Here is a 57,671-nt window from a genome sequence, read left to right as displayed (position 1 = left end):
CTGTTTTTTCTTCTTCGCCCATGGAGATCCATACGTCCGTGTAAATGATGTCAGCGCCTTCGACGTCGTTTGTGTTATCGGAGATGGTGATGGTGGATCCGGAGGCGTCGGCATATTCCTGGCATGTGCGGACGAGGGAGCGCATCGGCCACAGTTCGGACGGTGCGATCAGCACGAAGTCGATTCCGACTTTGGCGCAGCCGATCATGAGGCTGTTTGCCATATTGTTTCTTCCATCGCCGATATAAACGAATTTCAGGCCTTCAAAGTACTGGAAATGTTCCTGGATGGTGAGAAGATCGGCGAGTACCTGGGTCGGATGGTAATCATCGGTCAGCCCGTTCCATACCGGGACTCCACTGTATTTTGCCAGCAGTTCTACGTGGGAGTGCCGGAAGCCCCGGAATTCGATTCCGTCAAACATTCTTCCGAGTACCCGTGCTGTATCCTCCACGCTTTCTTTATGTCCGAGCTGAATTTCATTACCGCTTAAATAGGTAGGAAATCCTCCTTCGTCATTTGCAGCTACCGTAAAGGCGCATCTTGTTCTGGTGGACGGTTTTTCGAAAATCAGTGCAATATTCTTTCCTTCCAGCGCATGGCCCCGGATTCCTTTTTTCTTTTTTTCCTTCAGTACTGCCGCCAGGTTTACGAGATAACGGATCTCATCCGGCGTGAAATCTTTCAATGTTAAAAAGCTTCTTCCTTTTAAATTCATGTTCTTCTCCTCCCTGATTCCTGCCAATATATGGATAAATCCCGGTAATCCGGGTTCTCCTTTCATCTTCTCATATTTCATATGCACAAGTGTCGCGAGTTCATCTTCTGTATAAATCTGATATTTGGGGATCCGGAAATATTTTGCGCTTGCTTCCAGCATGGACAGATACAAGGTCTCATCTGTCGCTCCCAGCGGAACTTTGAGCACAAATTTGATTTCCCGTTTTTCTTTTTCCCGGAGGCCGGAGAGCATCTGCTGATAGTCCTCTTCTGTCCTGTCTGTGTCAATGTAGTAAATCAGGCCTTTCAGCCCGTAAATCACCCGTTTCGCATCATAGTATCCGATTTTCAGATTCTGTCTGCTGCGTTTCCCGTGAAATTCCAGAATGCTTCCCAGACTGACTCTCGGCGCGATCTCATACACTTTCGTATCCTCATCCAGATGTACCCGAGGCTCCCGCCCCGGTCCGTAAATCCGCACGGTAATAATGTTCTTATAGCCGCGTTTCACAAGCGAATTCAGCGGTACATTATTGATTACCCCTCCGTCCAGATACGTTTTCCCATGAAGCGGTTCGTTTTTAAAACCGAGCAGATAGGCGCTTGCCAGAAGAAAATCTGCAAGCAGCCCTTCCGGAATCTGATCCAGTGTAAGATCTAGTTCTTTCATATCTGATACGGAAAATGTGAGAAGGGAAAAATCAATCCCTGCATTCCGGATTTTTTCTTCATCCAGCACCTGATGAATCAGCTCTTTCAGAGGCGTCACATCAACTCCGCCGTCTTTCAGACAGCTCATCAGCTCTTTTATGAGTTCCCGTACTGTAACTTCTTTCTGAAAGAAACGCTCCATCCAGTTATCATCCACGTCCATGACTTTTGAAAATGTCATTTCTTCCCAAACACGTTCTGCTTCTCCTACATCTCCCATACAGATCAGCGCTCCATTCAGTGCGCCTACGGAAGTTCCTGCTACCCCTCTGATCCGGACCCCTGCCTCACGAAGTGCCTTCCACGCCCCAATCTGGTATGCGCCTCGTGCTCCTCCACCGTCCAGCACAAGCCCGTATTCTTTTGATAAATCGATCACAGGTTTCATTCTTTCACTCCTTATGCATTATAATACTCTTTTTTGCATAAAATTACAATCTATATTTTCAACAATCTTTTTCATTTTTTTATCTCTTTCTTGTGTAAAACATGGATCTATCAGCTTTTCACCGATTTTCCCACCAGGTTTTCCGCGGCATGATTTCATGTATTTTTATAAATCCATGCTGCTTGTATACAATTATAAGCCGTTTCCAATTCCCCGTAAAGCAAAAAAAGAGTTTCTTCCTAATCAGAAACTCTTTTTTGAAATCTATCTTTTCTTTCTAACCCCTAGTGGAACCAATGTGCTCCAATCTTGATTCCTGCATTTACTCCGTCCCCGAAATGCAGCGCGTTTCCTACCGGGCTGACGCCTGAAAGTGCGTCTACCGCTGCCTGACGGCAGGATGATGGAATATTTCCGGATGCCAGTACCCGGTCAAGCTTTCCTGTCATCGCCGGTCCGAACTGTCCGCTCTGGTAAATAACTCCTCTCAGTGTGCTTGCATATCCTGCTTTCAGACGGTTCATTACAACAGCTCCTACTGCTACCTGTCCGTCATACGGCTGGTTACCCGCTTCGCAGTAGATCAGCGCAGCCAGAAGTGTCGTGTCCGCCTCCTGAGCCAGCTTTTTCTGACGTTCTTCTTCAGCCTTTCTTGCTTCTTCTGCTTTTCTGGCCTCCTCAGCTTTTCTCGCTTCCTCAGCCTGTTTTTCCGCTTCTGCTTTCTGCTGTTTTGCGGTTTCTGTATAAGTAAGAAAACTCTGTGAAACATTCTGCGCAGTTTCGGCATCCGCTGTCACAACAAGCTTTGCGCCCTGCGGCTCCTCCGGAGCAAATACGGAATTTCCATCAGCTGCAAATACCTGAACACTCATGCTCGCTGTAAGGATCACCGCCGAAAGAACTCCTGCGACCGCACCTTTCTCCAGACGTCTTCTATGACTGTTCCATGTTTTCATTTTTGTCCTCCTTTAATTATCCGCAGACTTCCTTCTGCGTCTTCCTCATTCTCAGTCCCTGTATCAATCGAACATAATATATATTACGTTCTGCCGCTTTTGTTTATTACAAATATTACGAATTTGTTACATCTTCTTGCGACGGTGTTAATAATAGCAGAGTTTTCTTTTTCTGTCAACCTTTGCACCTATTTTAGTACATTTTTGAAGTATTTTAACGATTTTTTCAATCGTTTTTTATGTATTTTGTATATTTTTAATTGTCCGACAATTACGAGTATTCCTATACTATTTTCCACTTTTCGACAATTTCTGCAAATAATGCCAACTTCACTTTGTCACAATAACGTAATATATATTTCTTTTTTCTGTCGTATTTTTTACATTTGTTTCTTAATAATTTCGAAAACAGCTTTGCCGAGTGCGCATCCCGCGGAGCGTTTTTGTTTACCAGGGAACGAAGTTTCCTGGTAAACAAAAAAAATCCCGAAAGCTTTCGCTTTCGGGATCTTTCCTTATCTCTACTTATTCCTGAACGTATGGCATAAGAGCGATGTGTCTTGCTCTCTTGATTGCAACCGTCAGGGCTCTCTGATGCTTTGCACAGTTTCCTGTGATTCTTCTCGGAAGAATCTTTCCTCTTTCGGAAACGTATTTTCTTAATTTTGCTACATCTTTGTAATCGATCTCATTGTTTTCTTTTCCACAGAATACGCAAACTTTTTTTCTTCTGCGGCCTGGTCTTCTTCTCATCTGAGAATCCGGTTTGCTTGTTTTATCGTAAGCCATTGTTCTTACCTCCAATACTAATTAAATGGTAATTCCTCATCAATTCCATCCGGGATGTTCATAAATCCATCACCCGCATCCACACTTGGTGCCTGCGGTGCCGGAGGAACCGGGCTTGCCTGATAACGGCTCTGATTTGCTTCACTCGCGCTCTTGCTTTCTGCAAATTCCTGCTCTTCTACGACAACTTCTGTCGTATAGACCTTTACGCCATCTCTGTTCGTATAGCTTCCTGTCTGGATGCGTCCACAGATCGTGATACGCATTCCCTGGCGGAAATACTTCTCCGCGAACTCAGCTGTTCTTCCGAATGATACACAGCTGATAAAGTCTGCCGTCTGCTCTCCATCACGCCGGAACCGTCTGTCGACGGCCAGTGTATAACGGGCAATGGCCAGCGGGTTTTCCCCGCCCTGAGAATAGCGGACCTCAGGATCTCTTGTCAGGCGTCCCATTAAAATTACTTTATTCATATATTTCCTCTTTTCTTCTTTATGCTTCCTGTTTCACGCATAAATATCTGAGCACGTTGTCCATAATACGGATTCTCTGTTCGATCTCGCCCGGAGTCGTTGCATCAGATTCGAAGTGGATGAAATAATAATATCCTTCTTTCATCTTCTGAATTTCGTAAGCAAGTTTTTTCTTACCCCATTCATCAACGTCAGTAACATTGCCACCGAAACGTGTGATTAACGCTTTCACTCTTTCGATTACATCTGTTCTGGCATCGTCTTCGATTTTTGCATTGACAACAACAGCTAATTCATATTTGTTCATGTCACTTGCACCTCCTTATGGTCTTTTGGCTCCCGGCTCCCCGGCCGGGGACAAGGATAAATAATATATCACGGTGTATTATTTTAACATTATCCCGCGTAAGTTTCAAGCCTTTTTTTGAATTTCTTTCGTATTTTTTTCCACGATTTTCCTGGAAATCATGATCTGATGTCCGCAGCCGCAGCATTTCAGCCTGAAATCCGCACCCACCCGCAGAATCTCCCACTCAAAACTGCCACACGGATGTTTCTTTTTCATCCGGATCTTATCGCCCACCTCATACTTGATCTCTGACATATTCTTCCCTCTTTTCCGGTCAGTTTACTTCCACCTGGTATCCCTGTACAATCAGACGTTCTTCATTATTTGCTTTTGTACATGTCGACAGTGTCACTACTTTTGCATCGGACGGAACTTCCACCCCTGTATCATAAAAGGAATGTTCCTTTGAAAATGCCAGAAACGACTGGAATGCCTCGTCATTTTCAAAGACTGTCTGATACGCGTCTGATGTATCATTAACCTCTCCTACTGCAAAGATCTGATATTTCAGTTCTTTTCCATCCGGTGTATAAATGTAAAAATACGGATAGGATCTATAGAATTCCTCATCCTGATATTCCTCCAGTTTTCCAAACATGGATTTACTGTTCATTCTGTGCCCGTATATGACACTGTTTTTGTCCGTCATATCCTTATTATTGGAAACGTTCAGGAAAATCGCGCCATAGGTGTTCGGATAGCCTGATATGGTCTTATCCAGATATTCCTGATTATCTTTTCCCTGCACAACCGGATAGCTGATGATGGACGGCTCATCAAACCGGATCCACGCAATGATGTCCTCGTTGACTTTCCAGAGCTCCTCGAAATCCACCGTGTATCTTGTGCTCTCTTCTCCCGTTCCCGCATCGGCGGAAATTCCGATCTCCTTCAGGTTATCGTACTCCTGATCTCCTTTGTGATATCCGTAAAAAATCCGGAACAGCTGGAATCCCGAAAAGCAGAACACGATAATTGCGGCAACGAGTATAATTGTGGAAAAGATTCCTCCCTTTTTCTTCTTTTTTCTTCCGCCTGTCTTCTGATTAATAGCAGGTCTTTCTTCTCTCTTTTCTTTTGTTCCGGCTTCCCCTGCCCCGGATGATGCCCTTTTCCGGGCTTTTTCTTCCTCAAGCCGTTTTTTTCTATCTTTAATGCGGTATTCGTCCATGTAACCTTACCTCTGTCTGTTTTATTTTATCATCAGGGTTTCTATATCGTACAGTTTCTAGTATAACGTATTTTTCGCAATAGAAAAAGAGGATGTTGCAGAAAATGGACTCTCCTTTTCCGCACATCCTCCCGGCCTGTTCTGTTTTCCTGTCTTAGAATGGAATTTCCAGATAAATATCCTTTCCTTCTTTGATCGAAATCACAAGCTTGCCTGCTCCTGCAGTCACCCTGGCTCCCTCTACAGAAACCTCCGGTGCCGGAGCTGCCTGCTCTTCTTCCTCTTTTTCCGGCTCCTCTCCTTCATCCGCGCCCTCGACAACGGCATCGATCACATCTGCTGTCACCGGTGTCAATGAATCACATGTCTTGATCAGTTTTGCGCCAAGGATCTGATGAATCTGAAGGCATCCGTCCAGATTCAGAAGGCCGCTTTCAACCAGCTCATCAAAAATAGCCGGATCTTCCAGATTTTCCGGTCCTATTGTAATGCCTTCCTCTGCCCTGCAGCAAAGTACTGCAGGATCATGAGCATGCTGTTTTGCTGTTTCTGCTGTGATAGACATATCTATTCCTCCTTCATAATTCTGTTTCTTTCATCTTAGTCCTGTTTATCACTGTTTTCCAATACATTCTTTCTATATTTTAGATCATTTTATCAAAAATGTCGATACCCCCGCCCCTCTCCATTTACGAATTTAATATAATTTTTATATACAGTTTATTGATTCCTGAGAAAAATGCGGTAAAATAGAATTCAGAAAAATATTAAGACAGGTTGTGTAGAAAAATGAAAGATAAGTTTTTACGCTTTATGTACGGCCGCTACGGCGTTGACCAGTTTTCAAAATTCCTGGTGATAACAGGGATCATTTTTTTACTGTTATCCGGATTTACCCGATACGGCGGAATTCTATATCTGTTTTCGCTTGCCGTTTTAATTTATTCCTATTTTCGAATGTTTTCACGAAACCATTCCAAACGTTACGCTGAAAATCAGCTCTATCTGAAATACACGGCCGGGATCCGGAAAAAGTTTTCCGCCATCCGTTACGGTCTCAGTCAGAGAAAACACTATCACATATATAAGTGTCCTTCCTGCGGACAGAAAATCCGGATTCCCCGCGGAAAAGGCAGGATCGAAATCCGGTGTCCGAAATGTAATGCCCATTTTATTAAGAAAAGCTGAGAAAGGAGGGCCATTATCATGCTTGATTATATGGTTCTGTATCAAAGTGAAACCGGCAACACAAAAAAACTTGCCACATCCATTTTTGCCGCCCTTCCTGGAATGGCAAAAGATCTCAGAAGTATCGATGAACTGAACGGTCTGCCGGATGCAGCCACTTATTTTGTCGGTTTTTGTGTCCACCGTGGCACCTGCAGCCTTGAGGTTGGAAATCTGCTTTCTTCCATCTCCGGAAAGAATGTCGCTTTATTCGGCACATGCGGGGCCGGTAATGTGGATAACTACTATAAAAACATCGAAAACAGTGCCCGGATCTGGCTCGAAGATGACAATCTCTATCTGGGCGGATTCTTCTGTCAGGGCAAGATGCCTGTGCAGATTCGCCAGAAATACGAGTCCATGTTAAATGGAGATCAGGCTCACGATCACCATCTGAAGCTTCAGCTGTCAAATTTTGATGAAGCGATGATTCATCCGACAAAAGATGATCTTACACGCGCCGCGGATTTTGCAAAAAACTGCCTCAGCCGTCTTTAAAGATGGCCGAGGCTTTCTTTTTTATTTATAGAATCATCAGATCTTTCGGGAAGTGCGTCAGTGTCTCTGCACCGTTTTCCGTAATCAGTACCGTATCCTCGATACGGACACCTCCCCATCCCGGAATATAGATTCCCGGTTCCATGGTAATCACGCAGCCAGGCTGCATTATTTTCGTACCATACATTCCAAGAAACGGCTCTTCATGAAGATCAAGTCCTACGCCATGTCCCATTCCGGAATAATAATACTCTTCATACTTTTTCACTACTTTACGAATCTCTGCATCCGGTTTGGAAGCAACAATTCCAGGACCCATGTTCCGGACTCCTGTTTCCTGCGCTTCGCGTACCAGTTCGTAAATTTCTTTTTGCTGTTCAGACACATGTCCTACCGCAAACGTACGGGTCGTATCGGAAATATATCCGTTGTATTTCGCACCATAGTCAACAAGAACGAAATCGCCCTCTTCTACCTTCTTATCTCCCGGCTTTCCATGGAGCAGTGATGTCTTTGCTCCGGAAATCAGAATCGTCTCAAATCCGATATCCTGCGCTCCGTGCATCTTCATGCTAAATTCCAGACGCGCACACAATTCTCTTTCCGTAACACCTGGTTTAATATACGGAATCAGCTCTTCCAACGCTTTGTCCGCAATCTCGCAGGCAATTCTTGTATTGGCTACTTCTTCTTCGCTCTTTACATACCGCAGCTCTTCCACAATGTTTCTTGTTCCTTTCATCTCAATCTGATGCTCTGAAAGACGTCTGTGGATTTCTTCGTATTTATCGTAGGTTATAAAGCACTCCTCAAATCCAAGCTTCTGTATTCCTGCCTTGACACAGATACTTTCCAACGCTTTTGGGATACTTCTGTCGTAATTGTGCCAGTTGACAACCTCAAAGTCCGGACAGGACTGCTCTGCCAGTTCTGTAAAACGGCTGTCCGTAATGAGATAATTGCCCTGCGGGCAGATCACTGCATATGCCAGCTCATCCGGATATCCGCTGATGTATTTGACATTAGCTTCTTTTGTGATATAAATTCCGTCCAGACCTTGTTCTTTTAAAATCTCCAATACTTTTTCTATTTTCTCCATCACGAAGCTCCTTATCCCCAGATCATTCCGATTCCTGCTTCTTTTGCTTTGTCATAGATTGCTTTTGCCGCAATCAGGTCCTGTGTTGCCACACCGACTGTCTCAAACACAATAATTTCTTCATCGTTTTCACGTCCCGGAATTTCTCCTTTAATCAGCTGTCCCAGATCGCCTGTAAAATCCTCTTTTGTGATGATTCCTTCATCCAGCGGAATCAGAATGTCTCCGGATTCGGAAAGTACCGCTTCCTCAGAATCAAAATAGATTTTGGACGCTCTCGGAAGAATGGCCGGATCCATCTCCTGCATATGCGGCTGATAAGCTCCTACGCAGCTGATCGTTGCTCCCGCCTTTACTTTGGAAGCATCAAACACCGGTCTGGAGGACGGAGTTACCGTCACAAGAAGATCTGCACCTTCTACCGCTTCATCAGAAGATGCTGCCGCAACGATTCTGGCACCATATGATTTTAATTCTTCATTCATCTGCTCCGCGAAGGCTTTTGTCCGTTCCGGATTCATGTCATACACACGGACCTCTTCCAGATCTCTTACTGTCACCATTGCTTCCAGCTGAGTCGCTGCCTGTCCGCCTGTTCCGATCAGCGCGCCGACACGGCAGTCTTTCTTTGCAAGAAGATCAAATGCGGCTCCTGTAGCTGCTCCTGTACGAAGCTGTGTCACATAAGTTCCGTCCAGCACGGCCTCCACAATTCCGGTTGTTCCATCGATCAGAAAGACCTGTGCCGGTGATGACGGAAGCCCACGGTCAATATTGTGCGGGAAAATATTAACTACTTTTAAGGAAGCTGTATCCATCTCTTCCACGTACGCCGGCATAAAAAGGAAGCTTCCGTCATATTTCGGCGCCTGAATGTTTGTCCTGATAGGAGAGTCACATTTTCCCTCCACTACAAGCTGAAACGCTTTTTTGTCCGCTTCCACGGCGTCTTTCATGGTAAATACTTTTTTGATATCTTCTCTTGATAATAATAACATTTCTGAACCTCCTGTTCTCCTTGTATCCTATCGTTTAAAGCGCGCATCCAGTCCCCACGGCTGCATAGCGCCTCCCTCTTCTGCCGGTCTGCACATTTTTGCGTAAATATTCAGACATCCTTTTTCCTCTTTCAACGGCGGACATACCCAGTTTGCCTTTCTTCTTTCCAGTTCTTCATCGGAAACAAGCAGATTTACCTCTCCATTTGGAATATCGATCACGATTTCATCCCCATTTTCCACAAGTGCGATCGTTCCTCCATCGTATGCTTCCGGTGATACATGCCCGATAATTGCACCATAGTTAAATCCTGAGAATCTGGCGTCCGTGATCAGCCCCACACTCTTGTGCAGTCCCAGTCCGATCAGGGCATCGATGCTCAGCATCAGTTCCTTCATGCCAGGAGCCCCTTTACATCCTTCATAACGAATGACAATGATGTCACCCGGTACGATTTCTCCTGCCTGGATTGCCTCAAACGCCGGACGGTCGCCTTCGAATACTTTTGCTTTCCCTTTCAGATATTTCACTTCTTCGTATACGGCTGTCGGACGGACAATCGCACCGTTCGGTGAAAGGTTTCCTCTTAAGATCTTCAGTCCCGGCTCATGGAATAACGGACGTTCCAGAGAATGAATAACTTCATTTTCTTTTGGCGTTACCTTGGAAAGGAGCTCTTTCCATGTGCAGCCGTACATACTCGGAGCATCGGTAAACAATTTGCTCTCCAGCATCTTCATCACGTTCATAACACCGCCTGCATAGTGGAAATCTACGACCGTATACGGGCCGCTCGGTACTACTGCATTGATGCAGTAAATTTCATCTGCGTATTTTTCAAAATCTTCCAGAGTCAGTTTGATTCCCAGTTCATATGCGTAGGAAAGAATGTGAAGAACCGCATTGGTGGATCCAGCCACGGCCATATCAAACATAATCGCATTGAGGAGCACTTCTTTCGTGATCAGATCTGAAGGTTTTCTTCCTTCTTTTGCCATCTTAACCGCGTATTTTCCGGCTTCTCTTGCTCTGCGGAGCTTTGCGTTGTCGGATGCAGGGATCGTAGACGTACCCGGAAGCACCAGATTCAGCACCTCTCCAAGCATCTGCATGGTATTTGCTGTTCCCATGGACGGACATGCACCAAAGGACGGACAGACATTGTCTTCCATGTCCATCAGCTCTTCTTCTGTAGCGCCTGAAAATCTTGCGGAATCCAGATCCGCTTCCACCACGGTTTTCCCGCAGTACTGTCCCGGCTGCATGGAACCGCCCGTCACGATCATGGACGGAATGTCCAGACGCATTGCCGCAAGATAACATCCGGCAATGATATTATCACAGGATGCGACCATAACAAGACCGTCGAAATTGTGTACGCGTGTAACAAATTCCACGGACATTGCCACGATGTCCCGTCCAACCTGTTCGTATTTCAGTTCTTCTGCTCCGTTTGCGATGTTTCCGCAGGTTGCCGGGATTCCGAATTCCACCGGCACTCCTCCTGCTGCCCAGATTCCTTCTTTTACCGCTTCAGCGATCTGTCTTAAGTGGGCAGATCCCGGAGATCCTGACATATATGAATTCGGAACTCCGATATGCGGTTTCTTACGGATGTCCTCGTCGGAATACCCTGCCGCTTTCATCATAACTCTTCTGTGCGCCGCCTCGGCGCCATTCCAGTATTCTGTTCCCATAATTTCCTCCTGTCTGCGCTTTGCTTTCTCTTCAATCTCTTGACAAATAAATTGCCTTTGATGATAATAATAAAATAGAAACTGCAATTTCTGAATTAATATTTTTTAAATATACTATTCGGTTTTGCTTATATCCGCATTTGCATTATAGAAAATCATTTTAATTCATTTTTTCTAATATGAACCATTAAGAAATCGAATGGAAGGTGAATCATGAACAAGTATCAGACCATTTTAAGCGTCTGCGAAACACGCAGCATCTCCAAAACCGCCGCTTTGCTGAACTATACCCAGTCGGCGGTCAGCCAGACGATCAAAAATTTTGAAAAAGAGCTGGGGCTTGAGCTTTTCATCCGTTCCAAAAACGGTATGGAACTGAAATCCGACATGGCCTGGATCAAAGAGTCTCTTCGGACCATTTGCGAGGCCGAAAACCAGATTGCACGGACCGCCGCTTCTCTTTCCACTCTGGACAGCGGCCTGATCCGCATCGGCACGATCCAGAGCATTTCCTATCACTGGCTTCCGGGCATTATCAAAGATTTTTCTGAAGAATATCCGAACATTCTTTTCCAGCTTACCATCGGAGGATTTGGCGAACTGAAGGAAAAACTGATGGGCAATGAGCTGGACTGCATTTTCGTGTCCGAATTCTCCGTTCCGGGACTGCCGTTTGTACCACTTGGAAGTGATGAACTGATGCTCGTCACACCCCTTTCGCATCCTCTTGCAAGTCACCTGTCCGTCTCCCTGGCAGACGTCAACAACCAGGACTTCATTCTGTCCGCAGACGGTCTGGACTACGAAACCGGCAAAATCTTCGAGCTGAACCAGATTTCTCCAAACATCCGCTATCAGCTGAATGAAGATTTTACAACATTGAAAATGGTAGAACAGGGCTTTGGCATTACCATTCTGCCAAAACTGCTTCTCCACAACGCCCCGTTTGAAGTCTGCATCCGCCCGTTTACCGAGCACTACACCCGTACCCTCGGGATCGCTCTTCCGTCCGGCATTACGCCGTCCAAAGCAGTTTTACAGTTCCGGGCATTTGCGGAAAACTGGTGCCGGGAAAATCTGTAGATAAAACGGAAATGATTTCCCCGCGTTATCCTACCTTTGTTTTGTATACCTACTCTTAATTTTATGGTATACTAAATTCATAGGAGAAGAAAGGATGTGTTACCATGGCATTAACACAGAAGAATAACGAGTACACGATCGATGATATCTACGCTCTGCCTGACGGGCAGCGTGCAGAACTGATCGATGGTCAGATGTACATGATGGCACCGCCGGGCAGGAGACACCAGTTAATACTTGGTTTCCTTTACCGCAAAATTGCTGATTATGTCGAACAGAAAGGCGGATCCTGCGAAGTCGATATTGCTCCATTTGCCGTATTTTTAAACGCAGATGATAAAAACTACGTCGAACCGGATATCAGTGTAATATGCGACTCCAAAAAGCTGAATGATAAAGGATGTACCGGCGCTCCGGACTGGATCATTGAAATTGTCTCTCCCGGAAGCAGACGGACAGACTATTTCACTAAACTCTTCAAGTATCGAACAGCTGGAGTTCTTGAATACTGGATTGTCGATCCTGATAAAAACAGAGTTACCGTTTATAATTTCCAATCCGAAGATACCGCGGAATTCACTTTCGCCGATTCTGTAAAAGCAGGAATCTACGGTGATCTTCAGATTGATTTCAGTTCATTAAATCTTTTATAGCAGCAAAAAGCGGACCCGCTATAGGATCCGCTTTCCTCTTGTCTCATATTCTTTTATCTGATCTGCTCCACCGCTTCTTTGCAGAGTGCTTCAATTTCATCATACTTTTTCTCTGCAATCAGACTTTCTTTTACCATCCAGCTGCCTCCGCACGCAATGACCTGCGGGCAGGAGAGATATCTTCCAATATTCTCCTGGCTGATACCGCCTGTCGGCATAAACCGGAGCTGGAAATAAGGTGCCGACAGTGCTTTGATTGCTTTGACGCCTCCGTTTACTTCTGCCGGGAAAAATTTTACGACAGACAAACCAAGCTCCAGCGCCTGTTCAATCTCGCTTGCCGTTGCCACACCCGGATAAACCGGAATTCCTTTTTCCTGACAGTAGCGTACAATCTTGGGATTGAGCCCCGGACTTACGATAAACTTTGCCCCGGCCTCGATGGCTGCATCCACCTGTTCTGTCTTCAGGACGGTGCCTGCGCCTACCAGCATGTCCGGATATGACTCGCTCATCCGGCGGATCGCTTCCGCGGCCGCATCTGTCCGAAAGGTCACCTCCGCACACGGGATGCCGCCTCTTACAAGAGCTCCGGCAAGATCTTTGGCATCCTCCGCTTTCTCAAGCTTGACTACAGGAACAATCCGGATTTCTTCAAACCTTTCATCTATTGTTTTCATTTCGTGTTTCCCCCTTCTACGCTTCCTCCGCCTACCAGTGTGCCCCGGTTGCACTTTCGTTTGCCGTGTTGTCTCTGTAACTTAAGAGCAGGCAGACCGCATCCAGAACAATGTGAAGGCTCTGGTCAAAAAGGGAACTCAAAAGCTGAATGGAACCACGCTTCTCCCCGGTATCTCCTTTTACGGTCCCCGGAATCACAAGGATCTGATCCGCAAATCCCGCAAGCGGCGACTCTCTTTTGCTTGTCACAGCAATTACCGATGCATTTTTCTCTTTCGCTTTTCTGGCAGCGTCCACAACGCTGATGCTCTTTCCGGATCCGGATACTCCTATCAGAATATCCCCCTCCTTTATGGCCGGTGTGATAGTCTCTCCCACCACATATACGGTGTATCCAAGATGCATCAGCCTCATCGCAAATCCTTTCGCGCTGAATCCGGAACGTCCTTCTCCCGCCACGAAGATCCTCCGGTCCTTTTGGATCAGACCGATCACCTGATCAATCTCGTCTTTCTTTACATTTGCGACTACATGTTCAATCTCGTCCATGATTGTCCGTAATACATCCATTGTCCTGCCTCCGTTCTCTATCCATATCTTACATCCGGACGGCCCCGGCAAACCGCGCAGCCGTCTCTCGTTTGTTTCCTGATTTCGTAATCGCGCTTCCCACGATCCCGATTTCAATTCCGCACTCTTTTAACAAAGGTACCGTATCAAGTGTTACGCCTCCGGCTGCCGCTATCTTTCGGACTCCCGAGAGCTCTCTGACGCTGCTTCTGACCAGTTCCGCGAGCCCTTCCCCCTGTCTGTCGGACGGAAGGTGAATACAGAAAACAGCCTCCGGAAATGCTTCGCCAAGTACCCGGATCCGTTCTGCCGGCACTTCCAGCAGGTCAATCATATATTCCTTTCCAAACTCCCTGGCCACATCGGCACATGCCCGGATCGTTGTCACGGAAGAAAATCCCATGACTGTCGGAATATCTCCTCCGGCCTCATATGTTTTCCTGAACTCGTAAGCGCCCTCATCGCAGGTCTTGATGTCTGCCAGAAAACACTGTTCCGGAAACCGCTTCCGAAAATACGCAACGCTTCTGTCCAGACCGTAGTCTTTGATCAGGGATGTTCCGATTTCAATAATATCGGCAGACTCTTTAATCTCTTCTATCATAGCCTCTGCCGTCTCAAGATCTGTCCTGTCAATTGCCACCTGAAGTTTCATCTTCTCACCTCTGATTCTGATGTTTTTCGATATATGCCTGCAGTTCTTCCTGCGTCGGCAGGCCTTCATTATCACTCTCCACCGATACCTGAATGGCTCCGATGGCATTGGCCCGCTCGATCATCTTTTCAATGGAAAGCCCTTCCAGATAACCGCTGATGATACCGACAGCAAATCCATCTCCGGCTCCTACCGTATCGACAACCTGCTCTACTTTGAATCCGCAGAATGTTTCTTTCTGTCCCTCTGCATCCACATATGCCCCGTCGGCCCCGGTCTTTACGACGACCGCTTTTGCGCCAAGTCCGCGGTAATATGCGGCGATCTCTTCCGGCGCTTCACTTCCCATAAGGATTTTCCCTTCTCCTGTTCCAGGAAGAACGATATCCGCTCTTGCAGCGAGATCGTTGATCGTGCGGATCATCACACTTTTGCTTTCCCACAATGTCGGCCGCAGGTTCGGGTCAAATGTCACAAGCATTCCGTTTTCTCTTGCCCTCTCAATCATCCGGTAAGTCGCATTTCTGCAGCTCTGGGAAAGAGCAGGAGGAATTCCTGTCAGATGCAGTACCCTGGCACCTTCAAAATCCACCTTTTCCACGTCCTCCTCACTTAAGCAGGAAGCCGCGCTGTTCTTTCTATAATAGAAGACCTCCGGATCTCCTTCGAACACCTTATTCTTCAGCTGGTAGCCGGTAAAATGCTGGTCATCCTTTGTAATCTGGGTATCAATCCCTTCTTTTTTCAGTTTCTCCTCGATGTAGGTTCCAAACGGATCCGTTCCAAGCTTGGTCACATAGGAAACACTGTGGCCGAGCCTTTTCAGACCGATCGCCACATTGACTTCCGCTCCCGCAAGAAGTCTTGTAAACTCTTCTACTTCATGGAGTCTTCCCGGTGTCTTCGCGACAAACATCGCCATCGGCTCTCCAAATAATATCACTTCTGACATTGACATCTTCCTTTCTATGCCTAGGTCGTCTGACGGACCGCAAGTTCCGGCCGGATGATCAGGGACGCTTTCTCCGACTTTCCTGTCATCAGGTTTTCCAGAAGCTGCACGGAGAGTTCGCTCAAAAGTTCTCCTTTATTGTTGATCGTTGTAAGGGGCGGATTGCTGATCCTGGAATATTCGGAATTGTTGCATCCGACCACAGCTACATCCTCCGGAATCCGGTACCCCATATTCTGGAGTGCATTCATGGCATATACCGCAGTCAGGTCCTCGGTAAAAATCACCGCGTCAAATCTTCTGCTGCCGCCCACAATCTTCTTTGCCGCCTCCTCGCCGCCTCCGGCTCCGTATTTTGTATACAGGATCCGTTCTGCGGCATCATCGTACCCAAGCTGTTTCATTTTTCTCAAAAATCCGTCGCGCTTTCTTATCCCCGCATCCTTTTTGACATCCATTACAAATGCAATATTTCGATGCCCTTTGTCATAAAGATGCTGGACCGCCAGCTGTACGCCGTATCCCTCATCCACGAGAACCGACTGGACATTCGGAAGTTTCAGTTCTCCGTTTGCCATCACAATCGGTGTCTCCGGAAGAAGCTCTCCCAATTCCTTCGGATCACAGAGATCATTAAACTCTGAACCTACCAAAATCACGCCTTCAACCTGATTTCTCGAAAGCATCCGGATATATTTCATACATTCTTCTTTTCTGGAACCGGTATTGCAGACCAGAACCATGTAGCCAAGCCCCGTCAGCTTCTGCTCCATGATAAATGTCGTCATGGCATAATGCGGGTGCCGGACATCAACTGTCACGATCGCCACATTTTTCATCGTCCCGCTGACAAGCCCTCTTGCTATAGCGCTTGGCTGGTATTTATTTTTCTTTAACACTTCCTGGATTCTGGCCTTTGTCTTCTCACTGACATATCCTTTATCGTTAAGAACTCTGGATACTGTCGAGATGGAAACACCGGCTTCTTTTGCAATATCATATATATTCATGTTGTGCTATCTCCTGACATTTTTCTAAGTTTTAGTATACGTTTTCTTCTCTTTCATTGTCAATCGACAGCAATGATTTTAAGCTTCTACAAGCACTTTTACCACAATCTTTTTCACTTTGCACGGGGCATCTCCAATGCATCTTGGCTTGTGCCCGTCCTCCGGAGAGACAATGGCAAAATCCCCTTTTCTGAGGTGAATCCACCCCGGATTTTCCGGCTCTTTATAAAACTCCAGATCCCGCTCCGGATCGTATCCGGTATCCTCTTCCAGCTCTGAGAGCGGGATATAACCGAAAAACTCTTCTCCTTCCGCCACATACTGGATATCATAATATTTCCGGTGGGTCTCAAACCGGCAGTCTTTCGGGTCTTTTGTCGTATATTCCTGAATCTCGGCAAAGATTTTATCTCCGTCGATAACCACCTTTCCCGGCTCCATGCCTGAAAAATCCGTGGTCCTCAGAAAGTCCAGCGCCCGTTCTATCTTTTCTTCTGTATAATTGTATTTATTTCCAATTTTCACGCTTGTTGTCAGCATCGTTTTCCTCCTCTCCCGAAACGGCTTCCATGATCTCCTCATAGAGAGCCCGTGCCGCTTCCTGGTTGTAACAGTACATCAAAACCACATCCAGCACATACGGAGAAAAAGAGAGGCGTTCCATTCTGCCTGCAAAGGCCATGGCTGCCATTTCACTCAAAGCGATAAGCCTGGACTTGTTGGAAAACGGTCTTTTCCAGAGTTCAATCTTTTCTGTCTGGGTAAATATTGTTTTCCGTTTCTCCTGCTCCACAGCATGGAACAGTTCGTGAGCCAGCAGCACAGAGAAAAGATCTGCTCCTTTGAACAGGTCTTCCATCTGTTCTCCGGCAATAAGTTCTTCAGCCTTTTTGATGCAGTCCATGAAAATCGTAATCCGGCCGGACTCCTCGTACTGGGCAAAAATCACATGCCCGCCGCCGTTTGGAATATCCGGAGTTTTTATCTGGATTCCTTTTGCCCTTACAATCTCTTCCACCGTACACTCCGGAAACCCGGCCTTTAACAGATCAGCCTCTTCTCGTCCGCATTCCATCGCAAGGTGCGTGTAGGTCTCCTTTTGTGCTTCTGAAAGTTTTCTCTCAAGGGGCTCATGCCGGAATGCATAGCGCCCCCACGCCTCGTCTCCAAGCTCCATCAGATGTTTTGTCATTTCCCGTATTGTCTGCTGCATGTTGTCCTTCTTTCTGAATACTTATAACGAACTCTTTGCTCCTACAACGATGATGTCCATATTCGGATCCAGTGCCTGCATTTCCACATCGATCAGCATCAGGATTTGTTCCAGTTCGGTACTTCCGCCAAAGTCCATGACTCTTGCGCCTGCGCAGATATAGTAGTCCGGACGGAGAATGGAGTCTGCCTTGTAAACCGCCAGCTCTTCCCACATCTTCGATACTGCGCTCCTGTAGCTTGCGGCCTTTGTCTGAACAGCCACACCATCGGTTCTCTGTACTTTGATAAATCCTTTCTTGTCCAGAATACGCACTGGCCGTTTGTCTTTTTCTGCTGCCTGGAATACCCAGAAATTTGGAATCTGGCAGACAAGTTCGATTTCGTTTTCCTTCTTTCGCATGTTTTCCGCCGCAAGCTGTCTTGCCTCTTCGTAGGTACATTCCTTCATCAGGTCCGCCGTCTTGACTTCTGTAGATCCAAGAGCAATCGCCGTCAGCTTGGATGTCTGCTGGTCGATCTCGATATGTACTTCCACTGTATCCGGAGATGCACCGCTTTCTACCGCTTTGTCCACCGCTTCCTGTTTGATGCTGCGGATATCTTCCGCTGTCGGATTCGGAACAACACGTTCTACCACGTCACGCACCATGGCAAGTGCAACACCGATGGAAGAAATGACTTCCGCGTTTTCCGGTACGCTGTAGTTGATCTTCATTTTGTCTGCGCAGAAGCCGATCAGAGAAGTGGCTCCGCCACCAACTCCAACAAGAGAAATCTGATCTTTTTCCAGTTTATATTTTTCTGCAAGTTCCAGAATAACCGGCGAAATCTTTTCATACGCACGGGTCAGTATCTGTGTTGCCACATCCTCCACTGTCACACCCAGATAGTCCGCGATCGGCTGCATCGCCTTTCTTGCCGCGTTGGCATTTCCATAGGAGAAATGCTCCGGTTTTACCAGTCCCAGGACATTGGCCGCGCAGGAGTTGGTGATGGTGATGCGCTTGCCGCTCTTTAATTTGATTGCCACATAGTCTGCCGGATCACCCTTCTTCGGGGAGAAGAGCTCCAGCTGCGGGTCTACGATTTCTTCTTCCGGTGTAAATACCGCATAGTCCAGTCCCGCGATATGGGCCGAGCGCGGTCCTACATCTGTGACTCCGCTCTTGGACAGACGGATCATACTTCCTCCTGCCACACCAAGCACCCGCACGTCGAGGGATGTGATGTAGGTTCTATGTCCTCCGACGATGGAATAGTCGATCGCCGGACGTCCGTCTTTGATGACACCGATATTGGTTGTTGTACCTCCGACCTCAAAGTAAACACCATTGGATGCGCGCAGGTACATCAGGGATCCCATAACGGATGCCGCCGGTCCGGAGAGCATCGTCAGCACCGGACGCTTCTTCATCTCGTTGATCTCCATGACACCGCCGTCGCCTCTCATGATCATCAGAGGTACTTCCACGCCTGCCGCGCGGACGCTTTCCTCTGTAGAGTTTGCCGTGTTCAGCATCTTCGGAAGGATACTTGCATTGATTGCGGCCGTCCTCGTCCTTCTTGTCAGGCCGTACAGCTTGGTAATGTCAGACGCCATACTGGTCTCCATTCCCATCTCGTTTTTCGTCACATCATAGATTGCCTGCTCGCTGCTCATATCATCTACGCCGAAAGCTTCCGAAGCAACGATAACTTCCGCACCTTCCTTTTTCATTTCTTCCGCCGCTCTTTTGATGGAATCGTGATTCAGATCCCCCTCTTTAATGAAACGGCTTGTGATCTCGATCCTTCTGCCGGATCCAAGATCAATGTCTTTCAGTTTTGTCTGCGCTTTTGCCAGGAATCCCTCCAGCCCGCCTCTTGCGGAAGCAACGATTCCGACTTTCGCCACGTCTCCTTCGATGAGTGCGTTGGTCGCCTGTGTCGTACTGTGAGCGACAAACACAACATCTTTCGGATCAATATTATTTTCTTTCAGGCAGTTTTCAAACGCCTGAACAACTCCGGCTGCCACACCTTTCTCGTCATCGTGTGTCGTCTTGACAGAGGACTTTCCGATGATTTCCTGTGTCGCATTGTCGATGGCCACTGCTTTTGTATGTGTACCGCCGACGTCGATTCCCATTCTGACTTTTCTTCTTTCCATTCTTTTGATTCCTCCATCCATGATCCTAACCGAACATAAAGTAAACCATCGCCTGAAGAATGATACAGATGATCCATCCGGATACTGCACTGAGCTTCAGGAAATCCTTCGTTGAAACCTTCGTGTAATTAACACCCCATACAATCCAGGACTGTGTAATACAGCATGACACGTTCATGACGGTACTCGGGATGATAATCAGCGGTGCAAGGTATGCTGTGGAGAATCCGATTCCTTTGAGGATACCAAGTGTCGCCGCACCGCATCCGAACAGTGTAAACGGACCACGGAACATTCCAAGCGGGGCAAGAACCGCAAATGCAATACTGATTACCAGCGTGTTGTTCGGAATTACTCCTCCGAGCAGTGCATTGAAATATGGCACGCAAAGTTCTGCAGCCTTGTTGAAAATCGGAAGCACAAGCAGAAATCCTACCAGCGGTGCTGTATCTACCACGCCGTCGAAGAAGTCCTTGTTAATCATCCGGCAGGTTTGACCCCAGCTCTTGATTTTCTTACATGTTACCAGCGCATACAGACTTCCAAGAATAAATCCAAGAATAATCGGAACATCAAATACAATCAACAGTACTACCGGAATGATCGGGGAGATCAGAGAGATTCCAGGAGCATTGTCGCCTCTTCTGTTTTTCTTTGCCGGAACTGTTGCCGCCCATGTATGTACCTTTTTCTGTCTGGAAAGTACTAAAACCATGATAATGATAAACACAACCTGAATGGCAAGTGCGTAGATTCCCCAGGATGTATGCTGGTCATACGGATAAAGTGTCTTTCCGTTTTCATGCAGGAAAAACGCAGAATACTGTCCGTACAGTACCGGATTGACAAACATTCCGGCTCCAACGCTCATCATGAATGCACAGGTCGCAAGCACCCTCGGAATTCCAAGAGACATAAAGATCGGAAGTACGATGACACCGATCGCCACGACTGCACCTGCACCGAAGATGGATGAGAAACATGCTGTTGTTACAACGCAAAGTAAGATACAGGTCAGCGCCGGCTTGTCTCCTCCGAGCTCCGTCGTTGTACGGATCAGAGTGGATGCGATCCCGGTGTTCATCAGAACACGTCCAAACCATGCACCAAAGATTACGTTAACAAGTGTCGCGCCCCATCCTTCCGGGCCGCTCTGGAAGGTGCTTGTCAAAGCATCAATCCAGCTGATACTGATGGCATCCTTATTTGCCGCGATAAAATCCGGGTTGGTTACAAATGTATTTCCGATCATCGGAAGTACTGTCCAGATCACTCCCATTACGAAAATACCAAGCATCAGATTTCCTCCGCGTACCGCGTACACGACCAGCCCAAAGAAGGAAATCAATAACAAAATTCCAATTAAATACTCCATAGTAGACCTCCTGTCACCCTTTCGTTTTCTTGTTTCATAAATCCGTTCCCTTTTTCTAAAAGCGCTTTCATATTTCCGATTATATCGTTTGACTAAATAAAGTCAACATTTTTCTCCATTTCTTCGTCATTTTGTCATTTTATCTAATTTAATTATTAAAAATTTGTAAATTATTTTGCTTCTAATTTTTTCTTTTTGTGAAAGCGCTTTCATATTTATTGTTCAAAATGCCGGAAGCATCATCTTTCTGACAGCTACAATATACCGCGTCAGGAAAACAGTGTTCGTATTCGAACAGGTCTATACAATACTATGACATAAAAATCACGGAAACCGATTGTCCGTCCCCGTGATTTTCTAATATATTATGTTATTCCAAATCATCAGCCTGTTGAGTCGTATGCCTTTGATTTCCTGCTTCTAATTCCTTTTCTCTGACCAATAAAATCACTTCCAGATACGATTTTATCTCTGCCATCTTATATCCGGATTTTTCAAGATACTTTTTTTGCAGATCTTTATCTTTTCGGAGCAAAAAATAGGTTCGTGCAACGTCATATGCAGAAGATCCTTTACAGACATTCATCATATCAATCAGAATTAATGTTCCCGTCCTGTCTACCATCAAATTCGAAGGATGAAAATCCCCATGGATCACCGAATTCCCATTATCTAATCCATCTATTTTCAGCAACAGTTCTTCAGCCCCGGATGCAAACAATTTCAAGAAGTCCTTATAATCCATCAAATTGTCATCATGAAATCCAAAAAGATCTTTTTGAAATTTGACAAATCTGTTCAGCCACGTTTCCTGGTCACTATTCCGAATTTTATCAGAAAGCTCTTCTCCAATAATTTTATCATAAATTATACCCGGCCTGCCATTTATGCTTACAATTTCATGTGGTTCCGGACTTTTAATTCCAAGACTCCAAATTTCTTTTGCATTGTTAAACTCATGATCAACATATTGTTGTGGATATCCATTATAAAATAATTTGCATATTCGTTGATTTCCATACTCATATATTTCGGCTGTATTGCCATTTGCAATGACTTCCATTTTCATTTTCCTCAATTTAACTCACTCTTATTTTTACTCCCAGATTCCTGCTCTTCGGTACACTTCCTCGATAAATTCTTTCTTTTCCTTCACAGCCACAAGCACATCATCCCCGGAGTTCGTGTGAATATAGATCCGATCCAGTGACATGGCGAGGGAAGATAGCGGATTGTGTGTTTCCTCCAGAAGTTCAATATTCCGGTATCGGATGCGTTTTTTTATGAAACCGAATACGATCAGCAGCTCCTGCTCTCCAAGGTAAATATAATTTCTGAAATATATCGGTACCATCAGAAGATCCACCAGAACGAGTACAATCAGGGCTGTGATCACAGATGCGATTTCCTCTTTTTCTCCTCCTGCAGCCGGAATGACTGACCAGAGAACCAGTACATTGACAAAAATCAGAAGCGCCCATGCCCACAGATCCACTTTTCCCTGAAACTTCATATCCGGAATTCCAAGAGTATCGTCCCGTTTTTCGGTTCTGTATACTTCCTCTTCTCTCTGTACTCTGATCCTGCCGCTCTCCTGCGCCCGTCTCTGCTCCTGTCTCTGTCTGATAAATATGAAAACAAACAAAGCTGCAACAAATCCGAGGACAACAAAGAAAAAGTATTTTCCGAGTCTTCCAAGCCAGATCGTCCCCACGCTGCACCATCCAAAGATCAATGCGAGAAAGGGTCCGGTCACCGCGAGGGTATCTCTGTTCATCATACTGCCGGCCCCGGTCTTTACGGAATTTTTCACCGCCGCATGGAGAGCCCACTGTTCGATCACGGCCATCACCACGCTCACTCCGTAGAGAAAGAGAAGGCTTGTTTTGCTTCCCCAGCTGTCCGGCTGTCCCCATAGTCCAAAATGCGTCGGGATCACATCCGGAATCTTCTGATACATCACTGCAATATAGATTCCCACGCCGATCGTAACAATCCACATCAGAAGCATAGAAAAAATCTCAGTCTTTCTGTAGTGTTCAAACATCTTCATACCTAGTCCCTCCCGTCTTATTTGATGTAAAATCCGATACAGTTCATTTCTGTATCAAAGGAAATGGTAAACTGTGCCCTGCCGTCCGAAAACTGAGCCATTACAATGGCCAGCGCGTATTCTGTTCCCGTGTCCTTGTCCTTCTGTCCGCTGATATTGGTTCCGCTGATCTTTTCGAAATCCCCCAGCGGTTCGATGGTTCCCTCGATTCCGGCCCGGATCTGATCCTCCGTAATCTGTGCTTTCATCATCTCGCTGAGCATTCCGTAAGCTTCGCCGATCTTTCCCGTACAGGAAAGCTCTGCGATTTCTTCCGCTTTTTCCTGTACCTCCCTTTCATCGAAGTTTGCCGAAAGCCTTGATGCACATCCGGCCGCAGGAAGCATCAACATGATTGCCGCCACCATAATACAAATTATTCTTTTTCCCTTTTTCATTTTTCTTCCCTTCTTTCTATTGGTATGGTGATACTCGTCTGGTATCCGTCTTTCAATCTCGAAACCTGCATCGTTCCTCCATATGATTCCACAACATACCGGACATTGACAAGTCCGAGCCCTTCGTGTCCCTTTCTCTTTTTCCGCTTTTCCGGACAGGAATTTCGAAGGCAGATCACAAGAAAATCTTTTGCTTCATCCATCTTGAGCGAAAGATAACGCTCTTCGCCGCACTCGGCAACTGCTTCCCTTGCATTGTCCAGCAGATTGGAAAAAATCGTCGTTACATCGATATCTTTCATGAACGAAAGATCCGCCTGCCCGATCTCAATACGAAGCCTTGCCCCTTTCATTTCCTGAAGATTCAGCTTTTCATTGAGGATCATATTCAGCATCCGGTGTTCCGTATAGGTGACCCGTTCCAGACTCCTTAACATTCCTCCGATATCACTGCAATACCGGTCCGCCGCCTCCAGATCACCCAGGTGATACAGTTCCCCGATCATCTGGATATGATTTTTCACATCGTGAATTACCTTTCTGGATGCCTGATACTTCTCTTCCAGTTCCCGGTACTGATGCATCATCATCTCCTTTTGCTGTTCGTAGAGCTGATACTGTAAATTTTTCTTTTGCTGGCCGATCATATATCCGAAGAGATAGATAACCAGAAGATGAAGCAGTACAATCCCGAGCACCGCCGCTGCCAGACTTCCGTATCCATAGATCATCAGCAGCGTGTCTCCGTTCAGATACAGAGCTAGAATCAGCGCCAGCATCAAGAACGGAATGAGCAGAAATACTGCTGTCTGCCCGTTGGAAAGAAATACCTGATCCTTTTCACGGAATACTTTGACAAAATACCGGGAGACCAGAATGTATTCCACCGCCAGAAGCAGATAAACCACCGACCGCATCAGGAAATACCAGTTCCCGACCATCCGCGTCATGGATGAGCCGAATCCGTATCCGAAAAAATCAAGCAGCATCGTAAATACCAGATAACTTCCAAATACCGCCATGGCAAACAGGATGGTCTCCACAATTCCCGCCTTGGTCCGAAGGTAAAACAGCGATGACAGGACGAAGAGAATCAGCATACCGCACCCCGCATAAAGCAGCGCGTTTTCCTGCCTGAGTGTTAAAACCGAACTTAAGAATAAAATCAAAACCGTCGGAATACGGATGATGTGCGGGATCTCTTCCGCCCTGTGGTTCCGCTTCATGAAATACCATGCCGCATAGGTGTATGCCAGGCAGTAGAGAAGCTCTGCCAGCACAATAATGATTCTTTCTGTTTCTGTAAATCCTGTATTCATAACCATTTCCTCACAGCCGTCCGGCCAGAAACAGATTCAGTTCCTCCCGGAATGCCTTTCCCTTTTTCTGCGAAAGCGGAAGAACGCTTCCATCCATCATGGTAATCTCGTATCCTTTAATTCCCCTGACCTGATCCAGATTGACTACAAAGCTTTTGTGCGGCATTGCAAAGCCATACGGCCGCATTTTTTCCAGGCATTCACTGATCTTTGCCTGCTGGTAATAGACGCCTTCCTTTGTATGCACCTCAAGCATCCGGAATGTATATTCAAAGTAATAGATTTCCTCCGCCGGAATCCGGATTCTTCCCTCCTTCGTCAGAAGATCCACAACCGGCTTCTGATTTTCCTTCTGCATGTATTCCAGCGCTTCCTTAAGCTGCCGTTTAATTTCCTTTTCTTTGACCGGTTTGAGCAGGTAGCCGAAGGCATGAACTCCGAAAGCATATCCTGCATATCCGCCATAATTGGTAATATAAATAATTTCAACCTGCTTATCTGTCTTTCTGATCTCCTTCGCCGTCATGATTCCGTCCATCCCCGGCATATCAATATCCAGAAACAGAATATCATATTTACGGCCTGCCTCCAGTAATTCCTTTCCGCTTCGAAAGAGATCTACTTCGTATCGGTCCTCCTCTTCATGCAGGATCATTTTCCTGACATTTTCACACACAATTTCCTGATCGTCACAGACTGCAATCCGAATCATAAGCCCCTCCTTTTCCCCTTGTGCGTTCATTATAATTCTCTGAATTTTTATCTTCAAGTACCACAGCACGAAAGAAAGAAAATCCGGCATAAAAGACAGCAACCGGTATTTTTGAGACAAAAAAGGCACAGGCCCGGGATTCCCCCTGAGCCTGTGCCCATATTTCAGCCGGAATCCGCGGATTCCCTTTTATTTCCCGTTCCCGGCTTCTTTCCATATTTTCCGTTCCATCACGGTCAGCCAGATCTCCCAGATCAGGTAGTAGAGGATGGTAAAGACCGCTGCCGCTGCCGAATACCGCAGCATATCCCCCGTCTGGTAGGACCGTACCTCAAATGTCAGCAGCGCAAATACTGTCTCGATCAGAATTCCGGCGGCCGCGGAAATCCAAAATGGCCGGTGAATCTGACGGTGCATCAGTTTCCGACGCTCTTTTCCCTTCATTCCAAGCCGGATCAGGAACAGATCCTGCTCCTGCATCGTTCCCGCCTCGCTCTGCGTCTTGGAATAAATCTGGAAGAGTCCGAATACAAAGACAAGCGCCGCTGCCACAGCCTGTGTCGTCAGATCCCGGACATTACTCTCTTTCACCTTTCCAATCATCTCATCCTTCGGATAAAGATTGCCGACCCGCTCATCAAATAACCGGTCGATCGGATGCTCTTCCTCCAGGAAAGAAAGCGCCGAAACCACATCCTCGTACTGATCCTTCGGTACTTCCCACAGAATCAGATTGGTCGGCCCGTCCGTCAGGTTGTCCTCATTCTGAACCATGTATTCTTCCCATGCTGCCTCTCCCTGCTCCAGAAGAACCGGCATGTTTTCTTCATTTTTCTTCCGTACGGATTCGTATCCCCGCTCAAATTCTTCATCGGAAAAGACAACAAGCTGTTCCTGTTCTCCTTCTCCCAGCACTCCCGTCAGAATGTCCCGCTCTCTGCCGACTTCCTCATGACCGGTATAAATCTCATGCCTGCGGTCTACGCTGTAGTAGAGAAGCGGCTGTCCGAACCGGAGATAATTTCCCGTTCTGGAACCGCTGTAATCCAGATTTCTGGCCGGCATGGATACATTCTGCTGGTAAACCGTGTGAATCTCTCCATCTTTTAAATCCAGATTCTCCGGTGTTTTCCCAAGTGCCTCTTTCAAAGCCCGGTAGGTATCTTCGGAAATCCCGATATACTGTCCCTGCTCCATGCTTACCATCCGCTCGTCTTCCAGACTGCTGTTTCCTCTTACCGAGTTAACCCGCACCATCGGATAAACCTGCGTTTTCACGTCATACTCTTCCATGACCGCTTCCACCCGGTCCATATCCTGATCATAGGCCATGCTGACAATATCATATGGCAGCTGCGCCTCCGCCGATGGCGTAATCATTCCGCTGATCAGCGGAATTCCGGCAAAGGAAAGGACGCAGATATGTACAACCGTCATGACGTAAATACTCCACCGGTTCTTTTTAAACCGGTATCTCCATTCCTTGTTCCAAAGCACATCCTTGATATATTTTTTCGGATTCAGCCGGGCTTTTTTGACGCTTCTTACCATCACTCCGGTCAGAATGAGGAACACGCCAAGGACAACAAACAGATAGCTTCCCTTATTCTCGCTCCAGGCTTCCGATGTATACCATGTCGCTGCCACATCAAGCAGCACCAGCCCCATAATCACCTTTCTCCATACGGCAGACGGCACGGTCTCCGCCTCTTTCTCCTCGTAGAGCACAGTGGAATTGCCCATCCGCAGGATATTTTCCTGATTCAGCATAGTAGAAAAAATCAGTGTCAGGAGAAACGCGATCCCGCCCCAGCCGATGACATAGGAGGAAAAGAACGATGGAAGCACGATTCTTCCCTGAAGCGCTTCTCTGAGTACAGAGTAGAGACCCCCTCCGGCAAGTATGCCGAGAATGGCGGATAATACCATACTGATGCCAAATTCTACTGCAAACAGAAGGTAGATCGTCCGGGTACGGATACCGAGGATCAGGAAAGTCCGGTATTCCCGGTTTCTCACCTTTGTATAATTGGAAATCAGGTTGTACATCAGCAGGATGCAGAGGAAAATAATCATCACTGTAGAACTTGTAAAGATCCCCTGCAGTTTCAAAATCCACTCCGGAATTCCCGGTACCTGCGGAATATTTCCGGATGAAAGGAATACTCCGAAGGCAACAATAAGGAAGATCGCAGTAAAGATCCCTCCCAGAATGAGAAGCACACCGTCTTTCATGCTGGAACGAAAGTTTTCCCAGATAAGGATTCCAAGTTCTTTCGGATACCGCCCAGGAAAATAAAGTGCCTGCTTTCTACGGAGCTTTGCCGCTCTCTCCTGACGTTTGACCTCCCGGTAAGCTGCCATCTGCTCATACCATTCATCCAGGAAACGGAAACCTACATATTCAAACAGGCTGGCAATGGATACAAAAAGCAACGGCATCAGCTCAGCCTGTTCGCTATTCAGTTCTGTTCCGTGTACGCCTTCATAAGCGTTTGCCGCCTGAATGCAGGCGATCAGGCACAGAAATACCATTGCCCGTGATGCCAGATCCAGCGCATGAACCTCTTTTTTCAAAAGCATCAGAATCAGACGCACCACATAAAGCAGTGCGGCAATGGTTCCCAGAATATGGCAAAACGCCAGCGTCGGACCTGCCGATGATCCAAGCCAGAAGTGCATATAGTCACCGGCCTGAAGCGCCTGAATCCATGCGCTGATCAGATTGTAGTTTTCCCCTCCTACCGGCAGCTGCCATACAACTGAATATAAAATCACTACAATCAGAGATAAAACGATTCTCCAGATTTTCGCCGCTTTCTTCATCTCTTCCTCTCTTTCTACCTATATCTGTTCCAGTGCATAAAGTGCAGCTCCTGCTGCTCCTACGATCTCCGGTTCCGGACAGATATAAAGTTTTCCCCCGATTTTTTCTTCTACCGCACGTACAACTCCCGGATTTTTCGCGACACCGCCGGTCATCATAAATTCCGGCTCCATTCCTGCTCTCTTTAAAAGTGAGTAGGATTTATTCGCGATCGCCCTGCAGATTCCATTTGCGATATCCGCCTTTTCTTTGTTATTGGCGATCAGAGAGATCACCTCCGACTCCGCAAAAACGGAACACATGCTTGTGATTTCAATATCCTCCGTCGATTTCATGGCGATCGGTCCCAGTTCATCGATATCGATCTCCAGAGATCTTGCTATCATCTCAAGGAAACGTCCGGTTCCTGCCGCGCACTTGTCATTCATGACAAAGTCCACGACTTCGCCGTTTTCATTTAACCGGATTCCCTTACTGTCCTGTCCTCCGATGTCGAGAATCGTCCGGATCTTCGGATTGAAATAATGAGCGCCCTTGCCGTGGCAGCTGATCTCGGTAACATTTTCATCTGCAAACGGAATGCTGACTCTTCCATATCCTGTAGATACAATTCTTGCGATGTCTTCTCGTTTCAGTCCGGCCCGGTCAAGCACCTCTTTTAAAATCCGGTCCGCACTCTCGCCGGACTTTGCTCCGGTCCGGATCACGGAAAATGCCCGGATTTTTCTGTCCTGATCCATGATCACGGCATTGGTCGACGTCGATCCGCTGTCAATCCCCATTACATACATGCTTTCCTCACCTCTCCTTTTTGATGTCTCTTTCCTGCTGCCTTTCAGTGATTCCAGAAATGCTTCCATCCTGGTCAGCACCTGTCCGTAACTCTGCTTCGTGTAATCTGTCTCCAGAAGCAGCATCGGCTTCTTTAAAATCCCTTTGAGCCATGCGTACTCATACGAATAATTATCGCAGAATTGGACGGTATGGTAAAGTACCCCGTCCACACTTTCTGCATATTTCTGAATCAGATCGTCTCTTCCGGCGGCAGCCTCCATCCGCATACACGGAAACTGGCTTAAAAGCCCTCTTACATATCCGCCAAACACATCTTCCGCATCGTAGAGCAGCTTTCTCGCAAGACCGGTACAGGTCAGGTCAAATGCCACATTGGCCCCTTTGTCCTTTAAGATCTGTTTGATCGTCTCGTCGGCTCTTGCACCGATGATTCCGATATTCGGCCCGCCCTTTTTCAGGGAAATCATTTCCTCCCTTTGATGGGCCCGGATAATTTCTTCCAGCTTTTCCTCCTCAAACTTCTTACCGGAATATACTTCATAAGCATGGATCATGTCACGGATCCGCTGTGCGTAAAGTGTGATCCCCGCATCTTTGATGATCCGCGGCGTATCCAGCATGTAAATGAATTTATCCGGCATCTCCTCGGTCAGTACGTCATAGAGCCTGCGGATGCTGTCGCAGCACGTCGTCAGGATGATTCCGTCATACTCTCCTTTTGACACTTCCTCCAGCACGCCCTTCGCAAAGCTGCAGATGTTCGGATGCATCTTCATATCCGCCTGATTAAAACTGGTCACCTGCGGCTCAATCCTCTGAACCGTTTCTCCCATGGCCGCGAAGACTTCCACAGGTGCATATTTACATATATATCCTAACATTCCTTTTCCTCTGTCTCCAACAATTCTAAAAATGCCTCCAGCCGCGTCTTGATCTGTCCGTCGTGGCTGTTTCTCTTGTCAATCCCGTCACCGTCCAGAATCAGCGTCGGGATGCCTTTTTCTTTCATCCGGTCTTTCAAGATCAGACTTCCGCCGGATGCCTGCTTGCATCCCCAGTGGCAGAAATGGATGACTGCGTCCGGTTTCAGCCGGTCCGCCAACTCTCCGACCATATCGGCCTTCCGTGAATAAGAGCCATTGTACAGATTCCGGATGATCTTTTTGGCAAGTGACTCAAACGGTTTTTCCGGATCCATCTCCTCCATGTAATCAATGACAATATCCCCTGCCGTGATCTGATACTCTTTGCTTCCGTTAAAATATTTCTTCAGTGTTTCCTGATAAAACGGCAGAAGATGAATCCAGAGAATCCTCTTTCCTTCAAACTTCGGATAGGTCTGAATATCCTCGACCATAAAACGGATCAAGTCAAGAAATTCCTGCGTTCCGATGAGCAGATGGGTTCCCATCATCAGATACAGCTGGCTGATGATCTCTCCCGGATAATAATAGGTATTCTGAAGTTCAAAAAACCGGAACAGCTCTTTTCTCGTCTCATTTTCGATCCGGATGGTCTCCCGCAGTTTTTCCTCGCTGAAACGTACTCCAAAAGTTTCGGAAAGCTTCTCTGCAAGTTCCCGAAGCTGATCCGCCAGATAGGAGACTGACGCCTCATCATCCCGGTACGGGACATCCAGAAAGGTAAACGGTACTCCCTTTTTCTTCTCCAGATAACGGAACGTATTGAGGTTTCCGTCACAGGAAAGAGAGGTCGTCACCGCATAGTGGGGCTGGCGCACCACGCCGCTGTCCACGCCTCCGACAAATGTCTTATGATAGGAACACAGTGTCGGCGCAATTCCGGCATTCTGTGCGTAGTCGATGAACTGATCTTCCAGATGATATCCGCTTAAATAGCACGAAAGACACTCGATGGAGAGTGTCCGGATTCCCATGCTCTTCATGATCTCGCACGGCGCGAAAATATTGCTCCACACATAGCTGTCCTCTCTGGCAAGAGCGTCCGCCACCAGTGACATCATCATCGATTCCAGCTTCTGATATCCTTTGGAAAGCCCGCTCTTTGGCAGAAGTCTGGTTCTCCATTTGTTTGCCTGAAACCCGAAAATCATTTTGTTCCAGCTTTTCTCAGGATGCTCGATTGCTTCCTGTCTTACAAAGTCAATATATTTGTCTGCAACTGACATGCTGTCATCCCTCCTTATTTCTTTGTAAGCGGTACGAAAGCCCCGATGAAAAGAGGATTCTCCTGTTTTTTCATCAGGGCCGGGCGTCTTAAAATGCCGCAAGCAGTTTTTCAATATGTTCTTCTTTTGTTGCCCATGACGTACAGATCCTGATCACCGTATGGTCTGCGTCATAGCGTGTCTCATGGTTAAACAGGAATTCTTTTTCCAGTTCCTGTAATTTCGTATCTTCCACAATCACGAACTGCTGATTCGTGATACTGTCCATATAGAAGCGGTATCCTTTCTCCTGAAGCTCCTTTTTCAGCTTCATGGCAAGCCGGTCCGCATGGCGTCCCATCTCCATGTAGAGGTCATTCTCAAACATGGCAAGGAACTGTAGGCCGAGGAGCCGTCCCTTTGCGAGCATTCCGCCTTTCTGCTTGATCAGGTAGCGGAAGTCCTCCTTCAGCGCCGGATGGCTGATAACGACGCACTCCCCGAACAGCGCTCCCACTTTGGTGCCTCCGATATAAAAGGCATCTGTCAGTGCCGCAATGTCAGAAAGCGTCACATCGGTCCCTTCCGCTGCAAGTCCATAGGCAAGCCTTGCACCGTCCAGGAAAAGATACAGTCCGCACTCGTCGCAGACCTTTCTCAGATCTGTCAGTTCCTGTTTTGTATACAGCGTGCCAAGCTCTGTCGGATGTGAGATGTATACCAGCTTTGGCTGTACCATATGTTCATGCGCTCCATCCGCCCAGTGGCTGTCATGGGCCTCTTTGACCTGCGCCGCCGTAATCTTTCCGTCCTTGCCCGGCAGAGCAAGAACTTTATGGCCGCACGCCTCAACAGCACCGGTTTCATGAACATTGATATGTCCGGTCTGCGTGCAAAGCGCACCCTGATACGGGCGAAGTGCCGCGTCGATCACGGTCAGATTGGTCTGAGTGCCGCCCACAAGAAAATGGATGTCCACGTCCTCCCGGCCAACTGCTTTTCTGATCCGGGCTCTTGCCTCTTCGCAATACGGATCTTCCCCGTACCCGACACTCTGCTCCATATTCGTATCTATCAGTTTCTGAAGGACGGCCGGATGCGCTCCTTCCACATAATCATTCTGAAACATAATCATAGTCTTACCCTCCTGTCCGTTCTTTTAATCCTTATAACTCTCTATAACGCTGCGGATTGCTCCGCATTTCATGCCAACGTTATCAGTATATCACATTTTTCCTTCATTTACATAAGCTGTGCGAAAAAGGATGCGCCCACAACCGTCAAAAGTCCTGCCGTGACGATCGCAAGGCTTCCCATGGCTCCCTCGACTTCGCCCATCTCCATGGCCTTGGCGGTTCCCATCGCATGGGAGCCGGTCCCAAGGGCCAGTCCTTTTGCGATCGGATGGCGGATCTTTAAGATCTTATAAAGCCATTCTGACGTGATATCTCCGATCATTCCGGTCACACAGATGACCGCCACGGTGATGGCGGTTATACCACCCATTTCCTCTGAGACTCCCATCCCGATAGCTGTGGTGATGGACTTCGGGAGCAGGGTTACATACTGCTCGTGGTTTAAACCGAACAGTTTGGATAACAGAAAAATGCTGACAAGGCTTGTCAGTACGCCCGCCAGGAGCCCGCACAGAACAGCCGCCAGATTTTCCTTCAGAAGCTTGAGCTGTTCGTAAAGCGGCACCGCAAGGGCAACCGTCGCCGGAGTCAGAAAATAACTGATATATTTGGCGCTTGCATTATAGGACTCGTACTCTACGTTGGTGAGCGCCAGAAAGGCGATCAGTACAATCGCTGTGATCAGAAGCGGGTTCAGCACCGCAAGTTTGTACTTCCGTTTCAGCAGAAGCCCCCCTTCGTAGACCGCAAGACTGATTACCGGTCCGAAAAAGAGGGAATGTTCAATAAAACTCTGCATCTTATTTTTCCGCTCCTTTCTCCGTTTTCTCGATGACCTTTTCCGTCACAATGCCGGTCACTACCATGACGAGAAGCGTCGTCACAAAGGTGATCACTATCACCGGCACTACCACCGGGCGCAGCTTATCCCAGGCTGTCATCAGTCCTACCGCCGCCGGAATAAACATCACCGGCATCAGTTCGATTAAAATCACCGATGCCTCTTTGACCTGAGGCACACGGATTAATCCGGTCATCAATGCCGTCAACATCAGCACCAGTCCATAAACACTGGCCGGAACCGGAAACGGGAGGATCCGGTTAAGGATCTCTCCCAGAAGTGAAATTATCATTATAATTAAAAATTGCCGTAATACTTTCATATTTTTCTCCTGTTTCTTTTCTGTCATTATGTAAAAGGCATATGCGCAGCCGTTTTAGGATGCGCCCTGCCCGGACGCATGATCCAGCAGATAGACAACAAGCATATCCACCATCTTGTCATAGCTTTCCACACCGTTTTCCTGCCCGTTCGACTTTAAATAGGCATCGTTAATCTGATTGGACACCTCCGCAATCCTGCCTTCATGCTCTGCCCAGAACGCATCATTTCTCTGAAGGTCTTTCCTTGCGTTTTCCGGAAGCATCCCGTAAAGTTCCTCGTAAGATGCCTGATCATAATTCCAGAACTGGTTGGTCGCATACAGCCATCCGGATAAAGCCGCACTGTACCGGAATTCCACCACATCCGACCGGCCGCACGCAAGCCAGGCGATGAAGTTCGCCTCCTGTTCCTGCATGAACCCTTTCAGATGGGAGAGCTCGTGGCACATGGTAAACGGGATATTATACGCAGTCATGTCCCCATTATAATTGGCTTCCGCCGTAAACGGGGAATAAATTCCCGTCAGTGACTGTATGGAAAGGAATTCCGAAAAAATCAGCTTTTTCGGCTCCGGATAATAACCCTTCAGTTCCCGGTAGTCTTCCCCCAGTGTCTGCATGGCCCGGACCGCATTCTTTCCGGCATCGGTTGTAAAAAGAAGCTCCCCGTCATCGTCCCTTGTAACAGAAGGCTCCGTATCCTGCACCGCCTGAGTCAGCGTCAGGCAGACGCTCCGCAGTTCATCCACGGTATAGTCCCGCGGAAGAATTCCGCTCCGCTCTGCAAACGAGGTGCTCCGGTAATTGATCCCGCAGTTGATCACATATAGAAATGCAAGAACCGATACTGTCCACAGCAGTACGACCGCTGTCTTCTTCGTCCGGTAAAAATTCCAGTTTTTATGGATAATCGAAAGCAGAATGTACAGAAAACCAAAAATGAGAGTCAGCACAAAAAGATACAGGCCGATCTCCGCCACAGAGGTCGGAACCAGCCCGAAAATCCGCCCGATACTGCCCGTCAGAGCCGGATAGATATGCTCTGTATGCCAGTCGGCAAATCCGTCTACATACACCGACGCAGCCATCAGGGCCACTGAGACGGCAAGGAGAATCAACGGAATCAGCACCCGCTTTTTAACTCGTCTCTTTCGTCTCTTCCTCATTTGCAAAACCTCCCGGAAATATCTTGTGAAAATAGTCTCTTGTCCGGCGGACATCCTGATCCACCTGATTTTTGACTTCCTCAAGGGAATCAAACTTCTGAATCCCCCGCAGGAAAAGATAAAACTCAATCATCACTTTTTTCCCGTACAGGTCCATGTCAAGCCCCGGTATATATGTCTCCACCGTAGTCTTCGGATCATTGTCCACCGAAGGTCTTGTCCCCACATTGGTGACACCTGCGTACCGCTTCCCGTCAATCCACGCCATAACTCCGTAGACTCCGTGCTCCGGAAGTTTGTCCTCTTTCTGATACTGTAGATTCGCCGTCGGCATGCCGACCTTTCTTCCATTTCCTTTTCCGTGAATAATGATTCCTGTTAATGTATACAATGGTGTTCCTCCGCCTGTCCATTTTACTTCATAACGCTTATTATGACATTTTTCTCCAAAGCAATCAAGTCTCACTTCTTTTTTTCACAAATTTATGGAAGCATACTTGCGGCCGCAAGACCGAGGGCAAGAAAGGGGCCAAGGGGAATGGTCTCTTTCTTTTTGCGCTTTTTGACGGCTGTCATGGCAAGTCCATAGATTCCTCCCGACAGAAGCCCCAGAAACAGCCCAAGGATCCCCCGACTTGTTCCGAGGCAGAAGCCGGCTGCCGCCATCAGTTTGATATCTCCGCCTCCAAATGCTCCCTTTACAAGCAGGGTGGAAAGAAACAACGGAAATGCACTGGACACTGCCCCTGACACCGCCTGCAGAAGAGACATCTGCTGCCACGTATCCGTAAAAACGGCAAGCAGCCCCGGAATCAGGAGAAGTGCCGGATAACGGTCCGGAATCCTTCTTTCGTTCCAGTCCGACACTGCCGCGCCAAAAAGTACTGTCAGAAACAGTAGTTCACATACGATATTCATAACATCCTCTTTTCGTGATCATTTTATGATAGGTCAAATTGATAAAACAGAATTGTTTTCAGAAAGGGAGAAAGGGATGCGCCCTTTCCCCTGTTGAATGGTCTTTGAATAATCTTTTTGCTATTTTGATTCCTCATCCTTTAACGTCCGGAACCAGAAGACCGTCATCCGATCCTGATAATCCACCCCATAGGTCATGCCGTGCGCCTTCAGGATCGTACTGACAATAGAAAGCCCAAGACCCGTTCCTTCCCTGCGTCCTGCCTGATGCTGGCTTCTCTGATACCGTTCCCAGATCAGTTCCCGCTCCTCCCCCGGAATCGGATTTCCCGGATTTTTCACTTCTACAAGACAGCCATCTTCTCCCGTCTTCAGGGATACGATAATTTCCTTTTTATTTTCAGTATGATTCAAAGCATTATATAGAAGGTTTCGGATCACCTGGCTCATTTTCAGCGCATCTACATATACCGGAATCTCCGTTTCATCCGAAACAAACCGAAGCTGAATTCCGTACTCTCTGGCACTCGGCTCGCAAAACATGATTTCAGATTCTACGATTTCATACAGGTTGTACCATTCTTTTTTCAACTGAAGATAGCCAGTCTGAAGCTGAGAATAGTCCAGAATATCATTTACCATCTCGCTCATACGCTTTGATTCCCGGATAATCAGGTTCAGATCTTCCGTACGTTTTTCCTCATCCTTCCAGTGGATGTCGCGGACCATTTCCGCATACCCTCCGATCAGGGCCAGAGGAGAACGGAGTTCATGAGAGACATTGGCAATGACTTCTTTCCGTAGATCGTCCACTCTCCGAAGTGCCCGTGAAAGCTCTTCCACGGAGTCCGCCAGCTGTCCGACTTCATCATTCAGCTTCAGGTTCGGTACCGCTGTCAGATCCCCTTTTGCCAGGTCATCTACGGTACCTTTGATAATATGGATCGGTTTCGTAAACTTTCTGGAAAGGATATGCGCCAGAATTGCCGAAGCAATCATCAGAAGAACGCTGAAAAAGATCAGCTGTCTGCGGTTCATATCCAGTACCTGATTCAGTTCCGTAAAATTCTGTGTCAGAATAATATATTCCTTTTCTCCGTTATAGAGGACCGGAATCCCGATTTCATAAGATATCAGCTGTGATCTTTCTCTCACTTCCCTGCTGAAAGACTCCCCGTCCAAAATGGATTGGTATTCTTCGCTGTCTCTGATATTCTGCCAGGGCTTGATATTTTTCTCATCTTCATCGATGTCCAGCTGGTGTCCGTAACTGTAAATGGCTTCCAGCCGGCCTTCGGAATCGACAATCATCAGCTTGCCGTTAATCGTCTTGCTCAAATAGGGAATCAGCTGATCATTGTCTGCCAGATCTTCACTGTTGAGCTGTTCCTCCACCGGTTCCAGCCGTTCCTGTATCCCTTCAATCGCCACCTTGGTATAATTTCTCTCCAGGACAAGGATCTGGATAACCCACATCAGGGCGATCGTAAAGATGACAAGAGCCATCATGATGAGCCAGAGACGCGCCATCATGCTGGAAAAAAGGCAGTGCTTTTTTTTATTCTCTGTACTCAAATTTATATCCGACTCCCCACACAGTCTGAATCAGCTTCCGGCGGTCTCCCAGATGCTCTCTCAGAGATTTGACATGGGAATCTACGGTCCTTGTATCTCCATGGTACTCGTATCCCCATACTGTCTCCAGAAGCTGTTCCCTTGTCAGGACAATGTGTTCATTTTGTGCCAGCTTAACCAGCAAATCAAATTCCTTTGGCGGCAGATTGATCGTCTTCTCCCCGATTTCCACCAGCCTCGCATCGATCTGAATCCTCAGATCACCAAACTGTAAAATCATATTCGGCGCGCTTCCGGTCCTTTTGAGTACCGCATTCACTCTTGCCATCAGTTCTTTCGGACTGAACGGCTTGGAGACATAATCGTCCGCGCCCAGATTAAATCCAAGAAGCTTGTCATACTCCTCGCTCCTTGCAGTCAGCATGATCACCGGGATCTGTGAGTGCTCCCGGATCTCCGCAAGAGCCTCAAAACCGTCCTTTCCCGGCATCATAATATCCAGAATCAATATATCAAAATCCGTCTTATCCAGCAGGTCGATTGCTTCCTGCGCATTTTCCGCCTCCTGGCACTGGAATCCCTCCAGTTCTGCGTAAGTCGATACCAGTTTTCTCAGATGCATGTCATCATCCGCGATCAGCATCCTTCTCAGCATCCGCCTCATCCTTACCCCTCCTTCCATCCTGCCCCATGGACAGTACCCCTTTTCGGGTTCATTTTTTCTATTATAAAGTGTAATTGTAAGAATTTTGTGTGCATTTTCTAAAAAAACATGGGAAAACGGATGAGGCGGTTTTCCTGCTATTCTTTCCGTGTTTTCGCATTCATTACAAGCATCTGGAGCCGGTTTTCTATATTTGCAAAACTGACATCCGGATCATAATCCAGCGTCAGGATCTGGATATCCGGATACCGCTCTTTGAGCCTCTTGGAAATTCCTCTTCCGACCACATGGTTCGGTAGACATCCAAACGGCTGTAAAATAACGAAGAACTTACAGCCATTCTTTGCGTGGTGCAGTATTTCTCCCGGAATCAGCACCCCTTCTCCCGCGTCAAACGTATGATGAATGATCGGATCGCTGTCCTTGACCAGATCCTGCATTCTGCATGCCGGGCGATAAAGCGGATGCATTTTTGCGATCGAATCCGTCACGTTGTGGGCCAGATTGAAGATCTGATTTGCTGTGTGGAACCACACCTTATCCTTGACCGGCTTCTTCAGATGATATTCCCTGTTCTGGCTGTCTTTATAAAAATAAGTCTTACGGATTACATCCGTCATCCGCGCTTCAACAATCTCAAACCCGTTGTTTTCCAGATATCTTTCAATCTCATGATTGGCACCCGGATGGAAATTCAGAAGGTACTCTCCGACAATCAGTACCCGCGGCCGCGGGGTTGTCCGGTCATATGAAACCTGTTTCATGATTTCGATGGCCTTTTTAAAGCCTTTCTTCATTCCGGAAATGCCGGAGCGTCCCAGTCCTCCTATCACCTGATCCATTGCTTTTTCAAATGCCCGGTCCGCACTTCCTTCTTCCGTCTCATACGGCCGGATCTTCCGAAGAAGTTCCTCCAGCACATCGATCATCGGAAGACCGAAGGCAATCCGCATGGCGGAAAGCAGATTCATCTGAAAGCCCGGATGCAGGTTGTGATAATCCATATCGTCATTGGTCAGAATCGGAACATTCTCGTATCCCGCATCATCCAGAGCCTTGCGAAGCAGCGCACCGTAATGGGTAAGACGGCAGTCTCCGATATATTTTCCCATTGCGATTGCCACATGGTCGGTATCGTACTTTCCGCTTTTCAGCGCCGCAAGAGCTTCGCCAATGACAATCTGTGCCGGGAAGCAGATATCATTGTGCACATACTGCTTCCCGAGCCGGATCGCTTCCTCCCGACCGATCTCCAGCGGAACCGTGCGGATTCCCTGCCCTGCATAGGCCGCTGCCATCAGTCTGGAAAAGGCATGGGATGTATTCGGGATCAACACAACTTTTTCCTGTCTGCTTTCTTTCGTATATTTCACCGGATACGGATCTTTCAGTTCATGAAGTTCAAGTCCCCGTTTTTTCTCCCTTCCCATGGCTACCGTCTCCAGGAAGGAACGGACACGGATTCGGAGCGGTCCTTGAATATCACTTTCATCCAGCTTCAAAACAAGCGGTGTCTTACCGGAAATCTCCTTCATGAGACGGATGATTTCGTCTGAAAGGTATGCATCATGACCGCAGCCAAAGCTTACGATCTGCACATATTCCAGATGTTCGTTGCCAGCCGCAAGGATTGCAGAAGAAATCATCCGTGCATGGTAGTTGTTTACGATATCCAGCCGGCTTTTGCTTAAATCCACCTCATTGGCCTCCGGCAGGGAGTCCGCCGTCAGCACCGGGATTCCCATCCGCGTGAACATATCCGGCAGATCGTGGTTGACCAGAGAATCATTCTGATACGGCCTTGCCGCCAGTACCACCGCGAATCTTCCGGTACGGGTCACTTCCTCAAGGATGGCGCTTCCCGCTTTTTTCAGTTCGGTGTGGAAGGTATCTTCCGCCCGGTCTGCCGCTTCCATGGCCTGTCTTGTCATCTCTTCCGGGATCTGGAAGGTCGCTTTCATATACTGAGTCAGCTGCCTGTCCCGGTCTTCCTTCGTATACCAGTGGAACAGCGGGGCGTCATACGGGATTCCCCACATCTGCGCCGGATTGTCCGAGTTGCGCACGACAATCGGATATCCCTTTACAACCGCGCACATGGACTCACTTGTCTTTTCCGTGTTCTCGGTCGGAACCGTCGTGATCGATGGCATGAAAATCCGGTCCACCTTTTTGGACGCCAGATTTCTCAGGTGCCCGTGGACAAGCTTTGCCGGAAAGCAGACTGTATCTGAAGTTACCGCTGAAAGACCTTTTTCATAAATCTTCCTTGTACTCGGATCCGAAATCTTTACATCAAATCCCAGAGATTCAAAAAATGTTACCCAGAACGGCATCGTCTCCCAGAAGGAAAGGACACGCGGAATTCCGATGGTAATGTTCCTTTTCGGTGCAAGCTCCGGATGCGGATACTCCCGGAACAGAAGCTTTTCCCGCTTCCGGAACAGGTTCGGCACGGCATTTGCCTTCTGCGTCTTTTCCTTTAACTGCTGCCGAACATTGGAATCCTCCGGCATGCCAAGCACCGTTCCCCTCTCACACCGGTTGTTCGTGATCCACGCATTGCCGTTGGAGAAGGTGACGATCGTCCTCTTACAATGGTTCTGGCAGAACGGGCACGGAGAATTGGACTCCTGCTTATAGGAAAAATCATCCAGAGAGTCCAGATCGATAAACGTCCTTTTCTCCGGTTCTTTCTGATGGCGTTCCTTTGCGATCAGCGCAATTCCGATGGCTCCCATGATGCCCGGATACGGCGCCCGGAATACTTCCCGCCCGAGGTATTCTTCCATCGCCCGGACTACCGCATCATTTTCAAACGTGCCGCCCTGCACGACAATCCGGTCTCCCAGAGAGTCCCGGTTGGAAATGCGGACGACTTTCGTAAAGACATTTTCTATAATGGAACGGCACAGACCGGCCATGATATCCTCCGGCTGTCTTCCGTTTCTCTGCTCTGTAATAATGCTGCTGTTCATAAAGACCGTACACCGGCTTCCAAGCACCGCCGGGTGCCTGGACGAAAATGCCACCTCGGCGATCTGCTTTGACGGTATCTGCAAGGTAGATGCGAAGTTTTCCAGGAAGGAACCGCAGCCTGATGAACATGCCTCATTGACAAGAATGTTGGTAATAACACCGTTGTCCATCCAGATCGCTTTCATGTCCTGTCCGCCGATATCTAGAATAAATGTCGCATCACTGACATATTTCTGCACCGCCCTTGCGTGTGCTACCGTCTCTACGGTATGGTACTCTGCCTGGAATGCCTTGGCGAAGAGCTGCTCGCCGTATCCGGTTGTTCCTGCCGCAATGATTTCCAGTCTGGCACCCGCCTTTTTGTAGCGCTCCCGCATCTCAATCAGGGCGCGCTTTGCCACCATAAGCGGCTCCCCTTCATTCGGCGCATAGAAGGAGCCGAGAATTTCCTCGTCTTCCCCGATCAGAACAAACTTTGTCGTCGTACTGCCCGAATCGATTCCCAGATAGGCTCTCACCGTCTCTCCCGGTTCCGGCTGTTTCCATTCCACCGGTTTTGTCGCATGTCTGCGGCGGAATATCTCTTCCTCTTCTTTAGACGCAAAAAACGGCCGGGCTTCTTTCGAGTCGGCATCCTTTTCTTCTTTTGCATTCTGAAGAAGCTGTGCGTACTCGGAAGCGGTACGGCTTTTCGTGTCAAACATTGTCTTCAGCGAGATGGCTGCACCGTAGGCCACCATCAGTTCCGGGTGTTCCGGTCTTAAAATATCCTCCGGCGAGAGATCCAGACGCTCGGCAAAAACACGGACGAGAACCGGATTGAATGTAAGCGGTCCTCCCTCAAATGCTACCGGCTTCTCGATCTCCAGTCCCTGGGCGAGTCCGCCGATGGTCTGCTTGGCAATCGCATGAAATGCAGAAAGGGCCAGATCGGACTTGGCCACTCCCTGGTTCAAAAGAGGCTGGATATCGGTCTTCGCATACACGCCGCACCGTCCTGAAATATCATAGACACAGGTTCCCTGTTCAGCCAGCGCATTGAAATCCTCCACGGAAACTTTGAGAACGGACGCGATCTCATCGATAAATGCGCCGGTCCCTCCGGCACAGCTTCCATTCATCCGCATGTCTGCGACCTGAAGTGCTCCCGTCCCCTCTTCCCTGCGGAAGAAGATCATCTTTGCATCCTGTCCTCCAAGCTCAATGGCGCTCCCTACGGACTCATACTTGTCCTGAAGCGCGATGGCATTTGCCGCCACCTCCTGTACAAAAGGGACATCCATTTTCTTTGCAACGGGTTTGGCTCCCGAACCGGTCAGCGCGATCCGCACCGGCACATCCGGGCATTCCCGCGCGAATTCCTCTACCGCGCGGACGACACTTTTTAACTGCTTTGCATGGTGCCGTCTGTAATTTGAATACAGGATTGTCCCTTGTTCCGGGTCCACCGCAACGATCTTTGTCGTGGTGGATCCAACGTCAATTCCAACCAGTAATTCCTGATCAGATGAAAGTCTCAAATTTCTGCTAATCATATACTTCATCTGCCTTTTCTTAATGTATCTTAAATTTTTTCATCTACCTTGAAACAGGATTCCCCTGACGGACCATCTGTCGGCAGGGGAATCCCATTCAATTTGTCATGATTGAATTATTAACACAAAGTGAGGAAAATGTCAACTTATCTCTTTACTGATTTAAAATCTGCATAAACTCCTCTTACAGTACCGGACATACGGTTTTCATATCCGTACCGTCTGTTTCATTTACGGTCAGGAAAAGTCCGTCTGGTCTCAGGGCGCAACAGACCGCACAAAGTTTCCCCGGTCTGTTCATTATTCCAGTACCACAGATCTTCCGGCTCCGTCACCCGGAACATACCTGAAAGCACCTTCCGGTCCGGACAGATCTTCGGGAAAAGATCCTCCAGCCCGGCAAACAGTTCTTCATTATAATACTCCGTTCTGTCATCGCCCCACAGCGCACAGTAGAATATCCCCGTCTCAACCATATCCTGGAACATATGGCTTCCGTAACTCAGCTCCGGCATATATCCCGCACGGCTGTCCGAGACTTCACAGATTCCCCGGAATCCGGAAATCTGTGCAAAGCTCACCGGCACTCCCAGTTCCGGTGAAGAAGTTCCCACCCTTCCCGGCGTCATAAGTAGGATCTTCTTTCCTTTCCCTCTGTACCATGCATTGACCGCGCCCACCGCCTCCGCCGCCTGAGACTTGAGCGCATAAGGATATTCATAGTAGGCTTTCGCATCGATCTGTATGACCACATCGATCTTCTCCTTCTCCGAAGTCCCCATGGCGGAATCTCTGAGACGGAAAAAGCAGTCCTTTTCCGGCAGTCCTGGAATCCCGGTAATGCTTCCCTTCTCCCCCGTATAGAGCGGCCGGCACTGGAGAAGGTTGACTACGAACTCGCCTTCTTCATTCAGATTGACTGTATACTCAATATCCACCGGATTGCCGTAGACCTGACCTAGTGTTTTCAGTACGCTCTGCATAAGACCGGTAAACTCCCTGTTCTCAAGAAGTCCCTATAACTAAAAACAGCGAAAATGATATGCTGTCCTTCCTGACAGGAAATCTGATCCTCAGGACAATACGAAGTTAACCTCTTTCTTTGTTTATCATAATTATTTTCTGTCTATTCTGGTTTTTTTATTTTATATGGATTTTTTTTCTGACTTTATATTGACACGTCCCGATTTATGAGTTATTATTAAGACATCAAAAGAAAAGGAGGACGGACCACCAAAAACATAAGTTCAACATTTAAATTTTAAAGAAACGAGGTATAGTCCAATGGCAAAGTAATCGAAATATTATTGAAAACACTATTCAGAAAGGATAGTTTTAAATAGATATCAATTAAACAAGGAGGAAAGACCCATGGATGGAATAGGTAAATAATCCACTGTACGACTGCGAAATCGATACAGTGGATTTTTATTGCCCTCTTATATATTTTTACTTTACACAAAAAGGTGATTATTGAAAAGCCATCGGACCTCGGCAGATTTTCAACATGCCAAGGTTTCCCGTCCTTTCATCAGAACTTCGATATAATGGTCGAAATCTACATCATTTTATTTTTTCAATATCTCAATATAACTTTCCTTGATGTGATCTGCCGCGATATCCGTTGCATCCGGCATTCCCATGGCATCCCCCAATGCCATACCAAACAAAGCACCTGCAATCTTATTTTTCATTCCGCCACCTCCATGCTCTATTGCAATTGCAACTTACTTTTTGTCCTGTATCAATTGAACAAAATGACTGCATTTTTCATAAACGGTTATTAACTACAGAACAAAGTTTCCTGTTTAATAAAATATTGCCCGGTACAAACCGGGCAACACAAAAAATCTGTTTTTTTATTATACCTGAATCACTCCTGCCATGCTGCAGAGCAGGACGATAATTCCAAGAACAATCCGGTACCATCCGAAGGCCTGGAAGTCATGCTTTTTGATGTAGTCCATCAGGAAACGAATAACTACGATAGACACAAGAAAGGCGGTAATCATACCGACCGCAAGCACCAGCAGTTCGGATCCACTAAAGGCAAATCCATACTGAAGAACTTTTAAAAGGCTTGCGCCAAGCATAACCGGAACCGCAAGGAAGAAAGTAAATTCGGATGCCGCTTTTCTTGATACACCGATAAGCAGGGCGCCGACAATCGTGGCACCGGACCGGGAGGTTCCAGGAAAGATTGCCGCAATCAACTGGAAGACTCCGATGATCAGCACAGCCGAAATTGTCAGATCCTCCACTGTCTTCATCCGCGGTCTTTTCCCTTTATTCCAGCGTTCAATCACGATGAACGCAATACCAAAGACAATCAGGGCAATCGCAACCGGAACTGCATGATAGAACATTGCTTCAAATACATCATCAAACAGAATCCCGATCACAGCCGCCGGAATGCAGGTCAGAAGGATCTTTCCCCAGAGGATCATTTTGTCCATTTCGATTACCGGTCTGTTTTTGTCTTTAAACTGAAACGGGAACAGCTGGTTCCAGAACTGCAGTACGACCGCAAAAATCGCGCCAAGCTGAATCACAACAAGAAAGACATTGACAAAGTCCGCGCTTCCTTTCAGCTTGACAAACTCGTCCAGAAGGATCATGTGTCCTGTACTGCTGACAGGAAGCCATTCCGTGATTCCCTCCACAATTCCAAACAAAACTGCTTTTATAATTTCCATTTATTTTCTCCTTGTTTCTTTTTTGATTGATTCTTTTTCAGGTATCAAAGTGCTGCCATGGCAATCGTGCCTGCAGTCAGCAGAACCAGTCCTGCCGCCGCTTTCCTGCTGAGCTTTTCTCCAAATACAAAGTAGGAAAATACAACAGTCACAAGCACGCTCAGCTTGTCAACAGGAGCCACAATACTGGCCGGGCCTTCCTGAAGAGCCCGGTAATAGCAGAGCCATGAAGCTCCTGTAGCGATCCCGGAGCAACAGATAAAGATCAGCTCTATTTTCGGAATCTGCCGGACTTCCTGCTGCTTTTTCCGGATTCCCACCATAAGCCAGGCCATCACAAGCACCACACAGGTACGGATTGCTGTGCCGAGATTGGATTCCACGCCGGAGATCCCGACCTTTCCGAGGATCGCCGTAAGACTTGCAAATACTGCGGATCCTGCCGCATAGAGAATCCAGCCTGCACCGCCCCTGGAAGCTTTAATCTCCACATCCTTTTTCTCGATCATCAGAAAAATTCCGGCCGCAATCACAATTACCGCTGCCGCTTTCGGAATTGAGATTCCTTCCTGCAGAAAGATCAGGGCAAGCAGGATTGTCAGCACTGTGCTGGACTTGTCGATCGGAACAACCTTGTTGATATCCCCTGTCTGCAGCGCCTTAAAATAACAGAGCCACGATGCTCCCGTGGCCGCGCCGGACAGAATCAGAAAGACAAGCGTTCTCGCATCAATCAATGAAATCTCATCTGCCGATCCTACAATTCCTACAATCACCCACGAAAAAATCAGGATCACGATCGTCCGTACCGCTGTGGCTACAGTAGAATCGGTTTTCCTGATTCCGCATTTTGCCAGAATGGACGTGACCCCCGCAAAAAAAGCAGAACCCACAGCATACAAAAGCCACATCAGACATTCCTTCTTTCTCTATCAGGATTCCCGGTCATTTAACCGGTAACCAGCACCCCACACCGTCTCGATGATCTTCGGATTTCTGGCGTCATCCTCAATTTTCTCTCTCAGACGGTTCACATGAACCGATACCGTCGCCGCATCGGATACATACTCAAATCCCCATATCTTTTCAAAAAGTTCTTCTTTTGAAAACACGATATTTGGATTTTCTGCAAGGAACCGAAGCAGCTCAAACTCCCGGTTCGGGATTTTCAGTTCTACACCATGTTTCCATACTTTCCAGGTCTTTGGCTCGATCACCACGTCCTGGATCGTGATCTTATCTCCCTTGTTCCGCTCCTCCCTGCCGCGCCCGGATGTCAGCCGTTCGTACTGCTTCAGATGGGAGCGTATCCGCGCCACCAGCTGAGACGGATCAAAAGGTTTTGTAATATAGTCATCAGCGCCCAGTCCGAGGCCGCGGATCACATCCACGGCCTCGGTGCAGGCTGTCACCATCAGGATCGGAATATCGATCTGATCCCGGATCTCCCGTCATCTAACAACACGGTTTCATATCCATTGCTCTCCAGATAATCTTTTTCCAGCCAGGCAATTTTTTCATCATCCTCCACAATCAGAATCTTCGTCATATCAGTTCCTCCTATGGGAAACATATCTCTATTTCATTTTTGCCTTCCGCAGCTGCTCCAGAATCAGAATCACCGCAAAGCAGACAGCTGCGCCGATCAGAACCGTGACCGCCATCGGCATGGTAACTGCGACAATCTCAAGCAGAGACGGGAACAGTGCAAGAGCCAGGAACGTACCGCCGACCATGGTCACGCAGACAAACAGTCTGAGCGGAGTAAGCGGGATACAGCTCTTGATCACTGCCAGCATGGAAATCAGAATCAGCAGAAGATACATCACCGTCTGTCTTTCCTCAGTGCCAAACGGCGCAAGCAGCGTAAATACCGCAATCATACATGCAACCGTAATACCAAACGGTGCGGCATGGGAAAGTGCCGTCGGGAGGAATTTCCCGCGGATTCTCCTTATATCCGACTCCACAATCGATACGAAGGACGGATATGCCTCGATGCAGGCATCGATCAGCGTGATCTGAATCGGAATAAACGGGAACGCCTTATTCGTGATCAGACAGAAAAACGATACCAGTACAGAATAGATCGTCTTGATAAAGAATACCTGCGCTGTTCTCGTTACGTTGTTGATGACCTTCCGGCCTTCCATCACAACATGTGGAAGGTTCGTAAAGTCGGAATCCAGAAGCACTATCTGCGCAATCTGGCGGCTTGCGTCACTTCCGTCCGCAACTGCAATCGAGCAGTCCGCCTCACGCAGTGCCAGCAGGTCATTGACTCCATCGCCTGTCATCGCCACCTGATGGCCCTGACGCTTCAGCGCCAGCACAAGCTCCTGCTTCTGCTTCGGCGTCACTCTGGCAAAAACAGCATATCTCCGGCAGAGCATATCATAATCCAGATCTTCGCCAAGCGTGGACAGATCGATGGCATCTTCCCATCTCTCCAGTCCGGCACGTTTTGCAATCATCGATACCGTCTTTACATGGTCTCCGGAAATAACTTTGACATCCACGCCCTCTCTCTTAAAGAACGCAAGCGTCTCCTCGGCATTCTTCCGGATCGTATCTTCCAGAATCACACTGTAAACCGGACGGATTCCCGCCGGCAGCTCATTATCATTCTCCCACGTCTGTCCGGAATATCCGATAATAATCACTCTTCGTCCTTTTTCCAGCTCACACTCCAGATTCTCCGGAAGATTTCCCATCAACCGCTCCGGCGCGCCCACAAAAATACTTCCCGCACCTTCAAAACTGATGCATCCCCATTTTCTCTTCGAAGAGAACGCGATCTTGTGAACCGGACGGTACGCCGCTTTCGGCTCAAACTTTTCTTTCAGCGCCTGAAACGTTGCATTGTTGTCATCACTGGCGGCCATATAAGACTGCACAAGCGCATCCATCTCGCCGCCCGGCAGATCCGTCAGCGGAATCACCGAATGGACTCTCAGCTTTCCATCTGTGATCGTCCCTGTCTTGTCCAGACAAATGGTATCCACATGTGCAAGCGTCTCCAGTGAATAAATATTCTGCACAAGAATTTTCATTCTCGCAAGCCGAATGACACCGGCTGCCAGAGAAACAGATATCAGAAGAACAAGTCCCTTCGGAAGCATACCAAGAAGTGCCGCCGAAGAAGAAATCACCGCCTCATCAACCGGAGTATTTCTAAGGAAATACGCTTCCAGGAACAGGATAATTCCAAGCGGGATAATCAGAAAACTCGTAAATTTCGTCACTTTCCGCATGGAACCAAGAAGCTCCGAATGAATCTGCTTTTCCTGCTTTACTTCATTTGCAAGTTTCGTCGCATAGTTTTCATTCCCGACATGGGTTACTCTCGCATACGCCTTACCGGAAATAACAGAACTTCCCGAAAAAAGCTCCGCTCCCTGTTCCTTGACAACAGCATCACTCTCACCGGTCAGAAGAGACTCATTGACCTCAAGCATCCCATCCACAACGACCGCATCATTACAGATCTGATTACCGCTGGCAAGCACCATCAGATCATCCTTTACGATCTCTTCCATCTCCACGGTCATTTCCCGGTTATCCCTGCGCACACGCACAGTCGGACGGTTCAGAATCGACAGCTCGTCCACAAGCTTCTTCGCCTTGAACTCCTGCGCAATCCCAATCACAATATTCAGAATAATAATCACGATGAACAGCATATTCGAATATGCCCCCACCAAAAACAGCAGCACCGCAATTAAAAAGTTCAGAAAGTTGAACAACGTACAAAGATTCTCCCGCACAATCTGCGGCTTCGTTTTCGTAATCTTTGCGGCTCCGGTACCACCCTCACCACGGGCCTTCCGTTCCTCCACTTCCCGGGCCGACAGCCCAGACAGATTCTCACTCATCACACTACGCCTCCTGCACTACTTTTCTCTCTCAAAGACTAGCATCTTCGACTAAACAAATTTTTATGAATTCTTAAACAATTTCTAAACTCTTCCCGTGTCCTCTCCACTCCCGTCAGAAGCACACTCACACGGAATTCTATCATAACAGAAATCATACAAAAATGCAATTTCAACCACATTATATCAGCCAAAAACCATACATACAACAATTATCGGGGACGTGTTCCGACGCGTCGGAACCTGTCCCCGATGAAAAAAATCTGAAAATTCGTGTTTCCCCTTATTTTATGCGGGTTTTGAGCGTTTTTTGCTCATTTACGTCGTGTACCTGTGCATCGGAACACGTCCCCGATGAAATGAGTTTGCTGCCTTTTTCGCAGATTTCGTAAATCTCGTCGTATTTTTCTTCTATGAGTGGTGAGATTTTTTCTGTTTGTCTGCGTACTCCTTTTTTGTAAAGGAAGTACGGCAGAATCCAGCCCAGGAATCCTGGAATGGCGAGAAGGATGCACAGTACGATGTGCGGCGGGTTTGCTGTGACAGCGAATGTTGATCCTGCCATAAATGCGGTTCCTATGATTCCGGTTGTGATTGCAACGATGGATGGAAGTGAGGTTTTTTCTTTTTCCAGATGCCGGATTTCTTCTACATAGGCTTCGAAATTTCTTTGTAGTCTGGTGAGTTCCATCTTATTGATAATCTTCCGGTCCCGTTTCATCCGGATGATGCTTTTTCTGTGATGATGGGATTTTGTATGTGATCCGTAGTATTCCATACGGATATCCTGTACATTTTCATCGATTTCCCATCCGAAATTCATGTATCCGTCTATTAAAAATGAGATTTGCCCCGGCTCTGCTACTACTTGTTTATATTCGTATCCGATGAACCGGTTGTTTTCTTTGTTTTCATTCATTGTTTCGTTCCACCTCCGCCTGTTCTCTGGTTTGTTCTGCTTTTGGAAGAATCACCTTAAATGTGCTTCCTTTTCCTTCTTCGCTTTTGACGGAGATTTCCCCGTCCATGAGTACAAGGACGCGTTTTACAAGTGCAAGTCCCAGTCCATTTCCTTCTTTGGAGTGGGATGTATCCCCCTGATAAAATTTATCGAAAATGTGTTTTACACTTTCCCGGTTCATGCCGCATCCGGTGTCTGTGACCTCCACTTCAATGAAACTGTCCCTGAATTTCTGCCGGACCTGTACGCTTCCTCCCGGCTCTGTAAATTTGATTGCGTTGGATATCAGGTTGTTCCAGACGAGCTCCATCAGGCTCGGATCTGCCTGTACCAGTACGCGTTCCTCCACATCTGCTTCCAGCTCCAGATCTTTCCGGTCCCACAAAGGATCAAAAAGTTGAACGGACTGCTGAGATAATAGGAAAACAAACTGTAAAAACTATATCCCATCGCATGGCCGGAAAATGTCCACCATACTCCCTGTCCGATCTGATGCAGAAATTCTTCATAAAAGCCCAGCTACTGGTGTACACCATCTATGATCAGCGCCGATCTGGATCCAAACGGAAATATGCCCACTGCTGCAAATCCGATACAACAGGTCAGAACAGGAAAGAAAAAAGCGGCCAGCAGACTGTGTATCTGCTTCTGTCTGTTATCCGTTACACTTTTAATCCGGCAATCTCTGGCTTTCACTGTAATTCCTCCGTAATAAGAGTTTTTCTCTCACTTGTTTCTGATGTGTAGTCTAACGGATAGATCTAATAACTTCATATGGATTTTTTAAACAATTTTTAAATATTAAGAAATGATACTCAGAAAATAGAAAAAAGCCCGTAAATACGGGCTTTTTGAGAGGCGCAGACCGGATTTGAACCGGTGCATCAGGGTGTTGCAGACCCACGCCTTACCGCTTGGCTACTGCGCCGTACACTATATTATATTATCATATTTTCTGAAAAATGCAAGCATTTTTCAAAAATGACTCCGACGGGAATCGAACCCGTGTTACCGCCGTGAAAGGGCGATGTCTTAACCGCTTGACCACGGAGCCTTATTTCTTGGCACCGCTATCGCAGTGCCGATAATTATATTATCATACCCTCTCAAAAAAAGCAAGCCTTTTTTTAAGAATTTTTCATAACTACACTTTCTACCACATCTGCGGCATGTTCACATGTATCCGCGCACCGCTCAAGATAGATGTAGATCTCTCTCCATGCTATGATATGCAGCGGATTCTGGCACTCGGCATGGAGCTTCCGCATGCTCTTCATAAAGCAGCGGTCCGCCTCTTCTTCCAGGTCATTAATCTGGATAATGACTTCTTTCAGCTTTTTGGAATGCCGGAAATCTGCAAACTCTTTTGTAAGCTCTGTCACCTTTTCACAGCAGCGGATAATAATATCCAGCATCTGAAGGGCATCATCTTCAATCTCAGTGATATTATTCATATAGATTCTCAGGAGCACATCCTCAATCTTATCTGTGATATCGTCAATCCGCTGGCTCAGAGCAATGATGTCCTCTCTTTCAATCGGAGGGATAAACTCTTTTGCAAGTCTGTCCAGCATATCGTGCTTTTTCATGTCCGCACTGTTTTCTATCTTGTGCATCTCGTCCAGATACTCCTCCAGCTTTTCCGGTCTGAAGTCTCTGAGAATTCCTACAAGCATATGTCCCGCCTGACAGGAAATTTCCGCACAGGCTGTAAATGTTTCAAAATAAAATGAATCCCGATTCTTTGCCATTTTTACTTCCTCCTACTTCTTCTAAAAGAGTGCCATGAACAGCTTTGCTATGACAAAACTGATCAGTCCGCATCCCGGGAACGTAAATACCCAGGTCAGCATCATGTCCTTTACTACGCCGAAATTGATTGCGGAAAGTCTTTTTACCGCGCCGACGCCCATAATTGCGCTGGTCTTTGTATGTGTTGTGGAAACCGGAATTCCAAACACACTGGAAAGCAGCAGACAGAACGCGCCTGCAAGGTCCGCTGAAAATCCCTGGAACTTCTCAAGCTTGACCATATCCATTCCGACAGATTTTATAATCTTCTCACCGCCTACGCTTGTCCCGATTCCCATAACGGCACTGCAAAGCAGCATCAGCCATATCGGAATCCCCATGCCTTCCACACTGGACTGTCCGTTGCAGAAAGCGATTCCAAGAAACAGCACACCGATAAATTTCTGTCCATCCTGCGCTCCGTGCATAAAGCTCATAAATGCCGCGCCGAAAATCTGTGCGCCTTTAAAAAATGACGATGTCCTGCGCCGGTCCATAGATGCGCAGAGAGCCGCAATCACCTTGCAGATGATCCAGCCCGAAAAAAATCCGAGCGCCAGACTCAGTACAAGTCCGTAAAGCACCTTAACCCATTCCGCGCCGTTTACACCGGACAATCCGTTCTGAATCGCAATCGCCGCGCCGGTAAGTCCGGCAATAAGGCTGTGGCTTTCGCTGGTAGGAATTCCAAAAACAGAAGCCGCAACACTGTATACAACAATGGAAAACAATGCCGCGCAAAGAGCTACCAGCGCCTTGTCTGTCTCTCCTCCAAAGTCCACCATATTGCTGATTGTGGACGCAACCGAGCTGTTGATCCCGGTCATCACAAGTACTCCAAGGAAATTAAAGACAGCGCTCATCATAATTGCAGGCCTCACCCGCATACACCTTGTGGCAATACAGGTGGCAATCGCGTTCGGTGCATCCGTCCATCCGTTTACGAAAATGACCCCCATTGTAAGAAGCACGGTGATCAAAAGTACCGGATTTGACGTGACCTGCTGAAAAAAGCTGAAAAATGAAACATCCATAAGTCTCTTCCTTTACCCATCCTTTTCTTCTTTTAATAAATTTCGACTGTATACTTTTTATGAGCTTTCTATTTGATTTTTTCTTTACACAGTCTTAACTCAAATATAACATTGCGCCCGTTCTCTTACAAGAATTTTTCATATGGTAAGATCTACAAAAAAAATGCGTTAAATCGAAAGTTTTTATCACTTTCGACTTAACACACATTTTCTGTCCCGTTTCAAACAAACTTCCCATTTCAGGGTCATGAAATCACGTGAAATGTTTTCCACTTTCCTCTCCTGAACCGTACCCAGAACACGACTGCTCTGCTCAGCCAGTCCATACACATGGCAAGCGCAATCACCAGCGAGCTCTTCATCAACCGTTTAAAGTACTGTTTTGCCTGTTCGATATCGCCCGCGCCCATGCACTGGCTGACAATGAACGTATCCGAAAGCCCCACCAGCACCAGCATCAGCAAAAACTGCTCCATCACGAGGGGCAGTATCATATTTCTCAGCTGCTTATTTGTAAATAATAGTTTCTGCTCCAAGCCTCTCTCTCATTTCTTATATTCGATATCGGTCAAAGACCGAAGAATCCTCAAATAAGTATAGTGCCTCTCACCGGCTCTGTCCAATACCTGTATAAAATAGCCGGGAATACCCAAAAGGCATCCCCGGCTGTTCAATAGGATTTACTTTTTAAACCGATACCCGACTCCCCATACAGTCTGTGTATACTGCGGGTCGGACGGGTCATCTTCTATTTTCTCTCTCAATTTATTGATATGTACCGTGACTGTCGACATGTCTCCTACAGCTTCTGTTCCCCAGACATGGTCAAAAATCCGCTCTCTTGTAAAGACGATATCCGGATTTCCGGCCAGAAACAAAAGAAGCCTGAATTCCCGTCCTGTAAGTTCCAGCTTGTTTTTCCCTTTATATACGCGGTAAGATCCCGGATAGATTCTCAGCTGGCCGGTAGAGATTACTTCTTCCTTTCTTCCGGCTTTCAGCGTCTTATGGATTTGCATATGCGCTTTTATCCGGGCCGTCAGCTCTGCAGGGCTGAACGGCTTTACAATATAGTCATCCGCCCCGAGCCCGAGCCCTTTGATTTTATCTATATCCTCTTTTTTTGCAGTGACAAGAAGAATCGGAACATCGGATTGAGCCCTGATCGCTCTGCAGATATCAAACCCGCTTTTTCCCGGCAGCATCAGATCCAGCAATACGGCAAAATATTCTCTTTTCCGGATATTTTCTAACCGCAGATCAGCCGGAATACCTGTTCGACAGCCAGTTCCATATTTTTCCGGACCCGCTCCGGCTCCATTGCTTCTTCCAGAGTAGTAATTCCTCTGACAATCGGGAAAAATGCGTCAATCCCCGCCTCATTGCAGGCCCCTGCATCGTCTGTCACGCTTCCTGCAAAAGCAATGACTTTTTTCCCGTATTTTTTCGCAAGTTTCGCCACACCCACTGGTACCTTTCCCATCGCGGTCTGCGAATCCAGTCTTCCCTCGCCGGTAATCACAAGATCCGCGTCGCGGATCTCTTCTTCCAGACCGACTGCTTCCATAATGATATCAATACCCGGTTTTAGGACCGCATCCGGCATATAGCTGATAAAAGCAAATCCGAGTCCTCCCGCGGCTCCTGCTCCTTCTTCCTCACTATGGTCTTTTCCCAGATACATTTTTGTCATCCCTGCATAATGCTTCATCTTCTCGTCCAGAACCGCTCTTTCTTCCGCCCTGACTCCCTTCTGCGGGCCATATACATATACCGCACCGTTTTCACCGCAAAGCGGATTTTTCACATCACACGCAATCCGGAAGGAACATTCCTTGAGTTCCGGCATTGCCAGGCTTGTGTCAATTCTGACGATCCGGTCAAGTTCACCGATCCCTCCGGCGATCTGTCTTCCTTCCGCATTCAGAAATCGGTACCCAAGCGCCTGAAGCATCCCTGCTCCCCCGTCTGTCGTCGCACTGCCCCCGATTCCGATAATGAATTTTCTTCCTCCTTTTTCCACTGCATCCCGAATCATCTCTCCTACGCCAAAACTTGTGGCATTCCACGGATCCAGACTGTCCGGATGAATAAGCGTGATTCCGGCCGCCTCCGCCATCTCCATCACAATCGTCTCTCCATCCGGCAGTATCCCGTATTTTGCTGTTACATGCTTCCCGTCCGGCCCTGTCACACGGACTTCACGGTATTCTCCACCCAGTCCTTCGATCATGCTTTCCGTTGTTCCCTCTCCTCCGTCCGCTACAGGTTTTATGACAACATCCGCCCGGCATACCTTTCTGATTCCGGCCTTTGCCGCCGTTCCCGCCTCTATGGAACCAATGCTCCCTTTCATCGAATCAATCGCTGCTACAACTTTCATATCATTCCTCCTGCCAAAGAAAGCATGCTTCCCCGGCATTCAGGATCCATGCTTCCTTCTTTTCATTTATAGTATTATCTTACCAGACAAGGCTTCTTCGGTCAAATTTCCATCCAGGAATCAAATACTGCATGACAACAGAGTCATCTCTTCCTCCCAGACAGTTTTCCCTGTACAGCTGATTCGCCTTCAGAATCTGATCCATATCCACTTCAATTCCAAGCCCCGGTTTTTTCGGCACTTCCACACATCCGTCTTTGATCTGCAGCGGCTCTTTCGTCAGCCGCTCGACTCCTTCCTGCCAGATCCAGTGCGTATCCAGCGCATTATATTCACCCGGCACAGCAGCTCCCACATGAGTAAACATTGCCAGGGAAATATCAAAATGATTGTTGGAATGAGACCCCCATGTATATCCGAAATCATGACACATCTGTGCAACTCTCACCGAGCCGCTCATTGTCCAGAAATGCGGGTCTGCCAGAATGATATCAACCGCCTGCGATTCCAGAGAGTGTCCTACCTCTCTCCAGTCTGTGGCAATCATATTGGTGGCTGTAGGGAACCCTGTCCTTCTGCGGAATTCACTCATGATCTCTCTTCCCGAGTACACTCCTTCCGCACCGCATGGATCTTCACAGTATGTAAGAATCCCTTTCATGCCCTTTACGTATTCTACCGCTTCCTCAAGAAGCCAGCCGCCGTTTGGATCCAGATCAATCCTTGCGTCCGGGAATTCCTTTTTCAACGCCCGGATTACATCCATCTCTTCATTTCCCGGCAACACTCCGCCTTTCAATTTAAAATCTTCGAATCCGTATTTCTCATGTGTTGCTTTTGCAAACGCGACAATCTTCTCCGCGGTCAGCGCTTCTTCATGGCGGATCCGGTACCATTCACAGTCAGAGTCCGGTTCCTCATCGTACGGGAGATCTGTCTTTTTTCTGTCCCCTACAAAGAACAGGTAGCCCAGCATCCGGACCTTGTCCCTTTGCTGTCCGTCTCCCAGAAGCTCACAGACAGGAACTCCGAGCATCTTTCCGAGAAGATCCAGACACGGTGCTTCGATCGCGGTCAGCACATGGACTCCCGTCCTCAGATCGAAGGTCTGGTTTCCTCTTACATCTTCTTCTCCTTTGGAATCCAGATATCTTTTCACCTTTAACAACGTGCTTTTATACTCCGCAAGATTGGATCCTTCCACAATCGGTCTGCATTCTTCCAGCGCATTGGTGATCTTTGTTCCTCCCGGAACTGACATTTTCAGCAATGATTAAATTTATTATAGGGATTTTCTGATATGGTGTCAAACACCGGAGCTTGACAAATGCAGTCTTTACATAATTTGGGAGATGTACCTGGTAACACGACTGCATTATACGGCTGACTTTTCTACCAATTGCCAGACAAGCGCTTCAAAGATCAATCTGGTAAAATATCCGATCGACCGTTATAATGTAGGGCTTAACCCTCCCTTCTCTTTAAGATAAAATAAAAAAGCCCGACAGTAAAACTTAAAATTTACCATCGGGCAACACACCGGAACCCATCCAGCAACGCAATTCCGCTTCATTTTTAAGTATAACAATCAAATGCCTGCTTTTTTCAGCAGACAATCTGTTTTGCCCCCGAGGGGCATATTACAAAAACAAATCAAGCCCGTAAATGTTGAATTTACGGGCTTTGCAAGCTCCCCCTGTTGGACTTGAACCAACGACACTGCGGTTAACAGCCGCATGCTCTACCGACTGAGCTAAGGAGGAATATTTTAGATACAAAGAAACACACCTTTTCAGGTGTTTCCTTTTGTGTACCTTCAAAACCACATATAAGTCCACGTTTCTGTCATCCTGCTTTTCCTATCCACCATTCCTTGGTTATGCCCTCGACCTATTAGTAACAGTCAGCTCCATGCATTACTGCACTTCCACCTCTGCCCTATCTACCTCGTCGTCTTCAAGGGGTCTTACTACTTGCGTATGGGATATCTCATCTTGAGGGGGGCTTCACGCTTAGATGCCTTCAGCGTTTATCCCTTCCCGGCTTGGCTACCCTGCCATGCACTTGGTAATGCAACAGGTACACCAGCGGCCGGTCCATCCC

The 57,671-nt window shown here is 47.5% G+C and carries 54 protein-coding genes, 3 tRNA genes, 1 rRNA gene and 3 pseudogenes (1 of these 61 running past the window's edge); 4 read left to right on the top strand and 57 right to left on the bottom strand.

Annotated features, from left to right (window positions below; genetic code table 11):
• The 9 genes and pseudogenes from argF to B5E64_RS14550 form a co-directional block, all read right to left on the bottom strand.
• Positions 1 to 718, bottom strand: the 5' portion of a protein-coding gene (gene argF / locus B5E64_RS18820) for an ornithine carbamoyltransferase (protein WP_330680231.1). It extends 221 nt beyond the left edge of the window; only the first 718 of its 939 coding nucleotides appear in the window; its start codon is at positions 716 to 718; the stop codon falls past the left edge of the window.
• Positions 719 to 1,243: 525 nt separating this feature from the next.
• Positions 1,244 to 1,819, bottom strand: a pseudogene (locus B5E64_RS18815) (patatin-like phospholipase family protein); the annotation flags it as partial.
• A 284-nt stretch (positions 1,820 to 2,103) separates the two neighbouring features.
• Positions 2,104 to 2,775, bottom strand: a complete 672-nt coding sequence (locus B5E64_RS14580) for a cell wall hydrolase (RefSeq protein WP_242959022.1) — start codon at positions 2,773 to 2,775, stop codon at positions 2,104 to 2,106.
• 525 nt (positions 2,776 to 3,300) lie between these two features.
• Positions 3,301 to 3,564, bottom strand: a complete 264-nt coding sequence (gene rpsR / locus B5E64_RS14575; protein ID WP_048620576.1) for a 30S ribosomal protein S18 — start codon at positions 3,562 to 3,564, stop codon at positions 3,301 to 3,303.
• Positions 3,565 to 3,581: 17 nt separating this feature from the next.
• Positions 3,582 to 4,037 carry a single-stranded DNA-binding protein gene (gene ssb, locus B5E64_RS14570; protein WP_087169180.1) on the bottom strand — a complete coding sequence of 152 codons (456 nt, stop codon included), beginning with the start codon at positions 4,035 to 4,037 and terminating at the stop codon, positions 3,582 to 3,584.
• 19 nt (positions 4,038 to 4,056) lie between these two features.
• A complete protein-coding gene (rpsF, locus tag B5E64_RS14565) occupies positions 4,057 to 4,344 on the bottom strand; it encodes a 30S ribosomal protein S6 (protein WP_087169179.1) in 288 nt (95 codons plus the stop codon).
• Positions 4,345 to 4,449: 105 nt separating this feature from the next.
• Entirely contained in the window at positions 4,450 to 4,641 is a 192-nt protein-coding gene (locus B5E64_RS14560; RefSeq protein WP_087169178.1) for a DUF951 domain-containing protein, read from the bottom strand.
• A 19-nt stretch (positions 4,642 to 4,660) separates the two neighbouring features.
• Positions 4,661 to 5,557, bottom strand: a complete 897-nt coding sequence (gene srtB / locus B5E64_RS14555) for a class B sortase (protein ID WP_087169177.1) — start codon at positions 5,555 to 5,557, stop codon at positions 4,661 to 4,663.
• Between the two features lie 154 nt (positions 5,558 to 5,711).
• Positions 5,712 to 6,122 (bottom strand): sugar transporter, encoded by a 411-nt coding sequence (locus B5E64_RS14550; RefSeq protein WP_087169176.1) that lies wholly within the window; start codon positions 6,120 to 6,122, stop codon positions 5,712 to 5,714.
• A gap of 224 nt (positions 6,123 to 6,346) precedes the next feature.
• On the opposite strand from B5E64_RS14550, the gene B5E64_RS14545 reads away from it, so the two are divergent.
• A complete protein-coding gene (locus B5E64_RS14545) occupies positions 6,347 to 6,745 on the top strand; it encodes a hypothetical protein (RefSeq protein ID WP_087169175.1) in 399 nt (132 codons plus the stop codon).
• 18 nt (positions 6,746 to 6,763) lie between these two features.
• A complete protein-coding gene (locus B5E64_RS14540; RefSeq protein WP_087169174.1) occupies positions 6,764 to 7,282 on the top strand; it encodes a flavodoxin family protein in 519 nt (172 codons plus the stop codon).
• A 25-nt stretch (positions 7,283 to 7,307) separates the two neighbouring features.
• Here the strand turns inward: B5E64_RS14540 and B5E64_RS14535 are convergent, their stop codons facing one another.
• Genes B5E64_RS14535 through ilvD form a run of 3 tightly spaced genes read right to left on the bottom strand, consistent with a single transcriptional unit; the run spans position 7,308 to position 11,077 of the window.
• Positions 7,308 to 8,381, bottom strand: coding sequence for a Xaa-Pro peptidase family protein (locus B5E64_RS14535; RefSeq protein ID WP_087169173.1), 1,074 nt, complete (start codon positions 8,379 to 8,381; stop codon positions 7,308 to 7,310).
• An 11-nt stretch (positions 8,382 to 8,392) separates the two neighbouring features.
• A complete protein-coding gene (locus B5E64_RS14530) occupies positions 8,393 to 9,379 on the bottom strand; it encodes an ornithine cyclodeaminase family protein (protein ID WP_087169172.1) in 987 nt (328 codons plus the stop codon).
• A 27-nt stretch (positions 9,380 to 9,406) separates the two neighbouring features.
• Positions 9,407 to 11,077: a dihydroxy-acid dehydratase gene (gene ilvD / locus B5E64_RS14525; protein WP_087169171.1), complete on the bottom strand. Its 1,671-nt coding sequence runs from the start codon at positions 11,075 to 11,077 to the stop codon at positions 9,407 to 9,409.
• A gap of 213 nt (positions 11,078 to 11,290) precedes the next feature.
• Here ilvD and B5E64_RS14520 point away from each other — a divergent pair, with 213 nt between their 5' ends.
• Both B5E64_RS14520 and B5E64_RS14515 read left to right on the top strand, forming a co-directional pair.
• Positions 11,291 to 12,160, top strand: a complete 870-nt coding sequence (locus B5E64_RS14520; RefSeq protein WP_087169170.1) for a LysR family transcriptional regulator — start codon at positions 11,291 to 11,293, stop codon at positions 12,158 to 12,160.
• A gap of 104 nt (positions 12,161 to 12,264) precedes the next feature.
• Positions 12,265 to 12,813 carry a Uma2 family endonuclease gene (locus tag B5E64_RS14515; protein ID WP_087169169.1) on the top strand — a complete coding sequence of 183 codons (549 nt, stop codon included), beginning with the start codon at positions 12,265 to 12,267 and terminating at the stop codon, positions 12,811 to 12,813.
• Positions 12,814 to 12,866: 53 nt separating this feature from the next.
• Here B5E64_RS14515 and B5E64_RS14510 read toward each other — a convergent pair whose 3' ends face one another.
• The 45 genes and pseudogenes from B5E64_RS14510 to B5E64_RS14295 form a co-directional block, all read right to left on the bottom strand.
• On the bottom strand, positions 12,867 to 13,493 hold the full coding sequence (locus B5E64_RS14510) for a bifunctional 4-hydroxy-2-oxoglutarate aldolase/2-dehydro-3-deoxy-phosphogluconate aldolase (RefSeq protein ID WP_087169168.1): 627 nt from the start codon (positions 13,491 to 13,493) through the stop codon (positions 12,867 to 12,869).
• A gap of 31 nt (positions 13,494 to 13,524) precedes the next feature.
• Positions 13,525 to 14,064: a 6-phospho-3-hexuloisomerase gene (gene hxlB, locus B5E64_RS14505; protein WP_087169167.1), complete on the bottom strand. Its 540-nt coding sequence runs from the start codon at positions 14,062 to 14,064 to the stop codon at positions 13,525 to 13,527.
• Positions 14,065 to 14,092: 28 nt separating this feature from the next.
• Positions 14,093 to 14,719 (bottom strand): orotidine 5'-phosphate decarboxylase / HUMPS family protein, encoded by a 627-nt coding sequence (locus B5E64_RS14500; protein WP_162610201.1) that lies wholly within the window; start codon positions 14,717 to 14,719, stop codon positions 14,093 to 14,095.
• Positions 14,720 to 14,723: 4 nt separating this feature from the next.
• A complete protein-coding gene (locus tag B5E64_RS14495; protein ID WP_087169165.1) occupies positions 14,724 to 15,671 on the bottom strand; it encodes a sugar kinase in 948 nt (315 codons plus the stop codon).
• Between the two features lie 20 nt (positions 15,672 to 15,691).
• Positions 15,692 to 16,681 (bottom strand): LacI family DNA-binding transcriptional regulator, encoded by a 990-nt coding sequence (locus B5E64_RS14490; protein WP_087169164.1) that lies wholly within the window; start codon positions 16,679 to 16,681, stop codon positions 15,692 to 15,694.
• Between the two features lie 78 nt (positions 16,682 to 16,759).
• Positions 16,760 to 17,221 carry a YhcH/YjgK/YiaL family protein gene (locus tag B5E64_RS14485; RefSeq protein WP_087169163.1) on the bottom strand — a complete coding sequence of 154 codons (462 nt, stop codon included), beginning with the start codon at positions 17,219 to 17,221 and terminating at the stop codon, positions 16,760 to 16,762.
• Positions 17,190 to 17,894, bottom strand: coding sequence for a hypothetical protein (locus tag B5E64_RS14480; protein ID WP_087169162.1), 705 nt, complete (start codon positions 17,892 to 17,894; stop codon positions 17,190 to 17,192). Before B5E64_RS14480 ends, B5E64_RS14485 begins: the two co-directional genes overlap by 32 nt.
• A gap of 21 nt (positions 17,895 to 17,915) precedes the next feature.
• On the bottom strand, positions 17,916 to 20,045 hold the full coding sequence (locus B5E64_RS14475) for a hydantoinase/oxoprolinase family protein (protein WP_087169161.1): 2,130 nt from the start codon (positions 20,043 to 20,045) through the stop codon (positions 17,916 to 17,918).
• A gap of 25 nt (positions 20,046 to 20,070) precedes the next feature.
• On the bottom strand, positions 20,071 to 21,420 hold the full coding sequence (locus B5E64_RS14470; RefSeq protein ID WP_087169160.1) for a citrate transporter: 1,350 nt from the start codon (positions 21,418 to 21,420) through the stop codon (positions 20,071 to 20,073).
• A gap of 370 nt (positions 21,421 to 21,790) precedes the next feature.
• Positions 21,791 to 22,483 (bottom strand): phosphotransferase, encoded by a 693-nt coding sequence (locus B5E64_RS14465; RefSeq protein WP_162610200.1) that lies wholly within the window; start codon positions 22,481 to 22,483, stop codon positions 21,791 to 21,793.
• A 33-nt stretch (positions 22,484 to 22,516) separates the two neighbouring features.
• A complete protein-coding gene (locus tag B5E64_RS14460) occupies positions 22,517 to 23,473 on the bottom strand; it encodes a PH domain-containing protein (protein ID WP_087169158.1) in 957 nt (318 codons plus the stop codon).
• A gap of 17 nt (positions 23,474 to 23,490) precedes the next feature.
• A complete protein-coding gene (locus B5E64_RS14455; protein WP_087169157.1) occupies positions 23,491 to 23,910 on the bottom strand; it encodes a DUF3887 domain-containing protein in 420 nt (139 codons plus the stop codon).
• Positions 23,907 to 25,229, bottom strand: a complete 1,323-nt coding sequence (locus B5E64_RS14450; RefSeq protein ID WP_162610199.1) for a sensor histidine kinase — start codon at positions 25,227 to 25,229, stop codon at positions 23,907 to 23,909. Before B5E64_RS14450 ends, B5E64_RS14455 begins: the two co-directional genes overlap by 4 nt.
• A 10-nt stretch (positions 25,230 to 25,239) precedes the next feature.
• Entirely contained in the window at positions 25,240 to 25,941 is a 702-nt protein-coding gene (locus B5E64_RS14445) for a LytTR family DNA-binding domain-containing protein (RefSeq protein ID WP_087169155.1), read from the bottom strand.
• Between the two features lie 189 nt (positions 25,942 to 26,130).
• Entirely contained in the window at positions 26,131 to 28,767 is a 2,637-nt protein-coding gene (locus B5E64_RS14435) for an ABC transporter permease (protein ID WP_087169153.1), read from the bottom strand.
• A gap of 18 nt (positions 28,768 to 28,785) precedes the next feature.
• Positions 28,786 to 30,444, bottom strand: coding sequence for an acyl-CoA dehydratase activase (locus B5E64_RS14430; protein ID WP_087169152.1), 1,659 nt, complete (start codon positions 30,442 to 30,444; stop codon positions 28,786 to 28,788).
• Positions 30,438 to 31,712 (bottom strand): 2-hydroxyacyl-CoA dehydratase family protein, encoded by a 1,275-nt coding sequence (locus B5E64_RS14425; RefSeq protein WP_087169151.1) that lies wholly within the window; start codon positions 31,710 to 31,712, stop codon positions 30,438 to 30,440. The genes B5E64_RS14430 and B5E64_RS14425 overlap by 7 nt, the downstream gene beginning before the upstream one ends.
• 88 nt (positions 31,713 to 31,800) lie before the next feature.
• A complete protein-coding gene (locus B5E64_RS14420) occupies positions 31,801 to 32,826 on the bottom strand; it encodes a low specificity L-threonine aldolase (protein WP_087169150.1) in 1,026 nt (341 codons plus the stop codon).
• A 107-nt stretch (positions 32,827 to 32,933) separates the two neighbouring features.
• Positions 32,934 to 33,626, bottom strand: coding sequence for an LrgB family protein (locus B5E64_RS14415; protein ID WP_087169149.1), 693 nt, complete (start codon positions 33,624 to 33,626; stop codon positions 32,934 to 32,936).
• Position 33,627: 1 nt separating this feature from the next.
• Positions 33,628 to 33,960 carry a CidA/LrgA family protein gene (locus B5E64_RS14410; RefSeq protein ID WP_343284081.1) on the bottom strand — a complete coding sequence of 111 codons (333 nt, stop codon included), beginning with the start codon at positions 33,958 to 33,960 and terminating at the stop codon, positions 33,628 to 33,630.
• 84 nt (positions 33,961 to 34,044) lie between these two features.
• Positions 34,045 to 35,157 carry a DUF3810 domain-containing protein gene (locus B5E64_RS14405; RefSeq protein ID WP_162610198.1) on the bottom strand — a complete coding sequence of 371 codons (1,113 nt, stop codon included), beginning with the start codon at positions 35,155 to 35,157 and terminating at the stop codon, positions 34,045 to 34,047.
• Positions 35,129 to 35,548 (bottom strand): riboflavin kinase, encoded by a 420-nt coding sequence (locus tag B5E64_RS14400; RefSeq protein WP_162610197.1) that lies wholly within the window; start codon positions 35,546 to 35,548, stop codon positions 35,129 to 35,131. Before B5E64_RS14400 ends, B5E64_RS14405 begins: the two co-directional genes overlap by 29 nt.
• A 92-nt stretch (positions 35,549 to 35,640) precedes the next feature.
• Positions 35,641 to 36,075 carry an A24 family peptidase gene (locus B5E64_RS14395; RefSeq protein ID WP_087169145.1) on the bottom strand — a complete coding sequence of 145 codons (435 nt, stop codon included), beginning with the start codon at positions 36,073 to 36,075 and terminating at the stop codon, positions 35,641 to 35,643.
• 120 nt (positions 36,076 to 36,195) lie between these two features.
• Positions 36,196 to 37,608 carry a HAMP domain-containing sensor histidine kinase gene (locus B5E64_RS14390; RefSeq protein WP_140398868.1) on the bottom strand — a complete coding sequence of 471 codons (1,413 nt, stop codon included), beginning with the start codon at positions 37,606 to 37,608 and terminating at the stop codon, positions 36,196 to 36,198.
• Between the two features lie 25 nt (positions 37,609 to 37,633).
• On the bottom strand, positions 37,634 to 38,314 hold the full coding sequence (locus B5E64_RS14385) for a response regulator transcription factor (RefSeq protein WP_330616794.1): 681 nt from the start codon (positions 38,312 to 38,314) through the stop codon (positions 37,634 to 37,636).
• Positions 38,315 to 38,451: 137 nt separating this feature from the next.
• Positions 38,452 to 42,828, bottom strand: coding sequence for an acyl-CoA dehydratase activase (locus tag B5E64_RS14380; protein WP_087169190.1), 4,377 nt, complete (start codon positions 42,826 to 42,828; stop codon positions 38,452 to 38,454).
• A 227-nt stretch (positions 42,829 to 43,055) separates the two neighbouring features.
• On the bottom strand, positions 43,056 to 43,811 hold the full coding sequence (locus B5E64_RS14375; RefSeq protein WP_087169143.1) for a PEP/pyruvate-binding domain-containing protein: 756 nt from the start codon (positions 43,809 to 43,811) through the stop codon (positions 43,056 to 43,058).
• A gap of 585 nt (positions 43,812 to 44,396) precedes the next feature.
• Complete coding sequence (locus B5E64_RS18675) at positions 44,397 to 44,522, bottom strand: hypothetical protein (protein ID WP_275532825.1); 126 nt, start codon at positions 44,520 to 44,522, stop codon at positions 44,397 to 44,399.
• 168 nt (positions 44,523 to 44,690) lie between these two features.
• Entirely contained in the window at positions 44,691 to 45,524 is an 834-nt protein-coding gene (locus B5E64_RS14370; RefSeq protein WP_087169142.1) for an undecaprenyl-diphosphate phosphatase, read from the bottom strand.
• A gap of 44 nt (positions 45,525 to 45,568) precedes the next feature.
• Positions 45,569 to 46,435 (bottom strand): EamA family transporter, encoded by an 867-nt coding sequence (locus tag B5E64_RS14365; protein WP_087169141.1) that lies wholly within the window; start codon positions 46,433 to 46,435, stop codon positions 45,569 to 45,571.
• Positions 46,436 to 46,456: 21 nt separating this feature from the next.
• Positions 46,457 to 47,073: pseudogene (locus tag B5E64_RS14360) on the bottom strand (response regulator transcription factor).
• A gap of 28 nt (positions 47,074 to 47,101) precedes the next feature.
• Positions 47,102 to 49,399, bottom strand: coding sequence for a cation-translocating P-type ATPase (locus tag B5E64_RS14355; protein WP_087169140.1), 2,298 nt, complete (start codon positions 49,397 to 49,399; stop codon positions 47,102 to 47,104).
• A gap of 283 nt (positions 49,400 to 49,682) precedes the next feature.
• On the bottom strand, positions 49,683 to 50,318 hold the full coding sequence (locus tag B5E64_RS14350) for a hypothetical protein (RefSeq protein WP_242960238.1): 636 nt from the start codon (positions 50,316 to 50,318) through the stop codon (positions 49,683 to 49,685).
• Complete coding sequence (locus B5E64_RS14345) at positions 50,311 to 50,745, bottom strand: ATP-binding protein (protein WP_204247073.1); 435 nt, start codon at positions 50,743 to 50,745, stop codon at positions 50,311 to 50,313. The genes B5E64_RS14350 and B5E64_RS14345 overlap by 8 nt, the downstream gene beginning before the upstream one ends.
• Positions 50,746 to 50,879: 134 nt before the next feature.
• Positions 50,880 to 51,056: a YfhO family protein gene (locus B5E64_RS17890; protein ID WP_140398867.1), complete on the bottom strand. Its 177-nt coding sequence runs from the start codon at positions 51,054 to 51,056 to the stop codon at positions 50,880 to 50,882.
• Positions 51,057 to 51,216: 160 nt separating this feature from the next.
• Positions 51,217 to 51,288 (bottom strand) — tRNA-Cys (locus B5E64_RS14340).
• A gap of 54 nt (positions 51,289 to 51,342) precedes the next feature.
• A tRNA-Glu gene (locus B5E64_RS14335) sits at positions 51,343 to 51,414 on the bottom strand.
• A 73-nt stretch (positions 51,415 to 51,487) separates the two neighbouring features.
• Positions 51,488 to 52,111, bottom strand: a complete 624-nt coding sequence (locus B5E64_RS14330) for a DUF47 family protein (RefSeq protein WP_087169139.1) — start codon at positions 52,109 to 52,111, stop codon at positions 51,488 to 51,490.
• A gap of 21 nt (positions 52,112 to 52,132) precedes the next feature.
• Positions 52,133 to 53,185, bottom strand: a complete 1,053-nt coding sequence (locus B5E64_RS14325; protein WP_087169138.1) for an inorganic phosphate transporter — start codon at positions 53,183 to 53,185, stop codon at positions 52,133 to 52,135.
• A 245-nt stretch (positions 53,186 to 53,430) separates the two neighbouring features.
• Entirely contained in the window at positions 53,431 to 53,721 is a 291-nt protein-coding gene (locus tag B5E64_RS14320; RefSeq protein WP_087169137.1) for a hypothetical protein, read from the bottom strand.
• Positions 53,722 to 53,865: 144 nt separating this feature from the next.
• Positions 53,866 to 54,402, bottom strand: coding sequence for a response regulator transcription factor (locus B5E64_RS14315; protein ID WP_242960236.1), 537 nt, complete (start codon positions 54,400 to 54,402; stop codon positions 53,866 to 53,868).
• Positions 54,403 to 54,434: 32 nt separating this feature from the next.
• The gene (locus B5E64_RS14310; protein ID WP_087169136.1) at positions 54,435 to 55,568 is read right to left on the bottom strand and encodes a glycerate kinase; all 1,134 of its coding nucleotides are present in this window, start codon (positions 55,566 to 55,568) and stop codon (positions 54,435 to 54,437) included.
• 74 nt (positions 55,569 to 55,642) lie between these two features.
• A pseudogene (locus B5E64_RS14305) lies at positions 55,643 to 56,823 on the bottom strand (enolase C-terminal domain-like protein); the annotation flags it as partial.
• Positions 56,824 to 57,258: 435 nt separating this feature from the next.
• A tRNA-Asn gene (locus tag B5E64_RS14300) sits at positions 57,259 to 57,331 on the bottom strand.
• Positions 57,332 to 57,441: 110 nt separating this feature from the next.
• Positions 57,442 to 57,671 (bottom strand): 23S ribosomal RNA (locus B5E64_RS14295); the annotation flags it as partial.

This window comes from Drancourtella sp. An12, assembly GCF_002160935.1.
Lineage (GTDB): Bacteria > Bacillota > Clostridia > Lachnospirales > Lachnospiraceae > Sellimonas > Sellimonas catena.
Note: the sequence above shows the minus strand (reverse complement) of the source record. Positions and strands in the feature narration are given on the sequence as shown.

Excerpts from the sequence above, each read along its gene's own strand:
- B5E64_RS14580 (WP_242959022.1), bottom strand. The coding sequence starts at position 2,775 with ATGAAAACATGGAACAGTCATAGAAGACGTCTGGAGAAAGGTGCGGTC.
- rpsR (WP_048620576.1), bottom strand. The coding sequence starts at position 3,564 with ATGGCTTACGATAAAACAAGCAAACCGGATTCTCAGATGAGAAGAAGA.
- ssb (WP_087169180.1), bottom strand. The coding sequence starts at position 4,037 with ATGAATAAAGTAATTTTAATGGGACGCCTGACAAGAGATCCTGAGGTC.
- rpsF (WP_087169179.1), bottom strand. The coding sequence starts at position 4,344 with ATGAACAAATATGAATTAGCTGTTGTTGTCAATGCAAAAATCGAAGAC.
- B5E64_RS14560 (WP_087169178.1), bottom strand. The coding sequence starts at position 4,641 with ATGTCAGAGATCAAGTATGAGGTGGGCGATAAGATCCGGATGAAAAAG.
- srtB (WP_087169177.1), bottom strand. The coding sequence starts at position 5,557 with ATGGACGAATACCGCATTAAAGATAGAAAAAAACGGCTTGAGGAAGAA.
- B5E64_RS14550 (WP_087169176.1), bottom strand. The coding sequence starts at position 6,122 with ATGTCTATCACAGCAGAAACAGCAAAACAGCATGCTCATGATCCTGCA.
- B5E64_RS14545 (WP_087169175.1), top strand. The coding sequence starts at position 6,347 with ATGAAAGATAAGTTTTTACGCTTTATGTACGGCCGCTACGGCGTTGAC.
- B5E64_RS14540 (WP_087169174.1), top strand. The coding sequence starts at position 6,764 with ATGCTTGATTATATGGTTCTGTATCAAAGTGAAACCGGCAACACAAAA.
- B5E64_RS14535 (WP_087169173.1), bottom strand. The coding sequence starts at position 8,381 with ATGGAGAAAATAGAAAAAGTATTGGAGATTTTAAAAGAACAAGGTCTG.
- B5E64_RS14530 (WP_087169172.1), bottom strand. The coding sequence starts at position 9,379 with ATGTTATTATTATCAAGAGAAGATATCAAAAAAGTATTTACCATGAAA.
- ilvD (WP_087169171.1), bottom strand. The coding sequence starts at position 11,077 with ATGGGAACAGAATACTGGAATGGCGCCGAGGCGGCGCACAGAAGAGTT.
- B5E64_RS14520 (WP_087169170.1), top strand. The coding sequence starts at position 11,291 with ATGAACAAGTATCAGACCATTTTAAGCGTCTGCGAAACACGCAGCATC.
- B5E64_RS14515 (WP_087169169.1), top strand. The coding sequence starts at position 12,265 with ATGGCATTAACACAGAAGAATAACGAGTACACGATCGATGATATCTAC.
- B5E64_RS14510 (WP_087169168.1), bottom strand. The coding sequence starts at position 13,493 with ATGAAAACAATAGATGAAAGGTTTGAAGAAATCCGGATTGTTCCTGTA.
- hxlB (WP_087169167.1), bottom strand. The coding sequence starts at position 14,064 with ATGGATGTATTACGGACAATCATGGACGAGATTGAACATGTAGTCGCA.
- B5E64_RS14500 (WP_162610201.1), bottom strand. The coding sequence starts at position 14,719 with ATGAAACTTCAGGTGGCAATTGACAGGACAGATCTTGAGACGGCAGAG.
- B5E64_RS14495 (WP_087169165.1), bottom strand. The coding sequence starts at position 15,671 with ATGTCAGAAGTGATATTATTTGGAGAGCCGATGGCGATGTTTGTCGCG.
- B5E64_RS14490 (WP_087169164.1), bottom strand. The coding sequence starts at position 16,681 with ATGAATATATATGATATTGCAAAAGAAGCCGGTGTTTCCATCTCGACA.
- B5E64_RS14485 (WP_087169163.1), bottom strand. The coding sequence starts at position 17,221 with ATGCTGACAACAAGCGTGAAAATTGGAAATAAATACAATTATACAGAA.
- B5E64_RS14480 (WP_087169162.1), bottom strand. The coding sequence starts at position 17,894 with ATGCAGCAGACAATACGGGAAATGACAAAACATCTGATGGAGCTTGGA.
- B5E64_RS14475 (WP_087169161.1), bottom strand. The coding sequence starts at position 20,045 with ATGGAAAGAAGAAAAGTCAGAATGGGAATCGACGTCGGCGGTACACAT.
- B5E64_RS14470 (WP_087169160.1), bottom strand. The coding sequence starts at position 21,420 with ATGGAGTATTTAATTGGAATTTTGTTATTGATTTCCTTCTTTGGGCTG.
- B5E64_RS14465 (WP_162610200.1), bottom strand. The coding sequence starts at position 22,483 with ATGGAAGTCATTGCAAATGGCAATACAGCCGAAATATATGAGTATGGA.
- B5E64_RS14460 (WP_087169158.1), bottom strand. The coding sequence starts at position 23,473 with ATGAAGATGTTTGAACACTACAGAAAGACTGAGATTTTTTCTATGCTT.
- B5E64_RS14455 (WP_087169157.1), bottom strand. The coding sequence starts at position 23,910 with ATGAAAAAGGGAAAAAGAATAATTTGTATTATGGTGGCGGCAATCATG.
- B5E64_RS14450 (WP_162610199.1), bottom strand. The coding sequence starts at position 25,229 with ATGAATACAGGATTTACAGAAACAGAAAGAATCATTATTGTGCTGGCA.
- B5E64_RS14445 (WP_087169155.1), bottom strand. The coding sequence starts at position 25,941 with ATGATTCGGATTGCAGTCTGTGACGATCAGGAAATTGTGTGTGAAAAT.
- B5E64_RS14435 (WP_087169153.1), bottom strand. The coding sequence starts at position 28,767 with ATGAAGAAAGCGGCGAAAATCTGGAGAATCGTTTTATCTCTGATTGTA.
- B5E64_RS14430 (WP_087169152.1), bottom strand. The coding sequence starts at position 30,444 with ATGTTAGGATATATATGTAAATATGCACCTGTGGAAGTCTTCGCGGCC.
- B5E64_RS14425 (WP_087169151.1), bottom strand. The coding sequence starts at position 31,712 with ATGTCAGTTGCAGACAAATATATTGACTTTGTAAGACAGGAAGCAATC.
- B5E64_RS14420 (WP_087169150.1), bottom strand. The coding sequence starts at position 32,826 with ATGATTATGTTTCAGAATGATTATGTGGAAGGAGCGCATCCGGCCGTC.
- B5E64_RS14415 (WP_087169149.1), bottom strand. The coding sequence starts at position 33,626 with ATGCAGAGTTTTATTGAACATTCCCTCTTTTTCGGACCGGTAATCAGT.
- B5E64_RS14410 (WP_343284081.1), bottom strand. The coding sequence starts at position 33,960 with ATGATAATTTCACTTCTGGGAGAGATCCTTAACCGGATCCTCCCGTTT.
- B5E64_RS14405 (WP_162610198.1), bottom strand. The coding sequence starts at position 35,157 with ATGAGGAAGAGACGAAAGAGACGAGTTAAAAAGCGGGTGCTGATTCCG.
- B5E64_RS14395 (WP_087169145.1), bottom strand. The coding sequence starts at position 36,075 with ATGAATATCGTATGTGAACTACTGTTTCTGACAGTACTTTTTGGCGCG.
- B5E64_RS14390 (WP_140398868.1), bottom strand. The coding sequence starts at position 37,608 with ATGATGGCGCGTCTCTGGCTCATCATGATGGCTCTTGTCATCTTTACG.
- B5E64_RS14385 (WP_330616794.1), bottom strand. The coding sequence starts at position 38,314 with ATGAGGCGGATGCTGAGAAGGATGCTGATCGCGGATGATGACATGCAT.
- B5E64_RS14380 (WP_087169190.1), bottom strand. The coding sequence starts at position 42,828 with ATGATTAGCAGAAATTTGAGACTTTCATCTGATCAGGAATTACTGGTT.
- B5E64_RS14375 (WP_087169143.1), bottom strand. The coding sequence starts at position 43,811 with ATGCAGAGCGTACTGAAAACACTAGGTCAGGTCTACGGCAATCCGGTG.
- B5E64_RS18675 (WP_275532825.1), bottom strand. The coding sequence starts at position 44,522 with ATGAAAAATAAGATTGCAGGTGCTTTGTTTGGTATGGCATTGGGGGAT.
- B5E64_RS14370 (WP_087169142.1), bottom strand. The coding sequence starts at position 45,524 with ATGGAAATTATAAAAGCAGTTTTGTTTGGAATTGTGGAGGGAATCACG.
- B5E64_RS14365 (WP_087169141.1), bottom strand. The coding sequence starts at position 46,435 with ATGTGGCTTTTGTATGCTGTGGGTTCTGCTTTTTTTGCGGGGGTCACG.
- B5E64_RS14355 (WP_087169140.1), bottom strand. The coding sequence starts at position 49,399 with ATGAGTGAGAATCTGTCTGGGCTGTCGGCCCGGGAAGTGGAGGAACGG.
- B5E64_RS14350 (WP_242960238.1), bottom strand. The coding sequence starts at position 50,318 with ATGAATGAAAACAAAGAAAACAACCGGTTCATCGGATACGAATATAAA.
- B5E64_RS14330 (WP_087169139.1), bottom strand. The coding sequence starts at position 52,111 with ATGGCAAAGAATCGGGATTCATTTTATTTTGAAACATTTACAGCCTGT.
- B5E64_RS14325 (WP_087169138.1), bottom strand. The coding sequence starts at position 53,185 with ATGGATGTTTCATTTTTCAGCTTTTTTCAGCAGGTCACGTCAAATCCG.
- B5E64_RS14310 (WP_087169136.1), bottom strand. The coding sequence starts at position 55,568 with ATGAAAGTTGTAGCAGCGATTGATTCGATGAAAGGGAGCATTGGTTCC.